A 56869-nucleotide genomic window follows, 5' to 3' on the forward strand; every position below is an offset into this window, starting at 1 on the left:
GCGGTGCCATCGATCATCTTCGGCCTGCTGGGGCTGGCGGTGTTCATCAACACGTTCAACCTGCCGCGCTCCTCGCCTTTGGTGGGCGGGCTCACCCTGGCGTTGATGACAATGCCGATCATAGTCATTTCCGGGCGAAACGCGATCAAGGCGGTGCCTCCGTCCATCCGCAACGCCGCGCTAGCGGTAGGCGCCAGTGAGGTGCAGACCGTGTTCCACCACGTGCTGCCGCTGGCGCTGCCCGGTATTCTTACCGGCACGATCATCGGTATGGCGCGCGCGCTGGGAGAGACTGCTCCTTTGCTGATGATCGGCATGCGCGCCTTCGTGGCGACGCCAGCGAGCGGTATCACGGACCCTTCGAGCGTGCTTCCGATGCAGATCTTCCTGTGGTCGGACGAGATCGACCGCGGCTTCGTTCAGAATACGAGCGCCGCTATTATCGTGCTGCTGATGTTCCTCCTGGCGATGAACGGGCTGGCCATCTACCTTCGCAACAAGTTCGAAGTCCGCTGGTAGGGTATGACAAAAGCAAAACTGACTGCACGCAACGTCGACGTCTTCTACGGTGACAAGAAGGCCATCGACGACGTTTCGATCGACATCGGCAACGGCGTGGTCACCGCCTTCATAGGACCTTCCGGGTGCGGGAAGTCGACGTTCCTGCGCACGCTTAATCGCATGAACGACACGATTGCCGGGGCGCGGGTGACGGGGCAGATCCTGCTGGATGGAGAAGACATCTACGACAAGGAGATGGATCCCGTAGCTCTGCGCGCACGGGTGGGTATGGTGTTCCAGAAGCCAAATCCGTTCCCGAAGAGCATTTACGAGAACATCGCCTACGGGCCGCGCATCCATGGACTTGCACAAGGCAAGGCGGACATGGACATCATCATCGAGAAGGCACTCACGCGCGCCGGCTTGTGGAACGAGGTCAAGGACCGTCTTACGGACGCGGGCACCGCGCTCTCCGGTGGCCAGCAGCAGCGCTTGTGCATCGCACGTGCCATTGCCGTCAGTCCGGAGGTCATCCTCATGGACGAGCCGTGCTCCGCGCTTGACCCGATCGCCACCGCGCGGATCGAGGAACTGATCGAGGAGCTCAAAGACCGCTACGCGATCGTCATCGTCACGCACTCGATGCAGCAGGCGGCGCGTGTCTCACAACGGACCGCGTTTTTCCACTTGGGAAAAATGGTCGAATACGGCGAAACTAGCCAGATCTTCACCAATCCGCGCGAAGTGAGGACCAAAGATTACATTACCGGCCGGTACGGCTGAGAGGAAGCGCCATGGTCGACCATACCGTCAAGTCCTTCGATAGCGAGATCAGCCAGCTGCGCGGCCTCATCGCTGAAATGGGCGGTCTCGCCGAAGTGGCCATACGTGAGTCCATCGAGGCCCTCACGCGTCACGATGCCGATCTTGCGCGAAAGGTCGTTGCGGCCGACGCTCGCCTGGACGCTCTCGAAGCCGAAGTCGATCGCCTGGCGGTGCGCACGATTGCTCTGCGCGCGCCGATGGCGGACGATCTGCGTGATGTGATCGCTGCGCTTAAGATCTCCGGCGTCATCGAACGCATCGGCGATTATGCGAAGAACATCGCGCGGCGTGTGGACGAACTGGAGGGGCGCTCCAAGGTTGAGCCTATCACTCTGGTTCCGGCCATGGCCGAGATCGCGCAAGGCATGGTGCGTGACGTGCTGAACGCCTACGGCTCGCGCGATGCGATGCTGGCGGTTGAAGTGATCCGCCGCGATGAGAAGCTGGACCAGTTCTACAACACGCTGTTCCGCTCGCTCCTGACGCACATGATGGAGAACCCCGCGACGATCAGCAGCGCCGCGCAGCTTCTCTTCGTGGCCCGCAATCTAGAGCGCATCGGCGATCACGCCACGAACGTCGCGGAGATGGTCTACTACGCCGCGACCGGTGAGTACTGTTCCGAGCGAGACGCCAAGGACGAGAAGGATTCTGCGATATGAGCGCTTCTGTTCTTGTAGTCGAAGACGACAGGGCGCTTTGCGACCTGCTCTCGTGGAACCTCTCGGCCGAAGGCTACGAGGTCCGCTCCACCGGGGATGGCGAAGAGGCGCTGCTCATGGTGCGTGAGCAGATGCCGGATGCGATCATCCTGGACTGGATGATCGAGCAAGTCCCCGGAATCGAAGTCTGCCGTCAGTTGCGCAAGGATCGTGCGACAGCGCGCATCCCGATCGTCATGCTGACCGCGCGTGGCGAAGAGGAGGATCGCATCCGCGGCCTTAAGACCGGTGCCGACGATTATGTGACGAAGCCCTTCAGCCCCCGTGAACTGATGGCGCGGATCGAAGCGCTGCTGCGCCGGTCGCAGCCTTCCCTGGCGGGCGACAATCTCAGCTTTGCGGACATAGAGCTGGATCCCACGTCTCACCGGGTGCGTCGCGGCGGTGAAGCGCTGCACTTGGGGCCGACCGAGTTCAAGATGCTGCGCTATTTCATGGAGCGTCCCAATCGGGTCCTTTCGCGCCAACAGATCCTCGACGGGGTCTGGGGCATGGACTCCGACATCGACGAACGCACCGTGGACGTCCACATTCGCCGCTTGCGCAAGGCTATCAATCGGCCGGGCGACGTTGATCCGGTGCGCACTGTCCGAGCGGCGGGCTACGCGATGGACGTAACCTGACGGCTGCCGCTTTCCTCCCTTTGTGCCGGTGCAATGGCTAGCAAGCTGACCGCTGCACTCGCTTGATCGAGGACTCCGCACTGGTTGGCCGATGGCACAGGAGAAACTATCCTTCTGGTCGTCGGAGACGCCGACAGCGAACATACGACGTGTGTCGATATATTCGAGGGCCGGCAGGTGGTCGATATGCCATTTCGGTGGGGGGTCGCCGTCCGATGGCGTCACCGGAACTGCCGCGCTCGTGGTGGCGCTGCAGGGGCTCGTACAGGCAGTGCAGGTGAGGTGTCGACGACTTGCGAAGCATTGGCTTTCGCTGACGAGGCGGCTCAGGCTGCGCGGCGTGCTTCGCTGTCTGCGAGCGCAACTTTGATTGCCGCTTCAAACTGATCGGTTGCGCTCTCCCACGAGAAACGGGAGCCGAGGTGTGCTGCGGCGGCGCGGTCGAGCGTCAGAGCACGAGCGATCGCTCGCCCCAGGTCCTCATCCAAGGCACCAGCAGCGCCGGCCAGTCCACCATCGACGCCGCGCCCGGTGAGGCCGAGGATGTCTGCCGGGCCGGACACAGGGTAGGCTGCGACAGGCACTCCACAGGCCAACGCTTCGATGACCACAAGGCCGAAGGTGTCGGTTCGGCTCGGGAACACGAAGCAGTCGGCTGCTCGGTAGGCGCTGGCGAGATCCTCACCCGAAAGCTCGCCTAGGAATAGCACATCGGGATACCTGCGCTGCAGCATAGGCAGGGCGGGACCTCCCCCGACAACGATTTTGCTGCCGGGGATGCTGGCCTCGAGAAAAGCTTCGAGGTTCTTTTCCGCGGCAACCCGACCGACGTTGAGTAGAACGGGACCTGCCAGGCCACTCATGGCCGGGTGCCGGCAACCTTCCGGGCGAAACAGCCCATGATCGATCCCGCGGCTCCACAGCATTGTCGGACCAATGTGGCGGGAGGCGAGTTCATCGGCCAAACTTTGGGTCGAGACCAGAACCGCACTGCTCGGAGCATGGAACCGGCGCATGATGGGCCAGAAACGCTCTGCGCTGATGCCCGTGCGTACGGCCGCATATTCGGGGAAGCGCGTGTGAAAGGCGGATGTAAACGGCACCCGGCGGGAAAGGCACCAGCCGCGCGCCGCCCAGCCGATCGGCCCCTCGGTCGCGATGTGCACCAGTTCTGGCCGCATTGCGTCAAGCATTCGGCGAACGCGAAAGCGTGGCGCCATCGCCAGGCGGATCGTCGCGTATCCCGGCATCGGAACGGTGAGAAAGGCGTGCGGAGCAATCACCTTCACGCTGTGGTCGCGCGTGCGCAGGAGGTCGAGCGTTGTCGAGAGCGAACGGACTACCCCGTTTACTTGCGGGAACCACGCGTCCGTCGCGATGGCCAGGTTCACGCCGCGGCCTCTGCCTCGAGTTGAGCGGCCTGTTCGGCGGCCTTTTCGCCCGCCCAGTCAATGATCGTGATCACGCCCAGAGCATCTTCGACCAGCGCAGTGCAACTCTCTACCCAGTCGCCATCGTTGTAGTACGTGATGCCGCCGAACTGACGGATTTCCGCGCAGTGGATGTGACCGCACACCACTCCGTCGAGCCCGCGCGAGAGCGCCTCTTGCGCGACCGCTTCCTCATAGCTGCACACGAACTGAACCGCGTTCTTGACGCGCTTCTTCATGTAGGCGGACAACGACCAGTACGGCATCTTCAGGCGCCGCCGCACAACATTAAACAGGATGTTGGCGCGCAGCAGCAGGCTGTAGGCCTTGTCGCCAAGGAACGCGAGCCAGCGGGCGTAGAGCACGATGCCATCGAATGCATCGCCGTGCGTAATGAGGAGCCTGCGGCCGTCCGCTGTCTCGTGGACCGCTTCCAAGGCCAGTTCGACGCCACCAAACGAGAGGCCGGCGTAATCGCGCAGCATTTCATCGTGGTTGCCCGCGATGAAAACAACGCGCGTGCCTCGGTGCGCCATCTTCAGCACCCGTCGCACGACTTCGTTGTGCGCGTCGGGCCAGTACCAGCCTTTGCGCAATCGCCAACCGTCGACGATGTCCCCGACAAGATAGAGCGTCTGGCACTCCATCGAGCGGAGGAAGTCCACCAGCATCTCGGCATTGCAGCCGCGTGTTCCGAGATGAACGTCCGAGATCCAGACGGTCCGGTACTTTCGCTTGGGGCGGAAAGACTTCGGATCCGGCAGGTCAAGCCAGTCCGGGATATTCCCGGAAGCAAACGGAAGGAGAGAGCGGGTCAGCACGCTACCGGCGTCAATCTGCAAGGCATGAAATCCTTTGCTGCTGAACCCCACTTTACGCATCTCGCGTTTCGTACTCGTGACGCTTCGCGGTCAGTTCGATGACGTTGAAACCGTTTTTCCCTGGATATTTCGGCCACGCACGGTTTCATTCAAGCGTCGCCGAACTGTCACCCGTCCGTCATACATAGAAGCCAGAAGCGACGCGGGCGAATGAGGGGGCCATGGGGCGCATCGATATTCTTTTGACCGGCGAAGTGGAGGGTGGCTTCGCCCCGTTTCGTCACGCCGATATTGAGCTGGTGCTACACCGCTGGAGCTTGGCCTCTCAACTCCCGTTGATTGAAGGTTCGCTGTGGGCCTTCGTGGAGTGGGTGCTTCCGGAGATGTCCGGTCTTGAGCTGTGCCGTCGACTGCGCTGCGATCCAGAGACGGCGGCAGCTCACATCACCATGGTGCTCGAAGAGGACGATCAGGAGGATCGCAAGCGCGCCCTTCGCACCGGTGCGGACGACTACATAGTCGGGCCGCTCACGCGCAACGCACTGCTTGACCGCATTCTGTCGGGGAACCTCACTGATCCCGGCGAGGCTAATGGTCGACGCGTGGCTTTGGGCGACTTGGTGATCGACATTCCTGCGTTCCAGGCGCGCTGGCGGGGCAAGGGTATTGCCCTGATGCCTAACGAGTTTCGGCTCTTGCGCTACTTTGTGGAGCATCCCGGACGGGTATTTACTCGTGCGCAGCTGATTGCCGCTTTGGGCAAGCAAGAGCCCGCCATTGACGAGCGAACCGTGGATGTCTGGATCGGCCGGCTGCGGCGCGCCTTGAAGGCCGCTGGTGCCGGCAATCCGCTTCGCACAGTGCGGTCCCTCGGCTACGTTTTCGACGAACTTTGAACGACTGTCAGCTGCTCAGGTCCGAAGTAGCAACATAGCCGCCTGCAGCGTCAGTCGGCGCGGCGGAGCATCGGCAGTTTTCCCCAGACGCTGAGCCTGAGCCGCGCTGCTTTATCACAAAAAAGAAAGCCCGGCTGCATTTCTGCAGCCGGGCTTCAAGGTGCCGTTGGGAGGCGATATGCCTCCCGGTGAAAGTCAGAAGTTGATGCCTGCGGAGAGGGAGAAGATCCGTCCCACGTCGTAGCTGTTGATCTCGATCCGGTTGGTGCCGTTGGACTGATATTCCTGGTGGCGCGTGCGGAGCAGGTTCCGAGCTTCGAACTTCAGCTCGACGTCCTGACCCAGGAAGTCCACGCCTTCACGCAGCACCACGTCGAGCTGCACGCCGGGCTTCTCCACGACGTCCGGCAGGCGGATCGAACCGTTGAGACCGCGGCTCACCACTCGGTTGCTGGCGAAGCTGAACAGGATGGTCTGCTGCGAGAGCCGCTCGGTGTTCTCCAGGCCAAGCTGCAGATTGACGATGTGGTCGGACTGGCCGGTGAGCGGCGCGCCGTCGCGGAAGTAATCGGTCGCCGACGTGGCCGCCGCTTGCGGGAAGATCGCAACCGTATCGTCCGCGCTGACCTTCAGCTTGGAGTGGGAGTAGGTGTAGTTGGCAATGGCCACGCCGCGCCGGGTGGACATCCAACCGCCCATCGCACTCAGGTCGAAGTACTTCTGCAGCTCCAACTCGGCACCGTAGAGCTGGGCCTCAGGAGCATTCGCGTAGCTGGTGATCAGTTCATCGGAGATCACGAACACGTACGATTCGATCGGATTCTTTATCTTCTTGAAGAACCCGGCGACCGAAAGCCGCTGATCGGGCGCGAAGTACCATTCAGCCCGGGCTTCGGCATTGTAGAGCTGGCTGTCGGTCAGCAGCGGGTTACCGAGGTACTGGCGGTTGCTCTCCGGATCGAAATACGGTTGATAGATGAGCTCGCGGAATTGGGGCCGGGCGATCGTTTTCGAGGCGCTCAGACGTACCTGCAGATCGGGCTGAAGTTGATACGTAAGGGTGGCCGCCGGCAGCCAGTAGTCGTTGCGCAGCGCTGGCGAGCTTGGCAGCGAGGTCGAGTCCGCGAAGACCTGAACGGCCTCTACCGATTGGCGAGCCTTTTCGAAGCGAACGCCGGCGTCCAAGCTGATTGCATCGGTGGCTTCCCAGTTCAGCTTGGCATACCCGGCGTAATTGCGGAGTTTCGCGCGGAACTTGGGGCTAGCGGTATCCACCTCGATCAGGTCAATGCCGCCAACCGGTGTGGCTAGCGGGTTGCCGTCGCTGTCCGTGGTCGTGCCCAGGATCAGACCCGGCGAGAGCAGCAGGTCAGGCCGCAGTACGGCCGCTGCTGACGGGAAGGTGCCTGAGGCGCGGAAGGTGAAGGCACGGCGCGAACTGACGCGGTTGGTATCGCTGAAGAGACCGCCAACCGTCAGCGCGACGCCCGGCATCGCCTGATAGGTGATGTCGATGCCGCCGGACCACAGGTCTTCGTTGAGGTCCGAAAAATTGACATTCGCGAAGCCGGTGTTGCCGTTGACGTTGTTGACGAACAAATCGCCGAAGGGGTCGGCTGCCGTGTTGGTCCGCACGTACTCGAGGCTGAATTCATACGGAGCTTCGCGCTGGGAGTTGGCATAAGCGCCACGCAGTTCCACCGACAGGTCGGTCATCGGCTTCAGCTCGGCCACGACTTGCGTGTCGATCAGCTGGCGCTCGTACCACGCGGTGTCCTGCTGCATGTAGTCGGCAGACGCGCTGCTGATGAAGCGCTTGCCCAGGCCAAGCCGCGTCTGTTTGATGGTGTCGCGGATATAGAGGTTGGTCCAGCGGACCCGGTTGTCCCCCCACTCAGCGCCCAGGCCGATCAGGCCGTTGGCGATGATGTGATTGTCTGTGTTGACGCGGGTGAAGTCAGTGTTGAGCGACAAGTCGGCGCTGTTCGACGTCTGCTGCGTCGCTTCGCGGTTACGCCATTTGTTGCTGAAGCCGGCTGCGGCGATCACGCCGAGCTGCGCGCCGCCAACGTCGAACGAGGTCCCGCCTGATACCGCGACCGAGTAGGCCGGCGGCAAGTCGCGCACACGCTGCACGGCTACGTTCCGGAAACGCGCCAGTTCGCTGCCGATCTTGCGGCCGAGAGCGATGTCCTGGTTCACCAGCGCGCCGCTGTCGAAATACTCTTGGAGCGAGGGAGTGAGATCGCGGCTTCCGTTGTCAAAGCCGGTCCAGTCCGTCTTGGAGCCATAGTAGCTGTAGCCGGTCTCACCGGTGGTCTCCGTGTCGACGCTGCCGCCGGCGGAAATCGTGAGGAACGACTCCTCGGGTACCGCCTTCGTGGTAAGATTGATGACGCCGCCGCCGAACTCACCGGGGAAGTTCACCGAGTAGCTCTTCTGGACGAGCGAAGAGGCGATCACGCCGGTGGGAAAGATGTCGAGCGGAACGACCCGGCGCAGCGGCTCGGGGCTCGGCAGGGGCGATCCGTTCAACAGGGCCAGCGAGTAGCGATCGCCCAGGCCGCGTACGTACACGAGACCGTCGCCCACCACGGACAGACCAGTTACGCGGCCCAGAGCGCCGGCGATGTCGCCTTCACCTGTTCGCGCGATGTCCTCAGTCGAGAGAACCGAGATGACCTGGTTGGATGACTTCACGACGTTCCGGCTGCGCCGTCCCGTAACGATGATGTCGCCGCCAGGAACGGAGATCTCCGGTGCCTCGTCGACGGTGTCGGCAGGCTCCCCTACGTCGGCGCCAACCGGCGGCTGCGTTGGGGGTGAGTTGGGATCGGCCTGCGCGTAGGCCAGTGAAGGCGATACGAGAGCTGTCGAAAGAATGAGAGCGCCCACCAGTCGCGACGTCAAGGACATCGGAATTCCCCTAGTTCCAAATGCAAGGACGGGGGCAGCCAGAAAGCCGCCCCCGCATTAGTCAGGCAGCTTGCCTCAGGTGGTCGGCAGCGAGGTGCACGCGCCCGAGTTGCCGGTGCCGAAGTCGGCAGCGGCGCTGTTGCAAGTCCAGCCGGCGAACCAGGTGTCGCTGGCATCGCGCACGGCGCCGATGTAGCTGGTCGTGTCGAAGAACGCCGAAACAGTCTTTGGATCGGTTGCCCGGAAAGCCGCCTCGTTGGCGCCATTCACGAAACCGTTCATCAGGGTGCTCGTGAAGCCAGCGTTATTGTTCGTTCCGCCGGAGAAGATGCTCTCTACCTGCGCAGGGGTGTAGCTGCCGGTGCCGATGAACTTCCTGTCGGAGCTGCAGGTCAGCACCACCGACATCGCATTGAGCGTGACCGGGGTAGCGCCCGTGCCGTGCAGGCGGATGCACTCGTTGTTAGGCGAGAACAGGATGCCGTTGACCAGCGTTATATCGGAGTTGCCGCGGAAGAGTGCGGAGGCTTGGGCGTTGCTCTCGGTATTGCTGCTAACCTGGCGCTGGATGGCGGTGAAGTTCGCCACTGCCAGCTTCGTGCGCGGGGTGTCGGTTTCGTTGCCGTTCGAGTCGATCTCGAACAGCCCATCGCCCTTGCCGTCACGCTGGATGAGCAGAGCGTACTGCAGATTCATCTGTGCGCCGACGTCCACGTCGAGGCTGTCGTCGTCCGCACCTACTGCAATGTAGTGCTTCATGTTCACGGTGCCGCCGAACGCTTCCATGCCGTCGTCCGAGCTGTTGTAGCTCATGATGTGGTCGAGCGTCGTGCCGCTGCCAATGCCTTCGGTGGTGAGTGCCTGCAGTTCCGAGTTGCCGCTCAGGATGAAGCCGGAGTAACGAATCTGGACGTAGCTCATGCGGCCGGCGTTATAACCGCTGTCGTTGCCGCCGAACCGTGCGGGGTTCTGTGCACCTTCGGTCTGGCGCTCACAGTTGCCGGACGTGGTTGAACCGGTGGCGCAGTCGGTGATCGGCGCGCGTCCCATGAGCACCACGCCGCCCCACTGACCCTGCGAGTTTTCGTTCACCTGGCCGATGACGTTGTCACGGCTGGTGAAGACGATCGGCTGCGTCGCCGTGCCAACCGCCGAGATGCGGTTGCCGCGGTTGACGGCCAGCCAGGAAGCGCCGGGAGCACCGACCATGATGACGCCTGGCTCAATGGTGAGCGTGACGTTGGTGTCGGAGGTCAGGTTGGCGGTGGAGCAGCCGACCGTCGAGGTCGCGAACGGAGCAGCGGTCGTGGGCGCGGTGAAACCACCATCGCAGCCCACGTCAACGCGGCCGTTCATTTGATAGACAAGGCCAGCGACCTTGGGGAGCGTGATGGAGCGATCGATCACGCTAGGCAGGTTGCAAACCCGGTAGCTACCGGTCGGGCCGGAGATGACGCCGGCGTCGGCGAGCTGCGTGGACGTGGCGATGGAGGGGCAAGCGGAGGCTGCAACAACGCCGGTGCCGCCGGTCGGCGTGGGGGTTGGTGCAGGAGTCGGCGCGGGGTTGTTGACGATGACGTCGCCGCTGGTGCCTGGCGATGCGAGATCGCTTGGGCCGCAGCCGGCGAGTGCGAGCGCGCTGCAGCCTACTAGCAGCAGGCCATGGATGTTCTTCACGATGAATCCCCCATTGGAAGGTCGAACCACGGGGCGATTCCGCCGCCGCTGGAGGGCGTGTTAGGCGCGCTGGGTGACAGTTTGTTGGCGCTGACATGACACTTTTGTGTAAGTCAGTGACACTGGAGTGACGGAAGTGTCAGATGCCCCGGATTGCGCCGCGAATCAGCACCGCGCCAATTACCTCGCCCTAACATTTCAGTTTTATGACACTTGCGTCATTTAGTTGCGGAAACACCCGCAGGGGCGGAAGCTCCCTTATCAAAACGATGAAAGGGAGAGTCGCACATGTCACTGACTACAATCATACTGGCTGCCGCCATGGCTCACGCTCCTCCTGCTGCTGTCGAGGAGGCGGGCGTATCTGACGTCGCGTACACCGAGCTGTCCGCCGGCGACGCTAATGGAGCCATTCGGAAGCTTGAAGGCAGCGCCAGCGAAAGCAACGATCCGGCGCTGCTGATAAATCTGGGTACTGCTTATGCGCAGCAGGGCGCGACCGACAAAGCGCTCGCTGCCTTCCGCGCTGCGATTGCCAGCCGGGAGCGTTACGAACTTGAACTGGCGGATGGGACCTGGATGGACTCCCGTGAGGCGGCTCGCAGCGCCCTTGCGCGGCTGCAGAGGATCACTGCTCAAGCTGCACGCTGATCTTGAGGCCGGCGGCACTTGTCATAATTGTCGTCGGCTTGAAGATTACGGTTAAGTCCGGGGAGAAGCACCCCTAGGTATTTCAGTCACAGAGTTGTCATCGAACGCAGGCTATTCGCTCCTCAACGGAGGGTCCGGTGATTCGATACGCTGATATGATGACACGCAAGTTCCCCTATGCGGCTAAGGCTTTAGCGGCTGCCGTTGCCATGCTCGCGCCCGTCGCCGCGCAGGCTCAGGCGGTCACCACGCATGACCCCGCCGGTAGCGGGCCGATTGTTGCAGCACTTGGATGGCTTCAGGGCACACTGCTTGGCAACGTCGCGACGGCGGTCGCCGTCATGGCGGTTGCCGCGGTGGGCTTCATGATGCTCACGGGTCGTATGAACTGGCGTTTTGGAGCGACGGTGATCGTCGGCTGCTTCGTCCTGTTCGGCGCTGGGGCGATCGTCACGGGAATCCAGTCGGCGGCGGCGGGCTGATGACTCTCGCCCGCTACACCGTGCATCGCGCGCTGACACGGCCGCAGATGTTCGCGGGCGTCACCTACAGCTATTTCATCATCAACGCCGCGGTGACGACGGAAGTGTTCCTCATCACCAAGAGCTTTTGGGCGCTGCCCGCCGCGCTGGCGATGCACGGCGTCGGCTACATGGGCTGCCTGCGCGAGCCGCGGGTGTTCGATCTGTGGATCGCGAAGGTCAGCAAATGCCCGCGCGTGCCTAACTGGGCTCGCTGGGGCTGCAACAGCTACGCGCCCTGAGCGGCGGGGGGATATCATGGCTAAGCGCGCAGTACCGCATCTGAAGGCCTGGGGCCGCAAGGAAGCAATGGTCGGTGACCGGCTGCCCTATCTTGCGCTGGTGGACGAGAATGTTGTGCTGTTGCGCGACGGTTCGGTCATGCTCTCGCTGATGGTACCCGGCTTCGCTTTCGAAACCGCTGATACTGACGAGCTCAATGCCCACGCTGCGACGCGAGAAGTGCTTTTGCGCTCTTCACTCGATGCGCGCTTTGTCCTTTACCACCACGTCATTCGCCGCCGCGTCGAGATTGAACTGGAGAGCCAGTTCGCCGATCCGCTTACAGCACACATCGACGCGCGCTGGCGGCAGCGCACCAGTTCCGGTGCACTGTTTGTCAACGATCAATTCATCACGCTGGTCCGTCGTCCCGCGCGCGGTAAGGCCGGATGGGCCGACAAGATGTCCCGCATGATGAAGCGCAAGGGCGCCGGTCCGGTCGAAGCGGATATCGCCGATGTCCGTGCCTTGCGCTCCGCTGCGAGCGCTATGACGGCCTCGCTTGGTGCCTACGGGGCGCGTCAGCTGGGCGATTACGAGAGCCCTGCTGGCCGCTGTTCGGAAGTGCTGGAGCTTCTAAGCGCGCTCTATAATGGCGAAATGCGCCCGGTGCGTCGTCCTGCCGACGAGGCTGACGTTGGCCATATGCTCCCTTATCGCCGCGTCAACTTCGGCATGGACGCGCTGGAGCTGCGCGGCGCCAATGGTGTGAGCTTCGGCTCGCTGGTGAGCCTGAAAGACTATCCGGACTCGACTGCACCCGGGCTCACCGATCCTTTGCTGCGCTTGCCGTGCGAGCTAGTGTTGACTGAGACTTACGCTCCATCCGATCGCCAGATTGCCCGTGAGCGCATCGATCTCGCCATTCGCCGCCTCAAGTCGGCCGATGAAGAGGCTATGTCGGAACGCCGCGAGATGAGTTCGGCTCGCGATGCCCTTGGCACTGGCGCCGTCGGATTCGGAGACCACCACCTTTCGGTTCTCGTCCGTGCCCCGAACCTCGAAGTGCTCGACGAAGCCACCGCCTTGTGCGCTGCTGCTCTGGCTGACGCCGGCGCCGTTGCGGTGCGCGAGGATGTGAACCTAGAGCCGGCGTTCTGGGGCCAGATGCCCGGGAACGAGAGCTTCCTCGTGCGCCGGGCGCTGATCTCCAGCGCCAACATGGCATGCTTCGGTTCGCTGCACGGCTTTGCCATGGGTCAGGCTAGCGGTAACCACTGGGGCGAAGCGGTGACGCTGCTCGCCACCACCAGCCAGACGCCGTTCTTCTTCAACTTCCACCAGGGTGATCTCGGCAACTTCACCGTGATCGGCCCGTCGGGCTCGGGCAAGACCGTGGTGATGAACTTCCTCGCCGCGCAGGCGCAGAAGTTCGATCCGCGCACGATCCTGTTCGACAAGGATCGTGGCGCCGAGGTCTTCATCCGCGGCATCGGCGGCAATTACAGCCGCATCGCGTCGGGCTACCCCACCGGCTTCAATCCGCTCTCGCTGCCCGACACCGCCTCGAACCGCGCGTTCCTGCGCGACTGGTTGGGCGTGTTGCTGGAGGCGCGCGGCCCGGAGGAACTCGCGACCATCGCCGGCGCCGTGGATGCGGCCTATCACAATGACCCCTCGCTGCGCCGCCTCTCGCACTTCCGAGAATTGCTCGCCGGCTCGCGTCGTCCCGAGCCCGGTGATCTCGCCTCGCGCCTCGACGCCTGGATCGTCGGCGGCGAGCATGGGTGGCTGTTCGACAATGCTACGGACCGTCTCGACCTTTCGGCCCGCAAGCTCGGCTTCGACATGACCGCGCTGCTGGAGAGCCCGCGCCTGCGGACGCCGACGATGATGTACTTGTTCCACCGGATCGAGGAACGGCTCGACGGCGAACCCACGATGATCCTGATCGACGAGGGCTGGAAGGCGCTCGATGACGAAATCTTCGCTGCGCGTATCCGCGACTGGCTCAAGACGCTGCGCAAGCGCAATGCGCTGGTCGGTTTTGCTACGCAGTCGGCGCGCGACGCCCTCGACAGCCGGATCGCCACTGCGCTTGTAGAGCAGACGGCGACGATGCTGTTCATGCCGAACGCGCGCGCCCGGGCCGAAGATTATTGCGAAGGCTTTGGCCTCTCCGAGCACGAACTGGACGTGATCCGCACGCTGCCCGCGCACTCTCGCTGCTTCCTGATCCGTCAGTCCGACGCCTCTGTCGTGGTGCGTCTCGACCTTTCGGGCATGCCCGAGGTGCTGACCGTCCTTTCCGGGCGCGAGAGCACTGTGCGCAAGCTCGACAGCTTGCGGGAGCGTTATGGGGACGACCCCGCCAACTGGTATCCCGTCCTGACCGGCATGGAATGGCCTGCAGATTCCGACCAGCCCGGCTTGTGGGCCGAGGCTGCGGAGTAGGCGCGTGGCAAGTGCATGTGATCAACTGACCGAAGTCGCTGCGGCAGGCGTCGGACCTGCGCTCCGCGCAGTCGACTGCATTGCCGGAGAGACGACCGCTTCCGCCTTTGGCCGCCTTTTCGGCGCCGATGGTGCGATGGCCCCGGTGCTTACGATACTGCTCACGCTCTACATCGCCTTCTTCGCGATTTCGCTGCTGACCGGACGTTCGACGCTGGGCGTCTCCGCGCTCACACCGCGGATGCTCACACTCGGGCTGGTGCTGACCTTTGCGACGAGCTGGGTCGCGTATCAGGGGGTCATGTGGAATCTTGCGGTCGGCGGCCCCGACTGGGTTGCCTCGGTGCTGACCGGCACTGATGGATCGGCCACCCAGATCTTCGGAGATCGCATCGATCTGGTGTTCGGCGCCATCGCGGAGAGCGCAGGAAACGGTCAGGGCGCGGCCGGGGCGCAAGCTGCGGCCCAAGTCGCGGGATCGGGCCAAGGCCTGTTCACGCCTGAAAGCGTGATGTGGATGGGTGGACTGCTGTTGCTGCTCGGAACTGTCGGCGTGCTGCTAACGGCGCGGATCGCGCTGGCGGTGCTGATGGCGCTCGGCCCTATCTTCGTGGTCATGGCGTTGTTCGGCGGCACTCGGGGCCTCACGGCCGGCTGGCTGCGGGGAGTGGTCTTGACAGCGCTGACGCCGCTCTTCGTCGTGCTGGCGGGGAGCATCACGCTGGAGCTTCTCGTGCCTATCGTGCGCTCGCTGGCGAGCAACCTCGTCGACATCGATGGGCGCGCCGCAATGGCTCTGTTCCTAGTCTCGGCAGTGCACTGTGCGCTGATGGTGATGGTCCTCAAGGTCGCCGGTACGATGGTGTCGGGCTGGCAAGTTTTCGGTCTGGGCAAGTCCGACCGGGCTGAGCGCGGCGCGGTCCTGGCCAGCCAGGAAGCCGTCCTTTCTCAACCCTACATGACGGGAGGCGCCGCGAACGGCGCCGGCGCAGCCTCGCCCCGCCGCGCCGCGCTTGCCGCTGCCGTCGGTGCACCGGTTGAGGTGATCCACTCGCAAGGCGAGACAACCGGCCGGTCGGGTGAGCGGCGCACCGTTGTCACTCAAGTCAGCGGAGGTGGCATCGCTCCGCTGGGTGGCAGCAGCGTCTCACGCGCGAGGGGCATCGGCAGCCGCTTCCGCCCTTCGAATGATACGGGGAAAGCCCGAACAGGGCACCCTGCAAAGGAGATGATACGATGATCCGCGGCATTCTTCTCGCCGCCACGGCCGCGGCTTCGCTATGCGCCCTGAGCGCACCTGCATCTGCCGCCGGCGGTGACGACCGCCTGGTCCATCACATGTATGCCGAGAACGAAGTCGTGCGCATCGACGGTCGTCCGGGCGTGCAGGCCACGATCTCCTTCGGTGAGGGCGAGGCGATCGAGAACGTCGCCGTAGGGGACTCCGCTGCGTGGCAGATCACCCCCAACAAGCGCGCAGACTTGCTCTTCGTGAAGCCGCTGGAGAATGGCGCCCGCACGAACATGACCGTCGTTACCGACCGTCACACGTACTTCTTCGATCTGGTCGCATCTCCCAAGACAAAGCCGGTTTACCTGCTGCGCTTTACCTACAAGGATGAGCCGAAGAACAAGGCTGGGGCCGCAGGTGCCGCCCTTGCGGGGCTGACGCCGGACGAGCAGGCGGTGCTGAGCGGCGGTCCCGCCGAGACGCCGGTCGATCCTGCCGCGCTGAACTTCGCCTGGCGCCCCAAGGGCGACACGAAGATCCTCCCTGCGCGCATCTACGACGACGGCAGCGCGACATACTTGCTGTGGGGCGAGAAAAGTGAGGTTCCTGCCATTCTCGTGCTGAACGAGAAGGGCGAGGAGGGGCCGGTCAACTACTCTGTGCGCGGGCGCACCATTGTTCTCGACGACGTTCCCAAGGCCATCCTGCTGCGTTCAGGCAAGGCGCAGGCGACGATCGAGAACCAGCGGCCTGCAGCGCCAGCGCCGGCCGTCATGAACGCCGGCACATCCGGGCCTTTAGGCAAAGTGACGCAGACTTCGGTTGCCGCTGCCTCGGCCGCGCCTTCGCCCATACGGGAGCATTGATCCATGGCGCCCAACTCTGCGCTACGTGAACGCTTCGATACCGAGCAGGCTCGCGACCCTCGTGAGCACGGCGGGGCTGAGATCATTGACCTTGCGACACGCAATGTCCTGCCGACCGTAAGCCAGCGCAAGCGCGGCGATGGGCTTGGGCTGGTAGCCGGCGTTGCGATTGTCGCTGCCCTCGGCGGCTTGACGCTGTGGTCGATGGACGCCGCGCGAAACGTGCCCGCGGAGCCTGTTCCTTCTGCCGTGGGTACGACTCCGATCGTACAACCTCAGGCGGACGTGCCGCAAGCTGTCGTGGCACCCGCCCCTTACGGCGACCAGGCGACTCTATCCGCGCCGCAGCCACAGGCTGTGCTTTCAGCGCCTCCGAGCCAGGCTCTCGCTCCACAAGGCATCAGCAACCCGCTCGCAAGCCCGACCGTCGTGTTCGACGCTGCCGGCGTCACCGCTCCCGCTCCGGGCACTGCGGGGGCAACGGAGTTCAAGGGTGCGAACCCGAACGAGGACTTCGCGGCGCGGCTGGGCGGACTTGGCGGTTCGAGCGCCGCCGCCACCCGCAGCTTCGATCCGGCAACCACCGTCACGCAGGGAACGCTGATACCCGCCGTGCTCGAGACTGCCATCGACACCGATGTGCCTGGTTTCGTGCGCGCTATCGTGAGCACCGATGTGCGCAGCTTCGACGGCCGCAGCGTGCTGCTTCCACGCTCCTCGCGCTTGATCGGCCAGTACAAGAGCGGCCTCTCTGCGGGCCAGAAGCGCGCTTACGTGATCTGGACGCGCGTTATCCGCCCGGACGGCGTGTCGGTAGATCTCGGGTCTCCCGCGATCGCCTTTGGCGGTGAAACGGGCTTGCCGGGCAAGGTCAACAGCCACTTCTTCGATCGTTTTGGTTCAGCGATGCTGCTGTCGGTCGTGGGCGGGCTGACCAATCTTGTTGGCACCGGAGCCTCGGTCGTAGTCGGCGGAGGGCAGTCGGCCGCGGCGGCGGCAGTGCAGCAGGGCTCCCAAGTCGGCCCGACGATCCGCGTTCGCCAGGGCGAACCGATCCGCGTGTTCACCGCGAAAGATTTGGACTTTTCGAAGGTCAAGTGAGCTGTGAGCGCCGATGTCCATCGCCTGCTCGCACGTCCCGGCACTGAGCCGGTGAGTGCGCCTCGTAGCGTCTATCTTGACGCCTATCTTGCTCCGCTCCGGCCTTGGCTGGAGCGGGAAACGGTAACCGAGATCCTCGTCAATCGCCCAGGCGAAATATGGGTTGAGGATGCAGAGCACGGTATGCAGCGTGTGGACCTGCCGGCGATGGACAACCAACTGCTTCAGCGGCTGGCCGAGCAGGTCGCGCGGATCAGCCACCAGGGCATCAACCGGGAGCATCCGCTTCTTTCCGCAACGCTGCCGGCGCTGGCGGGCCAAAGCGGGGCGCGCATCCAGCTTGTCGGTCCGCCGGCGACCCGGGCGAACTGGGCGATGGCGATCCGCCGCCATCGATTGTTGGAACTACCGCTCGACGCGTACGACCGCGGCCCCATCACTATTGATCCCGAGGCGCCAACACCCGATCCTCTGGCGTCGCCCATTGCTTTCCTGCGCGATGCGATCCGCCGCAAGCGCACGATCCTGATCTCCGGCGGCACATCGACCGGAAAGACTACGTTTCTGAACGCCATGCTCAGCGAAATTCCGGAACACGAGCGTGTCGTGCTCGTCGAGGATACCGCGGAGTTGCGACTGCCCGGGGCGAACGGTGTGGGCCTGATCGCGGTCAAGGGCGAGCTGGGTGAGGCCAAGGTCTCAGCGAACGACTTGCTGCAGGCGGCACTGCGCTTGCGACCAGACCGCATCGTGCTAGGGGAATTGCGTGGCGGCGAGACGGTAAGCTTCCTGCGTGCGATCAACACCGGCCATCCTGGTTCGTTCTCGACCGTTCACGCCAACAGCCCACGCGGTGCGCTTGAGCAGATCGCACTGATGAGCATGCAGACCGGGATCGGCCTGACACGTAGCGAGACGCTGGAGTATGCAGCCTCTGTGATCGACATTGTCGTCCAGCTGGACCGTCAGGCCGGGAAGCGCGGTATCTCCACCATTGCCGAGAGTACGTCGCTACTGAACTGAGGCGGCGTTAAGCTCGTTAGAGCGAGCATCGAGGGCAAGCCTCACTCTCCAGTCGACACCCAGCCACTCGGCCAGTCTGCGTAGGTCCTTGCCGATCGCGTTGCTATAGAGCGCCTGCACAGGCTCTTCGAGGATGAGAACCAGCTCCTGTTCCCCAAGGCGCAGAGCCGTACGAGCGAGCGCCTCTCCAGCGCATCCCGTCAGGCGGCGGCAGAGACGGATCGCCAGGCCCCAGCCGATTGCTTCGTGCAAGTCCTCGGCAGAAGCGAGACGAGAGAAAGCCGGCGGCACTTCGATGAGCCCCGAGTTGGCGAAGACAGTCATTGCCATCATCGCGCGCCCTCGCGCGCTGAGACCGACCCAGCGTTTGCGCAAGGCCCAGCTCATTGCCTCCTCGGCGCGCATGTTAGGCTCGGTTCGCATCGCGGCAAGCGCAAGCATGGTCGACGCAAGCCGTAGGTTATCGTCGGTCGAGGGGGCGGCGCAGACCGCCTTCGTCCAAGCCGCAACCGCCTCGGCGTGATCGGGTGCGACTTGCGCGCCGCGCGCGAAGGCGGCGATGCCAGCGAGCATGGGGTCCTGCGCCTTTGTCTCGGCATCCAAGCGAGAAAATACCAGCCCCTCCCGCAAGCCCCACGAGGAGAACACGATCCGCGAGGGACCGATCTGCTCAAGAAGCTGGCCCAGCAGCGCAGCGGCGTCCGGCAGGCTGGCGAGGCGGGATGCGGTGATACGGGGGTCCGCCTTCTCGGGCTTGGCGTTCTCGAACTGCCGACACAGCTGCAGGGCCGTCTGTGGTGAAAGCTCGAAGTCGTGTGGATCGTCCAACGGCCAATCAATTTCGTGCATCGCTTGCAGCGCCAGCGCGCGCCAGGAACCCCCAACGATGTAAAGCGGCTCTCCTGCCCCGCCGCTCCACCCCGCCCGTGTAAGGCCTTGGCGCACGGTGGCTGCGAATGCCGCCGGACCACCTGCGCGCAGATCGCCGAGACGCAGGGTCCCGTAAGGCAAGGTGATGCCGCCACGACGTACATCGCCGTCGATTGAGACCAGCTCCAGGCTGCCGCCGCCAAGATCGCCCACCGTGCCTTTCGCCCCCGGGAAGGCCGCAACGACGCCGGTTGCACTCGCGCGTGCTTCCTCCTCACCGGAGAGCAGGCGCGGCGAAAGGCCCAGGTTACGGACAGCGGCAAGAAACTCCGGACCGTTCTTGGCGTCACGGCTGGCGGCAGTGGCGACGCAATCCACGTCGGTCACCTTCAGCAGCTTGAGCATGGCCGCAAAGCGGGCGAGCGCCGAAAGGGCCGCGTGCATGGCCTTTTCGGAAAGCAGCCCGGTCTTTCCGAGTTCCTTTCCGAGCTTGGCACTGACTTTTTCGTTGAGGACGACGACAGGCGCGCGAGGCGGGCCGTTGTAAACGACGAGGCGCACCGTATTCGAGCCGATGTCGATAATGGCGCGCTTCTCGCCCTGCTGGATGCTCCCACTCATGATCGTTCAGCGAATCCTAGTGGCTGCGGTTCCCGAGGGCGGGCTCATGTCAGATGTTGCCGCGTCGAAGCGAGAGCTTGGGCACCTTTCTTCCACTGGTCAGTGAAGCACCCCGTCCGGACAGGGAGGGGTTGATCATGAAATAGCGGTGCAGGTTGAACGGGTTTTCGCTTTCCCCGATCCGATGGTAGCTGCCGTCGCTTTCCAGCACCCAGCTCTGTTCCGTGTCGAGCAGGTTCGCGAGCATGACCTGGCCAAGTACCTGATCGTGCACAGTTTTGTTGCGGATCGGCAGCAGCAGCTCGACACGCCGATCAAGATTGCGGCTCATCCCATCAGCCGATGTGATGAACACGCGCGCCTTGCGGCTGGGCAGTTCGCTTCCATTGGCGAAAGCCCAGATGCGCTCATGTTCCAGGAAACGGCCGATGATCGATTTCACGGTGATGTGCTCGGAAAAGCCGGGGATGCCCGGCCGCAGGCAGCAGATGCCCCGTATCACCAGCACGATGGTCACTCCGGCCTGGCTTGCGGCGTAGAGCCTATCGATCAAGTCCGGGTCGGTCAGTGAGTTCATCTTTGCCCAGATTGCCGCGGGCTTGCCATTCCTGGCATTTTCGATCTCTGCATCAATGCAATCGTACAAGGTCGCCCGCAGATTGATCGGCGAGATGGAAAGCAGGTCCGTCTTCTTGGGCTCGACATACCCGGTGATGAAGTTGAACAGCTTGCCTACGTCGCGCCCAGCTGCAGGATCCGCAGTGAAGTAGGACAAGTCGGTATAGATGCGGGCGGTGATCGGATGGTAGTTGCCGGTGCCGAAGTGGCAGTATGTGCGGTTGCTGTCGCCCTCGCGGCGCACCACCATCGACACTTTGGCGTGAGTCTTCCAATCGACAAAGCCGTAGATCACCTGGACGCCGGCGCGCTCCAGCTGGCTGGCCCAAAGCAAATTCTGTTCTTCGTCGAAGCGGGCCTTGAGCTCGACCACAGCGGTCACCGATTTGCCTGCCTCAGCCGCGGCAATCAGCGCATTGACCACGGCGGACTGCTTTCCGGCGCGGTAAAGCGTCTGCTTGATGGCTATGACGTCGGGATCCCGCGCGGCCTGACGCAGGAAATCGATCACCACCTCGAAGGTCTCATAGGGGTGCTGGATTACGATGTCTTTTTCGCGAATGGCGGCGAAGCAGTCACCGTCATGCTCGAGGATGCGCTCGGGATAACGAGGCGAATAGGGCTCGAATTTCAGTTCGGCCCGATCCTCGTCTACCAGCGCACCCAGACCTGCCATGCCGATCAGCCCACCGGTCTTGATGATCAGCGCCCGGTCCAGGCCGAGCTGCGCGCGCAGCAGATCTTCGGCCAGCGGATCGAATTTGCCCTGCAACTGCAGCACGATAACCATACCGCGCCGCCGACGCTGGATCGCGGTGCGATAATACCGCACCAAATCCTCGGCATCTTCCTCGATCTCGATGTCGCTGTCGCGAAGGACGCGGAATACCCCGTGTCCGTTCACCTTGAAGCCGGGGAAGATCTGTTCGACCTGGCGGCAGATCAGGTCTTCGATCGACATGTAGATTGCTTCGGGGCCCGGTACGCGCACGAAGCGCGGCAGAGCTTGCGGGATCAGGATCATCTCCATCACCGGCGACGCGTCCACGATCCTTGTGAGCGAGAAGAGAATGCCAATCCCGTTGCTTGCCACGAAGGGAAAAGGGTGCGCAGGATCAATCGCCTGGGGCGTGATCACCGGCATGATATGCTCGAGAAAATAGTCTCTCAGCCAGCGGTCGCCGGGAGCGCCGAGGCGTTCATCCCCGATGACGCGAATACCACATTCCCGCAGCTCAGTCTTGAGGCGAGCCCAAGTCTGTTGCTGAAGGGCTTCGATCTTCAGCACTTCTTCGTGAACGGCGGCGAGTTGCTGTGTCGGCGTCATCCCGTCAATCGAGATTTCCTCGATCTGGCGACTGATCTGTCCTGCCAGCCCAGCGACGCGCACGGTCATGAACTCGTCGAGGTTGCTGCCTGAGATCGAGAGAAAGCGGAGCCGCTCCAGCAAGGGATAACGGGGGTTCTCAGCTTCGGCCAGGACGCGTTCGTTGAAGGTGAGCCAACTCAGCTCCCGATTGAAATAACGTGATGGTGAAGCGGCGATGTCGCCGTCGTCAGCTTCGGGTAAGGGATTCGCCGTCTCGCGTGTTTCGAGCATGTAGGTCCACTGTAGTGCGCAATGATCGCCTTATCGAGTGACAAAGCCTGTCCGTCAAAAAACCCGAAGCGTTGTCATAATTGCTTCAGAGGGCTGCTAAGGCCTGAGCCAGGTGCGGATCAGCCAGGCAATCATGCCGAGCGCTGCCACGCTGCCGGCCCAGATGGCTGCCATCCATGCGAGCCGCTTCCATAATGGTGCCTGGTCCGCAGCGTCTGTTGCACGGCGGCGCATCAGTGGTACCCTTCGTGACCGACCTTGCCGCGGAACACCCAGTAAGCCCAGCCCGTGTAGGCGATGATGAGCGGCATCGTCAGTCCGACGCCGATCAGCATGAAAACCTGGCTGCGCTCAGGCGCGGCGGCGTCCCAGATCGTGAGTGCGTCAGGCACGACATAGGGGAACATGCTCACGCCGAGGCCGGCCATGCCGAGCAGGAAGATGCCGAGCGATAGCCAGAAGGGCGCCGCCTCCTGCCGCTTGGCGAGAGCGCGAAACAGCAGAAACACGATAATGGCCGAGAGCAGCGGTACTTGGCTGGCGAAGTAGATTCCGGGCGCCTCGAACCAGCGCCGCCAGTACTCGGCATCAAGCTGAGGCGTGTAGAGGCTGACACCGACCAGCAGGGTGACAGTCGCGATCGCGGCGAAGAAGGCGAGGCGATAGGCCTTGGCCTGAGGCTCGTCATCCAGCTTCCAGATCAACCAGGTCGCGCCCAGCAGGGCATAGCCCACGACGACGCCTAAGCCGGTCAGCAGCGTGTAGGGCGTCAACCAGTCCCACCAGGAACCCGTATAGGATCGTCCGGAGATTTCGATTCCCTGCAGGATCGCGCCCAAAGTCATCCCCTGAGCCAGAGCGGCGATGAGAGAGCCGCCGCAGAACGCCAGATCCCACAAGGCGCGGTGCCGATGGTCGCGCCAGCGGAACTCGAAAGCGACGCCGCGGAATACAAGGCCCAGCAGCATGGCGATAATCAGCGGATATGTTGCCGGCAGGATGATCGCATAAGCTAGGGGAAAGGCGGCGAAGAGGCCTCCACCCCCGAGCACCAGCCAAGTCTCGTTGCCATCCCAGACCGGGGCGATGGCGTTCATCGCCCGGTCTCGTCCGTGGCCGACTGGAAAGAACGGGAAGAGAATGCCGATCCCGAGGTCGAATCCGTCCATCACCACGTAAGCGAACACGCTGAAGGCGATGATGAAGGCCCAGATGGTGGTCAGGTCGAAGTTGACCGCCATGGCGCTATTGCTCCCTGTCGGCGGGCAGCTTGCGGCCGCCCGGGTTCTGGGTGGGACCCGGAGTGATACCCGCCGTACGAATAGGCGCATCCTGATCCTCTTCGATGCCGCCTTCGTGCGGGTGAGCTGCCTTGCTCATAAGGCGCAGGATGTACCAGGTGCCGACGCTGAAGCAGGCGAAGTAGACAAGGACGAAGGCGATAAGCGAGGTCCCAACAGCAGGTGCGGCCAAGGGGGATACCGCGTCGGCCGTTCGCAGCAGGCCGTAGACGACCCAAGGCTGACGACCGACCTCGGTGGTCACCCAGCCGGCGATCACTGCGATGAAGCCTGAGGGACCCATGATCAACGCAGCGCGGTGCAGCCAGGGCCAGTCGTACAGTTTGCCGCGCATCCGTGCGAGCAGGCTCCATATGCCGATGCCCAGCATGGCGAAGCCCAAGCCCACCATGATCCGGAAGGACCAGAATACCACCTCAACCGGGGGCTGATCCGCGAGAGGAACCGTGTCGAGCCCCTTGAGGGGCGCGTTCAAGCTGTGTTTCAGGATCAGCGAGGATGCGTTCGGGATTTCGAGGGCGTAGCGCACGGTCTGCGCCTCCTGGTCGGGTATGCCGAACAGGATCAGCGGCGCACCATCGGGATGGCTCTGGAAGTGCCCTTCCATCGCCATGACCTTGGCGGGCTGGTGCTCAAGCGTGTTGAGCCCGTGGGCATCGCCCAGAAAGATCTGCACGGGCGCGACCAGCGCGGCCATCCACATCGCCATCGAGAACATTTTGCGGGCGTGGGCGTTCTTGCGGTCCCGCAGCAAGTGCCAGGCGCCGACTGCACCTACAACGAAGGCGGTCGTCAGGTAGGCGGCCGTGACGGTGTGCAGCAGGCGGTATGGGAAGCTGGGATTGAAGATGATCGCCGCCCAGCTAGGGCCGGGTAGGATCTGTCCGTTTGCCCCGATCTCGTAACCGACCGGTGTCTGCATCCATGAGTTCACCGAGAGGATCCAGAATGCGGACGTGGCGGTCCCGGCCGCGACCATGCACGTCGCGGCGAAGTGCAGCTTGCGCCCAACCCTTTCCATGCCGAACAGCATCACGCCCAGGAACCCGGCCTCCAGGAAGAACGCGGTCAGGACCTCATATGCCATGAGCGGGCCGATGACCGGGCCCGCGCGGTCCGAGAAGACCGACCAGTTGGTGCCGAACTGATAGGACATGACGATGCCGGAGACGACGCCCATGGCAAACGCCACGGCGAAGATCTTCAGCCAATACTTGAACAGATCGAGGTACAGCTGCTTGCCGGTCTTCAGCCAGAGACCTTCGAGCACGGCCAGAAAACTGGCCAACCCGATCGAGAACGCCGGGAAGATGAAATGGAAGCTCACCGTGAAGGCGAACTGCAGCCTGGCCAGGATCAAGGCGTCGACGTTGTCGAACATGCAGGCCTTCTAGGCCTTTAGATTCGAACTTGCCAGCGCAAGGCTCGCACATGCACTTGAGGGCCTTGCAATTGATCATGCAGAGAAGAGAAGGGCCCGGCCACGCGGAGTGACCGAGCCCTCTACTCGCTGCAGAGATACGCTCCAGCTTAGCCGATGATCGACTTCACCTCGAGGTATTCGTGGAAGCCGTGCTCGCCCCACTCGCGCCCGTTGCCCGAGCGCTTGTAGCCGCCGAACGGCGCATGGAAGTCAAAGCCACCATTCACCCAGATGGCGCCGGTGCGCATCTTGCGGGCGATGTTGCGGCATGCTTCCACGTCGCTGCCGCTGACGTAGCCGCCAAGGCCGAAGTTGGAATCGTTAGCGATGGCGATCGCGTCCTCCGCATCCTCATAGCCGATAATGACCAGCACCGGCCCGAAGATCTCCTCGCGCGCGATGACCATGTCGTTGGTGCCGACGAACACCGTGGGCTTGACGTACCACCCCTTGTCCAGCCCCTCGGGACGGCCGGGGCCGCCCGCAATCAGCTCGGCGCCTTCCTTCAGGCCGATTTCGATATAGCGCTGGATGTCGTTGTACTGGCTCTTGGACACCACCGGCCCCATCGCGACGTTGCCGTTGGGATCGCCCACGCTGACGCTGTTGGCCGCCTCAGCTGCGATTTTCCTGACTTCCTCCATGCGGGAGGACGGCACCAGCAGGCGTGAGCCCGCCGAACAGGTCTGGCCCGAGTTACCCATCATGCCGGCAGTCGCGCCGGTGACATGCTCAGGCAGCTTGTCATCGTCGAGTACGATCCACGCGCTCTTGCCGCCTAGTTCCAGGCCGACGCGCTTTACGGTATCAGCGGCATCCTTCTGGATCTGTACGCCCACCGCTTCGGAGCCGGTGAACGAGATCATGTCGACGTCTTCGTGCGTGGAAAGCGCTGCTCCGATCTCGCTGCCCTTGCCCTGGATCATGTTGAACACACCGGCCGGCACGCCCGCGTCGTGAATGATTTCAGCGAGGAGGTGTGCGGAGTAGGGCGCAAGTTGCGGCGGCTTGAGGATCATGGTGCAACCAGCGGCGAGAGCCGGGAAGACCTTCACGCATGTCTGGTTCATGGGCCAGTTCCACGGTGTGATGAGGCCGCAGACGCCGATCGGCTCCTTGCGGACGAGGGTGACGCCGCGCTGCTCTTCGAACTTGAACTCCTTGAGCACTTCGATCGCGGTGCTCAGGTGGCCTTTGCCAAGCATGGTGTGAAAGCCGCAGGCGAGCGAACGCGGCGCGCCCATCTCTTCCATGATCGCGAGCCCAAGCTCTTCCTCACGCTTGAGGTATTCGGCCTGAATCGCTTCCAGCAGTTCGAGTCGTTCCTTGGCGCTGGTGACGCCGTAAGTGGCGAAAGCGCGGCGGGCAGCCGCAACGGCCTTGTCCACGTCGGCAACCGAGCCGAGCGAGATTGTGCCGGAGACTTCCTCTGTCGCGGGATTGATGACTTCGGCAGTCTTGGGCTCGATGGGATCTACCCACTGACCGTCGATGTAGAATTGAGTGTAGTTGCGCATGACCTCTCTCTCCAAATATGAAGCCCCTCCCCAAGGGTGGGGAGGGGTGGGGGGCTCCGGTGCGAGAGCGGAAACCCTCCCGCTGTGACTAGGCTTGCCTGCGGCTCACCAAATTCTTTGCCTCTCCCACTCCGGGACAGGATCTATCCGTTACTGTGTCCCTTCGGCGTACCACGTGCGGAACTCGGAGTAATTGGGCATTTCCTCCGAGTTAGCCTTGGGGTCGATTGGCACGTGGATCACGGTCACGCCGCCACGCTCATAGGCGCGCTTGATAGCGGGGCCGAGGTCAACCGCCTTCGACACGCACTCGCCGGCGGCGCCGAAGCCTTCACCGATCTTGTCGAAGCGGACCTTGTCGGACCAGTGCGTGCCCGTCTCCTTGGTGCCATGGCCAAAGGTGCGCTTGTATACGCCCACTTCAAGGCCCCACTGGAAATCGACGCCAACGACGCAAACGAGCGGCAGGTTCTCGCGAACGGCCACCTCAAGTTCGCCGACGTGGAACAGGAACGAGGAGTCCGAGGTGAGCAGCATGCCCGGGCGGGACTTGCCGGTCTGCGCGCGGTCAGCCAGCATGGCGCCCGTGGCATAAGGCAGGCCAGTGCCGATGTGTCCGTAGTTCTGGTTCCAGATCACGTCGTGCGGCTTGCACTGTGAGTAAGTCCACTGGAAAATCACTGTGGCGCCACCGTCACGGATCATGATGCCGTCCTTGGGGAATGCCTTGGTCGCCTCGGTGACGAACTGGCTGGTGTGCATCAGGCTTTCGCTGCCGCCCGGCTTGCCGGCAGCTTCCTCGGCGAGTTCCGCCAGCTGTTCGGCATCTTGCTGGATAAAGGCCGAAAGCCTCTCGGAAGCCTTGCGGCCGCCCAGTTCCTTGAGCGCGCGAGAGAGCTGCGGGACGACGCCGCGCACGTCACCGACCAGCGGCACGTCGATAGGACGGTTTACGCCGATGGCAGTCGGGTCCTGCTGCACGTAGATCCACTTGCGGTTCGCTTCGTTGTCCACCCAATGACGCCAGCGGCCGTAGTGCGACGGCTCGCCCAGCTCCGTGGCGAGGGCAACGCAGCAATCGCTATCCACGACGGCGTCGATCGAGGCTTCCGAGAAGCCGTAGGGAAAGGTGCGATCTTCCAGGCCCTCGATAAAGCTGGTGCCGCCGGAGGTCTGGATGACCGGGCACTGCATCAGTTCGGCAAGTTCTCTGACCGCTGCACCAGCCTTGCTGGTGTGGACGCCGTGGCCGACCAGCAGGATCGGGTTCTTGGCCTCCATGATGATCTTCGCGGCTTGGGCTATGCGATCACCGTCCGCGCCGGCGTTCACGAGGCGATAGCGCTCGGGCGGCAGGATCGGGGTGTTCGGCACGTCTTCGAGGATCACGTGCTGCGGCAGTTCGATGTAGGCTGGGCCGGGGGTGCCCGACATCGAGACGCGGATAGCCTCGCGCACGATCTCATCGACCTGATCGGCGTACTCGATGGAGCTGGAGAACTTGACGGAGTCCTCGATCATCGGCTCCTGGCGCACGAACTGGATGCGGCCACGGCGAACGCGGCGCTCCGTCAGGCGCGCCCGCTGGCCGCCGATGAAGATGACGGGATCGTTCTCGACCTTGGCGCACTGCACTGCGGGCATGGCGTTGGCCATGCCCGGGCCCAGCGTTGCGATGCAGACTGCAGGCTTGCCGGTGATTCGCGCAGCAGCAGCAGCCATGTGACCGGTCGCTGCCTCATGGTGCGAGGAGACGACGGTCCAGCCGCGGTTCTCCGCCTCAAGGAAAAGGTGGACGAAGTTGGGATCGGGAATGCCGAACAGAGTCTTGATGCCCTCAGCCTCGAACAGGTCCAGCATCCGCTTGTATACAGGCACGCCTTCGGAGTTCGTGGCTGAAGCCTTTGCTTGTGGCTGATCATCGTACATCGACGTGCCTTTCGTGCTGCGGTCTCCTGCAAAACTTGCTTCCAGTTCTTGCCCAGTAGCGGTGCGTTGCACTGCCCTAAGCGGAAGCTCATCGCCTTGACCGCTAACAACCCTCCCAAGGTTTTCTGGATTCGTGTTAGCCAACTGCGCTTGACCTGCCAAATGCAAATGAACAGCGCTGTTCATTTGCCGGTCTCGGCCTCCGCTGCGGCCTTTCGCATGTCACTCGCCGGCCCAAGGGCTTCATCGCTGTTTTGGCCAGTCGTCCGCACCAGATCATGAACTGCATCGCCGGGCGGGTGCTTGACCAGCCAACGCCGCATTGAGCCACCTCGCATTCAAATCGCTGCCCGGCCTTGACCACGGGCCGCTAACCCTTGAGGCGATGCAGGACGACAGCAAACCCCGGCTTGTGCTGGATGACAAAGGGAGAACACATGCCCGTCACTCACGAACCTATCGCCGCTCGCTCCTGGCTTTTCGCGCCGGGCGACAGCGAGAAGAAGATGACCAAGGCGATGACGGGCGAGGCCGATATCGTCCTTATCGATCTCGAAGACGCGGTGGCACCCGATAGCAAGGCGGGTGCCCGACCCATGGTGCACGATTTCATCAAGGCGCATCCCGAGCAGCGTCAGCGCCTATGGGTACGCATCAACCCTTTCGACGGCCCCTATACGCTTCTCGATCTCGCGGCGATCATGCCCGCGAACCCCGGCGGAATCATGCTGCCCAAGGTCTATGGCCGGCACGACGTCGAGAAGCTGGATCACTGCCTATCCGCCTTGGAAGTCGCAAATGGGATCGAGGAAGGCTCGACTCCGGTGATCGTGTTGATCACCGAGACCGCCGAAGCGATGTTCCATACCGGCGACTACAAGGGCGCACCGCGCGTGGTTGCGCTAACCTGGGGTGCCGAGGACCTGGCCGACTCCATCGGCGCCAGTTCCAACAAGGACGAGAGTGGCGCTTATACATTCACTTACGAACTGGCCCGCAGCATGACCGTGCTGGGCGCAGCAACCGCGGGCGTGACCCCGATCGAGACCATCAGCGCCGACTTCCGCGATCTGGAAGCCCTTCGCGCTAGAGCTGAAAAGGTGCGTCGCGACGGCTTTCGAGGCATGATGGCGATCCACCCGGCGCAAGTGCCAGTGATCAACGCCGCCTTCACGCCAACTGAGGAGGAGATTGCAGAAGCACAGGAAGTCGTCGACCTGTTCGCAGCAAACCCCGGCGTCGGTGCGATTGGCTGGAAGGGCGGCATGCTCGACAGGCCTTACCTCGCGCGCGCAGAGCGGCTGCTGAAGCAGGCGGGGAAGGGCCGCTAAAGCTCCACGCGAGCTTTTCAAGAAAAAACGGGCCGGTTGTTGGACCGGCCCGCTCTTAGTGTCAGCTATCGAGGCGCATGCCGGGCATGTCGCCTGCGTCGCGCCATTCCTGCATCTTGCGCTGCCAGTCGTCCCAGCCCGGTCCCCAGCCGCGGAAGAGGAACCACTTGGCTTCCTTCTCGCCCTCGTTGGTGAAGTAGCTAGGCGTGCACTCGTTGAGGATGATCGAGAGGTCCAGCTCCTTGGAACGGAAGTCCTCGACGTAGGCCTCCATGGCTTCCTTGGTCGGCTCCACGGCCTTGACACCCTTCTCAAGCGCATTGGCGATGATCCAGGTTGCGTGACGCGCCTGCTCGCCGAACTGGAGCGTGGTGTTGCCGTTGAGGCCGCCCTGAACGTAGCCGTGAAAGAACATGTTCGGGAAGTGACGCGTCATGTTCCCGTTCAGCGTCAGCGGGCCGTCCGACCAATGGTCGTAGATCGACACGTCATCGCGGCCCTTCACCGTCGAGATGCCCCAACGGCGCTTGAGGTCGCCGGCCACCTCGAACCCCGAGGCGAAGATCATGCAGTCGATCTCGTACTCTTGACCCTGGTGGATGAAGCCGTTCTCGGTCATCGCTTCCAGTCCTGCCGTAGTCGATACGTCGATCAGCTTCACGTTGGGCCGGTTGAAGGTCTCGTAGTAGTCGTTGTTCGACAGCGGCCGCTTGCACATGAAGCGATAGTAGGGCTTCAGCGCCTCCGCAGTATCGGGATCGTTGACGATATCCTCGACGCGTTTGCGCAGGCGCTCCATGACACGGAAGTCCATGACTTCGCGACGCTGCATGAATTCTTCCATGCCGATCTGGGGCCAGCCTTCGGCTTCCAGTTCAGCATTGAGGTTGCGGTTGATCTCGGTCCAGATGTCGCAGATCAGGTCCGGGTCGCCCGGAGGAATGATCTCGTTGGCGGCGCGCAGGAAGTTGGCCTGACGCTCCGCCTGCCAGCCGGGCTCAAGCGAAGCGGCCCACTCGGGGTTGGTCGGCGGATTGGGTCGCTCGTCCACGCTCGAGGGCGTGCGCTGGATGACGTAGAGTTCCTTGGCGTACTTGCCGAGGTAAGGCACGGCCTGGATCGAGGTGGCGCCGGTCCCCAGGATCGCGACGCGCTTGTCCGCAAGCTTGTCCAGCACCGGGTTTTCCCACGAACCGCCGGAGTACTCGTAGTCCCACCGGCTGGTGTGGAACATCTTGCCCTTGAACGTGTGAATGCCCGGCACCGCAGGGAACTTCGGCGTTGAGAGCGTACCGCCGCACATCATCACGAAGCGGGCACGGATTGTGTCGCCGCGATTGGTGGAAACGATCCAACGCTTCGCTGCTTCGTCCCACTCGATCGCGGTGATCTCAGTGTGGAGCAACGCCTTGTCGCGGAAGCCGAACTTGTCGACGATGGTCTGGATGTAGTCGTAGATCTCCTTGCCGTCCGCAAACTTCTTGGAGGGAAGGGTGTTCATCTCCTCCAGCAGCGGCAGATAGCAATAGGCATCGTTGTCGCACTGGATGCCCGGATAGCGATTCCAATACCAGGTGCCGCCAAAGCCACCGGCGTGCTCGATATGGCGGAAGTTGGTGACGCCCGCCTGAGTGAGGTGGAAACCGGCCAGAATACCGGTCCAGCCCGCGCCAAGGATCGCTACGTCGATTTCCTCATCGACGGCATCGCGCGGAACAATAGGTGTGAACGGATCGTGCTCGCGCGTGTCATAGACGAGGTGATCCTCGGGCGCGGCATACTGACCGCCAGCTTCACGCCGGATGCGCTTCTCGCGCTCTTGCTTGTATTTCGCCTTCAGCGCCGGGATGTCGACATCCTCGGGCGCGGGTACGATTGTCTTGGGGCAGTTCATATCCGGTCCCACTTCTTCAAGGGCGATCCCCGTGTCGGGCCGCCGTTTCCGTGATAAGTTTGCATAGCTAGTTGTCAACAGTGTTGTTCATTAGTCTCCGCATGCCATGGCGAAGCTGTAGCCGATGTGTTCGAGGTGGTATGCACCCCGAAGTCGACCATTTGCGACTTGTCCTGAATACCCTCTGCCGATTGTGCCACTTCGTCGTCAGTCTAGGAAGCGTGATGGACACAGCGTGTCTCCGCCATGAACATGCGGCGATCGGTTACTCCATTCTGTGGCACGTTCTGGTCGGGATCATCGCCCCGGAGAGCCGCGCCCCAGATTCATCATTCTGAATGGTGTGCGGATAAGGGGGCCCCAGTAAGGGTTGCATCCATTGAGCGGGCCGCGAGTAGCGGCAGCGGCGGCGCAAGGGCGTTGCGTTGCGCCCATCCGGTACTCGCGATACCACGTCGCCAAAGGATTCGGCATTCGGCCGCGGAGAGGTGTATTCATGCTGGCAGCCAGTGGTAGAAATGAGGCGGGGCTTCCCGCGCGTCCGGCCGAAGGTTGGCTGCTCCACCGTCTGACTCCGGCGAGCCGACTTCAGAGCGCGAACGGTATCCGCACCGGCGCCGACGGCCGCATCTACGTCGCACAAGTCGCGGGCAGCAGAGTCAGCGCCATCGATGTGGAAAGCGGGGCAATCGAGACGATCAGTCCTGCGGGCGCAGGGATCATCGGTCCCGACGATCTGGTTTTCGATGAAGAGGGCAATCTCTACTGCACTGAGATCACGGAAGGTCGCGTTTCGATGATGACCCCTTCCGGTGAATACCGGGTCGTTCACGGCGACGTTCCGGTGGCTAATCCCATCACGTACCATCAGGGGCGCCTGATTGCGGGCGAGCTGCGGATCGGCGGGCGGATCATGGAGCTTGACCGTAACGGCGGCGCGCACCGCGTGATCTATGAAGGCGTGCCAATGGTGAACGCGTTCGAGGTCGGCCCCGACGGTAAGCTCTACTTCCCTGCGCAAGCCGCAAACGAAATTTGGCGGATCAGCCTCGACGGCGGCGAACCGGAGATCGTGGCCAAAGACCTGGGCGTGCCTGACTCGGTCAAGTTTCATCCCGACGGTTACATCGTCTCGACCCAGGTCTATTCGGGACAAGTCCTCAAGATCGATCCTCGGACGGGTGACAAGTCGGTGCTTGCCGATATCGGGCCTGGAATCGACAACGTCACCTTCGTCGGCAAGCGCATCTTTGTCAGTCACATCAACGGCTCGATCACCGAGGTTGTTGACCCCGGCAAGACCAAGTCGCTCACCGAAAGCGGTCTGCAATGGCCACTGGGCCTCGCCGTGGGGCCGAACGGGCACGTTTTGATTGCGGACGGAGGCTTTACCTATCTGCTGGTCCCCGGCGAGACGCTGCAACTTGCAGGCATGTTGTTCACTCCCGGCTATCCCGGCTGGGTTCGGGATGTGGCGTGTGCAGGCGCGGACGAGTGGGTGGTGACGAGCGCTAATGGCGAAGTCATCCGCTGGCGCCCTGCGGAGCAGGCCCAGGAGGTGCTCGCAAGCGGGTATGACCGGCTGATGGGTGTTGATGTGGGCTCAGGCGGGCGCGTGGTCTTCGCGGAAATGCCGACAGGTCGTGTCCTGGAGATCGTGGGCAGCGAGGTCAGCGAGCTCGCTTCGGGCCTTGATCGGCCGATGGGCATAGCGATTGGCGGTGATGGAACCGTCTTCGTGGCGGAAAGTGGTGCTGGGCGCGTGGTCAAGCTATCCGGCGGTCGCAAGGAAACAGTGATCGACGGGCTGGGTCGCCCCGAGGGGATTACGATCAGCGAAGGCATGCTGTTCATCGCTGACCCCGGCGCGAACGCAGCGGTGACTTGTGACTTATCGGGAGGCAACCGGGAAACGGTGGTGTCTGACTTGCCAATGGGCGGCCTCGGGGGCGCGCCGACGGTGCAGCTTGGTGGCGTCGGCGATATGTGTGGGCCGATGTACACGTTCGCGGGCATCGCAGCTGGTCCGGATGGCACGATCTACCTGTCAGCGGATGCGGAAGGCAGCGTGCTCGCGCTGCGCAAGGCCTAAGGAGAGGTCGGATGTTCAAGCAGATCTGCTTCTTCCGCAAGCGGCCGGACATGACCATGGACGCGTTCATGGACTACTACGAGAACCAGCACTCGCAGCTGTCCAAGCGGCAGGGCCGCGCGCCCTCCATTCCCAACGCGCGCCGCTACGTGCGCCGCTACCTCAAGCCCGAGAAAAATCCGGTGACCGGCGAAGTGATCGATACCGGCTACGACTGCCTGATGGAGATCTGGTGGGATAGTCGCGAGGACTTCGAGCGCTCACAAGCGCTCATCTCCAGCCCAGAGCGGATAGACTTCGTGCGGGAGGACGAGCGAAACCTGTTCGCGAGCCATGACAACCCGGTGGTGAGCGTCATCGAGGAATATGACTCGCCGATGGGTCCGAATGGCGAGCAGACGCACGTCGACTTGCGCTACGAAGACTAAGCAGGGGAGGGCGTCTTGGGGGGAACGACTGACAGGGCCGGCGCGCTGGCCGAATGGCGCGCCTATCCGATGCTGCCGATCGCGGCGGCCTTCGGCTACGCAACCAGCGTCATCCACATCTACGGCTTCGGCCCTTATGTGGTGCCGGTCTCGGAAGAGTTCGGGTGGTCGCGCGCGATGGTCACGGCCGGCATCAGCATCGCCACCATCGTCCAGGCATTCTTCGGCATCCTGATCGGGCTTGCAGTAGACCGCTTCGGTCCGCGCCCTTTCGCTCTTCTCGGTATCCTGCTCGTTCCCTCGGCGTTCGCGCTCCTCGGCACCGCCACGGGCGACGACTGGAACTGGTATCTGCTGTGGGGCTTTCTGGCGCTGTGTGTGCTGCCGGTTCAGGCCACAATCTGGACAAGTGCGGTTGCGTCGCGCTTCACCGTTTCTCGAGGGCTGGCATTTGCGGTCACGCTGTGCGGCGCTTCCATAGCAGCGACGGTCTTCCCGCTGACGGCGACGTGGCTGATTGGCAGCGTCGGCTGGCGGCTCGCGGCCGCGGCTCAGGCTGCCATCTGGCTGGTCATCGCGTTCCCTATCATCTTCGTGTTTTTCCGCAGCGCTTTTGATCGTGCGAAAGGCAGCGGACGGGGCGCCGGCCACAAGCCGGTCCCGCGGGACTTGCCGGGTGCCACTCTGCGAGAGGGGATCTTTTCCAGCATCTATATCCGGTTGTTCGTATCGTGCCTGCTGTTCACGTTCACGATCCTGGCGTTGGTGGTCCATTTCGTGCCGATCCTCAGCGGCCGTGGTGTCGATCCGGTGGTTGCCGCAGGCCTTGCTTCGCTGATCGGCATTTTTTCGCTGATCGGCAGGCTCACGACAGGCCTGCTGCTAGACCGTTTCCCCGCATCGCTGGTGGGAGCAGTGGTTTTCGTCCTGCCGGTGGGAAGCTGCCTGATCTTGCTGCTTGCCTCCACTTCATACGCGACGCTGGCGATCGCGGCGACGCTGGTGGGGCTGACTCTGGGGGCGGAGATCGACGTGGTCGTTTATCTTTTGAGCCGGCACTTCGGCCTCAAGAACTTCGGCGGCCTCTATGGAGGGCTGCTGGCGGCTCTCTCGATCGGCACCGCGGCGGGCCCGCTGGTCGCGTCAACGGTCTATGATCGAACCGGCAGCTATGCGCCGTTCCTGTGGACCGTGCTGGGCTTCATGGCGGCAAGCAGCATTGCCATCGGCAGCCTGCCTCGGCGGGCTCCCGACTGGAGCACCGCCGAAGCGCAGTGACTTAGAGCTGGCGGACGCCGGTTGCGTCGCTTGCCTTGAACACCGGGATTTCCTCGACCGCCTTCATCATGATGAGAGGGATCTGGCGGTCAGTGGAAGCCTGGTAGTTCGCGTAGAACGGATGGCAGTCCGCAACGAAGTTCCAGACCTTCGTGCGCTCATCGCCTTCCGGTTCGCGCCATGTGCCACGGAAGGCTTGCGTCGCAACCTGGAATTCGATTGCGTCCATTTCGCGGATGTTGAGGTACCATTCGGGATGCGTATCTGCGCCACCCTTGGACGCAACGATCACCACTTCGCCGCCGATATCGGCATAGCACAACGGCGTGATGAAGACTTTGCCGCTTTTGCGCCCCACGTACTTGATCATGCAGTGCGTGGCGAAGTTGCGGCCGCCGACGGGCGTGATGTCCATGATGTGACCTTTCGCGCCGCCCGACTCCAGGTACATCTGGCGGTGCTCCACCACCCAATCCTTTCGGGTGTCGCGAATCGCGGCGGACGTTTCGTCGCTCATCGTAATTTCCTCTCGTTTCCTGCTGTCCCTGAACCTTGCTCATCTCGGTAGGCACGCCAAGGTATGATCGAACGGATCGTGCAGGCGAAGCAAGATGGATTTGGGCAGACGTGCCAATAGTCGAATAGCGGGCGCAGATGACAACATCGGATGAGGGCCGGTCATGGGTGAGGTCGGCAAGGCCGTGAACACGGCTAACAATTACATCACCTACATGGAGCACTCCCTCGCCAGCCTGCACATGAACCTTGCCAAGTGCAGGGCCGCAGGCTTTCCTCACCGCTAATGAGGGAGAGAAGCACTATGGTAGCAATGCCGGTCGCCCACATCAGCTGGGCGCTTGCCGATAATGCGCAGCGCCCGGCCTGTGATGCGTTCTTCCAGGACGTATTCGGGGCGCAGACCGCTTTTGAAATGCTGATCACGCCAGATACGGCGCACATGGGGCTCGACCGTGAGGAGAGTCTGATGATGGTAGGGGACACGATGATCATCCCTATCGCGCCGGCTGGTAGCGGCGAGGATGAGCGCTCCCCCTTGGGCAACATGCTGCGCCGTTCGGCCCACGCGATGCGCTGGGTCGGCGTGGCTCTCAAGGTTGCCGATCTGAAAGCGGCGGACGAGCGTCTCCGCGCCGCCGGGTTCGACCTGCACTACGATCGCGGCATGGAGGAGCACTACTTCATCATCGCCCGACATCAGGCGCTTGGCATGCGCCTGGAGATCCTTGCGCAGGACTTGCCGAACGATCCGCGCCGAGACCCTAACTGGCGGGCCATCGAGGCTCGCGACCAGCACCCGCTGGGCATCGAGGGGCTGCAGGCGATAGGCCTGTCTGCCCCCTCGTTTGAGGCTGCGCGCGAGGTTTTCGCGCAGCGGCTAGGCTGGCCTGAAATGGCCGCGCGCTCACTTCCGGAGGTGAACGCCGAATGCGCCGCCTTCTTCATGGGCGACACGGTGTTGGAAGCGATGGTGGGGCCCGAAGACGGCTCTCCCGTCGCGGTCCATGCGCGGGACATCAAGGGGATCTACAATCTAGTCTTCAAGGTGAAGGACGCCGGCGCTGCTGCCGATTACCTTCGAAGCAAGGGACTCGATCTGGTCGGGGATGTGCAGGGCCGCTTCGCGATCGCGCCCGAACAGGCGCATGGTCGATTGATCTGGCTGACCGAGATCACGCCAGAAGGCTATCCTTCCGTGGGGTCGCGCATGGGCGAGCTGGCGCCTTCTTTACGCGAGGCGAGCACCGCAATCTGATTGTGCCGTGACCCCTGCAGCTGATCGCGCAGGCTCAGCGAGCCTGCGCGATCAGCTGCAGCGCCTCGGCGTTTGTCCAGACTTTGCTGCCGATGAAGCGCCAGACCTCCTGCCCTTGCGAATCGTAGAGGATGGTGGTCGGCAGCGACTGCACGCTGTACTTCGCGGCAAGATCTCCTTCGGGGTCGAGCCAGGGTTCCAGATTGTCGCCGCCGCGCTCCTTGATGAACGATGCGACATTTTCAGTGCCGGCCATGTCCTGCGACACTGTCACCACGCGCAGCTTGCCCTCACGCAGATCGACGAGACGGTCGAGCGTCGGCAGTTCGACAACGCAGGGCGCGCACCAGGTGGCCCACAGGTTCACCAGCGTCGGCTGTCCACGCAGTGAGGATAGCGCCAGCGTGCGCCCTTCCGCGTCCTTCAGCGTCATGTCAGGCATAGGCTCGCCGTTGTGAGAGCGATCGAGCACTCCCGAGAGCTTTTCGCTCTTCGGCAGTTCGGCAGGGTTCGCGTCTGGTTGCACCGGCTCCGGGGTTTGCCTATCGCAAGCTCCAGCCAAAACGGTGAGACAAAGGGCGGCAAGCTTGAGCGAGCGGGACGACAGCAAGGATATGGGCTCCCAGGCGGGCAATGCGATGTGGGGTGGGCGCTTTGCGGAAGGGCCCTCGGCGATCATGCGCGAGATAAATGCCTCGATCCCCTTCGACAAGGCACTCTGGAGGCAGGACATCCGCGCCAGCAAAGCGCATGTTGCGATGCTGGGTGCGATGGACATCGTTTCGGACGACGATGCGCTGGCAATCGAGAAAGGCCTCGACGCCGTCGCCGCCGAGTACGAGGCCAACGGCGTTCCCGAGGACTGGAGCCTCGAGGACATCCACATGACCACCGAGAGCCGCCTTGCCGAGCTGATCGGCCCTGCCGCCGGGCGTCTCCACACGGCACGCAGCCGTAACGATCAGGTCGCCACCGACTTCCGCCTGTGGGTGCGTGACACCATCGACGAAACCGACGCGGCGCTGCGGGCGCTGCAGAGCGCTCTGGTTGCGCGGGCAGGCGAGCATGCCGACAGCATCATGCCTGGCTTCACGCACTTGCAGACCGCGCAGCCGGTTACCCTGGGCCATCACCTGATGGCTTATTTCGAGATGATCGGGCGAGACCGCTCTCGGTTTTCGGACGCGCGCAAGCGGCTCAACAAGTGTCCGCTGGGCGCTGCAGCCCTCGCCGGTACCGGCTTTCCCATCGATCGCGAGTTGACGGCCCAGGCGCTCGGCTTCGATGCACCGACGGCCAACAGCCTCGACTCGGTGTCGGATCGCGACTTCGCGCTCGACTACCTCATGGCGGCGAGCCAGTGCGCACTGCACCTCTCGCGCCTCGCCGAGGAGTTCATCATCTGGGCAAGCCAGCCCTTCGGCTTCGTGACGCTGCCCGATTCGCTCTCGACCGGCAGCTCGATCATGCCGCAGAAGAAAAACCCCGACGCTGCCGAACTGGTGCGCGGACACTCCGGGCGGATCACCGGGTGCCTGATGGCGCTGATGATGACGATGAAGGGCCTGCCGCTCGCCTATTCCAAGGACATGCAGGACGACAAGCCGCCAGTATTCGAGGCGGCAGGACTGCTGGCGCTTTCCATCGCGGCGATGACCGGCATGGTCGCGGATACGCGGTTCCGCGTCGATCGCATGCGGGCTGCGGCCGAGTTGGGCTTTGCCACTGCGACCGATCTTGCCGATTGGCTGGTGCGGCAGGCCGATATTCCCTTCCGCGAAGCCCACCACATCACGGGAGCCGCGGTGAAGCTGGCGGAGCAGCGCGGCGTTGCTCTCGACGCGCTGCCGCTGGAGGACTTGAAGACCATCGACAGCCGCATCGACGAGCGCGTATTCTCCGCCTTGTCGGTCGAGGCGTCCGTCGCTGCGCGCAAGTCGCACGGTGGCACCGCGCCTGACGAAGTGAGGAAGCGCGTGGCCGAAGCCCGCGAGGCCCTGGGCCTGGAGTGAAACGACGAATGCGCATCCTAATTGCCTGCGGTGTCATGCTCGCGCTCGCCGGCTGCGGCTCGCGGCAGAGCCTTGCTCTCAAGCCCGGCCAGGAACTGCCGCCGGCTCCGTTCGGGCGTGCGGTGCAGCCCACGCCTAACGAGCTGCTGGAGCCGCCGACGCTCGCCATCCCGGCGCGGAGCGTGGAATTGCGCACGCGCTCTGAGCGGCGCGAGGACGATCCGTTCGACCTGCCTCCTCCCGAGAGCGAAGACTGAGCACATCATGGACCATTTCGAACTCAGGAACGGCGAGCTCCACGCCGAGAACGTGCCGCTGGCCGCGATCGCGGCGCAAGTGGGCACACCGGTCTACGTCTATTCGCGGGCGACCCTGACGCGCCATGCGCAAGTGTTCCGCGAGGCTCTGAGCGCCCTTCCGCGTATGCACCTGGCCTTCGCGGTAAAGTCCAACCCCAACCTCGCGGTGCTGAAACTGCTTGCGGGGCAGGGATATGGCGCTGATGTCGTCTCTGCCGGAGAGATGCACCGGGCGCTCGCGGCGGGCATGCCGGGAGCCGACATTGTCTTTTCCGGCGTGGGCAAGACGGCGCGCGAAATGCGCGAGGCACTCGATGCGGGGCTGGGACAGTTCAATCTCGAGAGTGAGGAAGAGGGCGTCGAACTCGCCGCGATTGCAGCATCGCAAGGGCAAGTGGCCACCGCCACGCTGCGGGTGAACCCCGATGTGGACGCCCGCACCCACGCCAAGATCTCGACGGGCAAGTCCGATAACAAGTTCGGCGTCGCCTACGATCAGGCTGCTGCAATCTACGCGCGGCTTTCCGGTTTGCCGGGCCTCAACATGCGCGGCCTTGCCGTGCACATCGGCAGCCAGATCACTGACCTTGAGCCGTCGCGTCTTGCGTTCGGCAAGATGGGCGAGTTGATGCGCGCGATCCGTGGCCAAGGTCTGGCCGTCACGCACATGGATCTTGGAGGCGGTCTGGGCGTCCCCTACAAGGCGGGCGACGTCCTGCCGGGGCCCGCAGAGTATGGCGCCATGGTGGTCGAGGCTACGCGTGGGTGGGATGCAACCATCATGTTCGAGCCCGGACGCGTGATCACCGGCAACTCGGGCGTGCTGCTGACGGAAATTATCCGCGTGAAGGCGGGAGCCGTCCATCCGTTCGTGGTGGTCGATGCCGCCATGAATGACTTGGCACGTCCCGCGATGTACGACGCCTGGCACGACTTTGCGGCCGTTCGCCCAAGTGGCGAACAGATGACGGCGAACATTGTTGGCCCGATCTGCGAAAGCTCTGACACTTTCGCCATGGCCCGACAGATCGACGCGGTTTCGGCTGGCGACCTCGCTATCTTCCGCACGGCCGGTGCCTACGGGGCGACGATGGCCAACACCTACAACTCAAGGGCGCTGGTGCCCGAAGTGATGGTCGATGGAGATAAGTGGGCTGTTGTGGCAGAGCGTATCGAACCCTCGACGATTCTGGCAGCCGAGCGCGTGCCCGAGTGGCTTACCTGAGCTGGGCGGGCATCCTCGTGCGGTCATGATCGCTAACCTCCCTCTATTCCACCGGATCGCTGCTCAGCCGGTGATCGTGCTGGGCGCTGGCGAGGCCGCAGAGGCGAAGCGCCGCCTCGTCGAGCGGGCAGGCGGCGAGATCGTCGAGAACCTGCAGGAGGGCATCGACAGGGGCGCTCGCCTAGCCTTCATCGCACATGACGACGACACCTCGGTGCAGGCTGACGCCATCCGCGCGCGATGTGCGGGGCTGCTGGTCAACGTGACTGACCGGCCGGAACTTTGCGACTTCACCGTTCCGTCGGTTCTCGACCGAGCGCCCGTTCTGATCGCGATCGGCACTGGGGGAGCTTCGGCGGGGCTTGCCAAGCAGCTGCGCTTGCGACTTGAGCGGCTTCTTCCTCCCTCGCTTGGCGCTCTGGCGGACGCGCTGTACGCGGCCCGAGAGGGCCTCCGAGCCCGCTGGCCCAACGCCGGTGAGCGCCGACGCGCTCTCGACGCTGCCTTGGGGGAGGGTGGTCCTCTCGATCCCCTGGCAGAGGAAAGCGCCGATCGTGTCGCGACGTGGCTGGCCGGAGAAGCAAAGCCGCTCCAGGCCGGCACACTCGAAATCACGCTGCGCAGCCCTGACCCTGAGGATCTCACCTTGCGCCAGATGCGCTGGCTCGGTGCTGCCGACCTGATCGCCAGCGAGCCAGACGTGCCGCAAGCAATCCTGGATCGCGCGCGCGCCGATGCGAGCCGGGCCGAGATCGGCGCCGGGGAGCCTGCACCTCACGCAGCGGGGCTGATCTTGGTGCTGCGAACTGCATAGCGGCGCGTCGGCTTTTCTCGCGAGGAACGATCCACCCAAGGCGGTGTTAGCTCCTTTGAGGAGACATAAGATGCCGCAGAATGGATCAGAATCCGGTTCGCCCAAGCAGAACAATCGCTCGCCAGCAGAGCCGGTGACCGAAGACGTGGGCGGCGTTCAAGGCACCGCCCCGGACGCTGGATCCGAAAGCGACGCGTCGACAGCGCTCGGCCCCGGTGCGCCGGATGACGAGCCCGCCCCCGACGCCGGTGAGATTGAGTGGGCAGGGCAGGTCGTGAAAAAGCCACCCACGCCGGAGCGGTAACAAGGAAGCTGCCGCTACCAGATCCCCCCGGCAAGCGCGTCGATGGCGCCTTGCAGGATCACGGCTGCAGCGGCCGAGTCGATTCGTTCCGCTCGCCTTGCGCGGCTCATGTCTTGAGCAATGAGGTCGCGTTCGGCCCCGGCCGTGGACCAGCGCTCATCCCATAAAAGGATGGGCAGGCCCAGCGCGGCGAGGTTTCGGGCATAGGCTCGGCTGGACTGCGCTCGCGGTCCAGACGTGCCGTCCATGTTAAGCGGCAACCCGATGACGATGCCCTGGATTGAGCGTTCGCGGATCAGTGCCTCCAGAGCCGCCTTGTCCGCTCCGAACTTGCCGCGCCTCAGCGTCTTGCCGGGCGACGCGATGCACCAGCCCGCATCGCAAAAGGCGGTGCCGATCGTCTGCGTGCCGAGGTCGAGGCCGATCAGCCCGCCACCGTCCGGGAGCGCGTCACGATAGTCCAGCGTGCTCGTGGTAATCAGGGCTGCGGCTTCCATGCCTTCACTCGTCTGGCGAAATCGGCTCGCAGGTTAGCCCAGAACAGCGTGACATCGTAGAGATGATAATTGTTACCGGGGAGTACGTATGGCCCCATTTCGAGGTCGGGTGCCGGGCCGATGTGGAGAAGGTGATCCTCGTCGCAACGCGCAGGAACGGCTCCGGGGACCAGTGAACCCGTGTTGTTGCTGAGGTCCGGGACCAGCGTGCCGAGGTTCTCTTTGGCTTCTGCGCTGCCGTTCTCAGACCCGGTGATCGGATTTACGCAGACGAACGAGGCGTTGTCACCGATGGGTTGCCCATTCAAACCGGGACGACGGGCGTAAGCCTTCATTAGCATCTGCGCTTCGGCAGGGTCGGCGAAGCTGATCCAGCTGACAATGCAGCCTGTCGAAGTCGGCTCCTGACAAACGGGCATGTTCATCTTGGGCAAGTCGCGCTCAGTAGAAACGGGCCAGCCGATCACATAAGCGGCAACGATTCGAGAGGCGACAGGTGTCGCCACAACGTGATCGCGGATCAGCCGGAGCAAGTGAAACGCCCCTTGGCTGTGTCCCGCGAGGACGATCGGCTGTTGGGGATCGATGAACTTCAGGAACGTCTCGAACGCCTGCTCCACATCGCCGTAGGCGAGGTCCAGGGCTTGCGTTGCCTCTGGAGCATCCGTCAGGAATGCACCGACGGCGGCCTGGCGATAGCGCGGCGCCCAAACGTCGGGGCTGGCGTTGAAGGGGCTGGCCATGCCCTGCACGAAAAGGCGCGAGCGATCACGCGATTCCGGATCGTCGAGCGAGGCGTTCCAAGTCTTGCGACTGACCAGGCCGGTAGGGTGGACGAAGAATACGGCTGCGTTCACCTTCTCCGCTTCCGCTGTGAAGCCGGCTGGCAGCCATCGCGCCGCATCGGCTGTGCCAAGTTCCGGTCGTGCAAGCCACATCTGCGGATCGTCATAGACGGTCTGCTCCAGCGGCGGCTGATCCGTGAATTCCGCAGACGGGACGAAGGCGATTTCGCTCAGGTCCTGTGCGAACAAGCGCAGAGCCAGGAAGGTCACGAAGACCAGCACGACGAGGCCGGAGAAGATGTAGAGGAACTTGCGCGCCATGGTCTGCTAAAGTCCAAGATCAGGCGTCAAACCGCCGCAGGGGCAGGTTGCAGCGTCACGTCGTCATCCTGGTGGCGTTGGTTGTGGTCAGCCTCGCTCTCGAGCCAGACCTTGATCATCGCAACCAGAGGATCTGCAAGCGCCAGCCCAAGAATGCCAAACAGCACACCCATGATGAGCTGAGCCGCCAGGACGAGGGCGGGTGGCAAGTCCACTGTCTGGCGCGCGATGAATGGTACCACAACGTAGCCATCCAGCGTTTGCACCACTGTGTAGACGATGATCGTGTAAACGCCCATGTCCATCCCGCCGGAGAAGCCGACCAGGATCATGATCGCACCAGAGACCGGGGCGCCGAGATTGGGCACGGCCGCCAGCAATCCGGTGATGAGGCCGAGCAGGAATGCCATCGGCACGCCATAGATCGCCAGCATCAGCCAGGTGGCGATTCCTTCCACGGCCATGCCGATGATCCGCCCGAACATGAGCCGGCGAAGGGATCTCCCCATCGCTTCCAGCGTGCCCTGGAACCGGTCGCGTTTGTCGGCCGGAAGAATCCACGCAACGCCACGGCGGTAGATGTCGGGCTCAACCGCAAAGTAGATGCCGAGTACTATAATGAGGAACATTGTGGTGAGCGCGCCAATCATACCGCCCACGGCGCGGGTGAGCTGGCTGACACCTCCAGTTGCCTGCCGGGCCAGACGCTGAACGTCGGCAACATCGACCTGAATGCCATGCTGTCGCAACCACTCGAGTCCTCGAAAGAACTGAGCCTGAATGGTGGCGGGCAGCTGTCCCGCCTCGACTGCGACCCTGTTGCCTGCAAACTGCGCAGTCCAGACCAGAAAACCGAGCGTTGCGACCAGAACGATCGTCACGCGAATTCCGCGGTGTACCGGTAAGACCTTGCCGATGAGGCGCGCTCCGCCATCGATCAAGGTAGCGAAGACAATTCCGGCAAAGATTACAAGCAGGGATCCGGAGAGCAGAACGGCCAGCGCAAACAGCGATGCGACGCCCAGCCAGGTAAAAGCGCGCTTTGCTTCGTGCCTGATCCTGGGATCCGTAATGTCGCTAGGACCGACCTGCTCTTCGACGCGATTTGACGCCGGACTTGCCCCGCCGAAGCTTGCGTCGCTGGTCATCCGGCCGCTGCTGTCTGTGTCGCGGCCTTGTTCGCAGCGTCCATCGGAGGGCGTAGGGACGTACCCGCACGGTCAGCTCGCAGCGCCTCGAACCAGCTGAGCGGGTTCCAGGACTGGCTTCCATTCAAGGAAAACGTGACGAACTCGGCTCGACCCCCAATGTCGGAGAGAGGAACGGGCCCGCCGAGGCCATTGCCATATAGGGGGGCACGACCATCTGCCGAGTGGTCACGATTGTCGCCCATAAGGAAAACGTGGCCCTCCGGAACAGTAATCTCGGGATAGTGGTCGAGCGCTTGATCGACATGGTCGATTACAAGGTAACTCGCGCCATTGGGCAAGGTTTCGCGCAACGCTGGCAGCTCGTAGACCTCGCGGCCGCTAGGCAGCCGCGTTCGGTAGTGCTCGAAGGCGGCAAGGCAGGGGACGGTAACGGCGCTTTGTTCGCAGCTCAGCTCGTTCTCCACGGGCAATTGCACTGCCGGTTGGACAGACTGCGGCACGCGCTTACCGTTGAGGATGATCTGGCCGTTCACCACGGCCAGGCGGTCACCTGGCAGGCCGACCACCCGCTTGATCAGGTCTTCCTTGCGATTGCGGGGGACGACGATGACGATGTCGCCATACTCGGGCGTCTTGGCGAACAGGCGATTCTCGCCGCGCGGCAGCAAATGAAAGCTGATCGAGGACCAGTTCCAGCCATAGGGATACTTCGAAACGATCAGACGGTCGCCCACCAGCAGGTTTGGCATCATCGAGATCGAAGGGATGTAGAACGGCTTTGCCAGAAAGCTGTGGAAGCACAGCACGGCGAGCAGCATGACGGCGAGGCCGCGCATCTCACGTGCCCAATTCACCTGTTCGCGCGTTTGCCGGCGCTCCAGCCTCGGTGCCAGTGGCTGGGCTCTTGTCTTGTTCATGTGCGGGCGCGTTCTTCGATACGCAGCGCCTCGATCAGGACGAAGGCCTGGGCCCATGGGTGATCGTCCGTGAGCGTCAAGTGAACCACGGGCTCGTATCCGCTTGGAGTGAGGGCGCGCAACCGCTCGCCAGCGCCGCCTGTGAGTGCCAAGGTGGGCGCACCGGACGGGGCGTTAACTACGCCGATATCCTTCATGAAAACGCCAGCCTTGAAACCCGTGCCTACCGCCTTGGAGAATGCTTCCTTGGCGGCAAAGCGCTTCGCCAGTGTCCCGGCCTTCGTAAGCGTGCGGCGATTCGCTTTTGCCCTCTCGACATCCGTGAACACGCGATTCTCGAAGCGCTCACCGAAACGGTCCAGAGAGGATTGGATACGCTCGATATTGCACAAGTCTGAGCCGAGGCCGATGATCATGTGTCGAGTTCCTTGCACGGCTCGAATGGCCAACCGTTCGCTTCGCACCTTCGGCGTTTCGTGCAAACCTTGCGTAAGGCGAGAGTAGACGAGGGCGACATCACCGCACCGCGTCCATCAGCTCGCGCATTTTCCTGACGCTCCCCTTAAGACCGCAAAAGATCGCTTCCCCAATGAGATAGTGACCGATGTTCAGCTCGGCCAGCTGGGGAATGGCGGCTACGGGCTGTACGTTCTCATATGTCAGGCCGTGCCCGGCATGCGGCTCGATTCCGTTCTTGGCCGCTAAAGCTGCCATTTCGACGAGGCGCTTCAGTTCGATCGCGACCGCTTCACCGGTGGCGTGCGCATATTCGCCGGTGTGCAGTTCGACCACAGGCGCGCCGAGCGTCAGCGCCGCCTCGATCTGACGTGGCTCGGGTGCGATGAACAGGCTCACTCGGATTCCAGCATCCGATAAGCGCGTGACAATCGGTGCGAGCCGGTTGTGTTGCCCCGCTGCGTCGAGCCCACCTTCAGTCGTGCGCTCCTGACGACGCTCAGGCACGATGCAAGCCGCGTGTGGCTTGTGGCGCAGCGCGATCTCGACCATCTCATCGGTCGCGGCCATCTCGAGGTTGAGGGGCAGGCCGGTTGCCAGTTGGACCCGGGCGAGGTCTTCGTCCCGAATATGACGCCGATCCTCGCGCAAGTGAACGGTGATGCCGTCGCCGCCCGCCGCGGCAACGATTTGCGCTGCTCTAACAGGATCGGGATGGTCGCCGCCGCGGGCGTTGCGAATTGTCGCCACGTGGTCGATGTTGACGCCGAGGCGCAGCGTGGAAAGTCGGCTCATGCTTGTGCGCTCGCCAGATGGACCAAAATCAGGGTTTTGCGCGGCTGCCCGGCTTTACCGCCGGCAGTTCTGCAAGTTCAGGCGGCAGTTCGTCGGCCGCATAAGTGGGAAAGTTGAGCTCAACCAGTGCAGTGAATGGCACGCTTAACTCGACCGCGCCGCCTGAGCGATCCACCAGCGCGGCTGCGGCGATGACCTTGCCTCCCGCAGCCTCGATCGCCGCGATCGCTTCGCGCGACGACTTTCCGGTCGTCACGACATCTTCAACCATCAGCACCATGTCGCCGTCTTCCAGCGAAAAACCACGCCGAAGCTCAAAAACGCCTTCAGGCCGTTCCACGAACATGGCGTCGACCTGCAAGGCGCGCCCCATCTCCTGGCCAACGATGATGCCACCCATGGCGGGAGAGACGACCTTGTTTATCTTGCGACGGATGTCGTGCGGAAGCTTGGCTGCCAGTGCCGCTGCCAATCTACCTGCTCGTTCCGGATTCATAAGGACTCGCGCGCACTGCAGGTAATGGGCGCTGTGCCGTCCGGACGAGAGCAGGAAATGGCCTTCCAGTAAGGCCTTGCTCGCGCGGAACTCAGCGAGAACGGCTTCTTCCTGCATGGCTTTCTTGATCCTTGTTAAGGCGGCGCGCGCTGACGTGTCGCTTTCGGCAAAAATTCCCCTAGAGGCGCTTGAGACGCGCGGCAAGCGCGCGTATAGGCCCGGCCACTGGGGTGCATCAGCCCCCGTCATTGCGTGTGCGCCCGGGTGTGAAACGCTCCTTAGCGCGCAGGGGAATCGGGAAAGCACGACGACGATGAAATCCGGCAACAACGTCCGTGCCGCGAGCTGCGCGGTCAAGGCTCTCGGCCTGTCACTTGCCTTGGCAATGCTGCCGCAGGCTGCTCTTGCTGCCGCGCCGGCACCGGCATCAGCGCCATCTTTTCCGACAGCAGGGCCGACGCCGTCGATGGAACCGTCAGGCGCGCCTGCCCGCGGTGCAGAGGCGGCACAGGCTGCCGGCAACCCGCTGAACGCTACTGGTCCGACGGCGGACATGGCCGCCAGCCCGGCATATACACCCATGAAGCCGACGGAAGGCATTGGCCTTCCCGTCGACGGCGGGATCGGCCTCCAGAAGCAGTTTTCTCCCTTCGGTGAGTACGGCCACTGGATTCATGACGCCGTGCTGGTGCCGCTTATCGGCTTCATCACGCTGCTCGTGCTGGTGTTGCTGGTGATCGTGGTGATCCGGTTCAACCGTCGAGCAAATCCGATTGCATCGCGCACAAGTCACAACACGCTGCTGGAAGTGGCGTGGACCCTGCTTCCGGTCTTGATCCTGGTTGGCATCGCCGTTCCCTCGATCGACTTGATCGCCAAGCAGTACAAGCCGGCTCCAGCAAGAGCGCTGACGGTCAAGGTTACGGGAAACCAGTGGTTCTGGACGTACTCCTATCCCGACAACGGCGAGTTTGAGGTGAACTCTTACATGCTGAACCTTCCGGGGCAGCCGGCCATCAACGCCGGAGTCCGCGAGGTTGGTTCCGAGCCATGGGATGGTCCCGCCCAATTTGAGGTCGACAACCGCTTGGTCATTCCGGCGGGTGAGCCGATCCGGCTGCAGATCACTGCTGCGGACGTGATCCACTCGTTTGGCGTTCCCTCCCTGTGGTTCAAGACCGACGCCGTTCCGGGCCGCATCAATGAGAAGGTGCTCTTCGTCGAGAAGCCAGGCGTCTACTACGGGCAGTGCTATGAACTGTGCGGTGTGAAGCACGCTTACATGCCGATCGTGGTGGAGGCTCTGCCGCGCGATGAATTCAATGCCTGGGTTCTCAGCCATCCCGGCGGCGTCGTCGGTCAGCCAGGTTCCGTCAATGCCGCTCAGGCTCCCGAAGTGACGGCGCCCGATGTCGACGCAACACCGGCTACCAACCCGAATGAGGCGGTCCCAGCCGCTGAGACAACGGCTTCGCCGTCCGCCTAACGACATTCAGTACAAGGTCCCCGAGAATGGCCACCACCGCAGATCACTTTCAGGGTCACGTCGACGACCATCACGGTCACGCCGACCACGACCATAAGCCAAGCTTTTTCGCTCGGTGGTTCATGTCCACCAACCATAAGGACATCGGCACGATGTACCTGATCTTCGCGGTTATCGCGGGGATCATCGGTGGTGCAATCTCGGGCGTGATGCGCTTGGAGCTTGCAGAGCCGGGTATCCAATACCTGGGTGCCGTTGCCGAGTTCTTCGGCAGTGACGCGGGCGATTTCAACGCTACGCTCCACATGTGGAACGTGCTTATCACCGCTCACGGTCTGATCATGGTCTTCTTTCTGGTCATGCCTGCGATCATCGGCGGTTTCGGCAACTGGTTCGTTCCCATCATGATCGGCGCGCCCGACATGGCGTTCCCGCGCATGAACAACATCTCATTCTGGTTGACGGTAGCTGGCTTCATATCGCTGATGTGTTCGGCCTTCGTGCCTGGTGGGTTGGGTAATGGCGCAGGTACCGGATGGACGGTCTACCCGCCGCTTTCGACCTACAGCTCCACTGGACCTGCCGTCGACTTCGGCATCTTCGCGCTGCACCTTTCGGGTGCTGGCTCGATCATGGGTGCAATCAACTTCATCACCACGATCTTCAACATGCGCGCGCCGGGCATGACCATGCACAAGATGCCGCTGTTCGTGTGGTCCGTGCTGGTCACCGCGTTCCTGCTGCTGCTTGCACTCCCCGTTCTGGCGGCCGCAATCACCATGCTGCTGACCGACCGCAACTTCGGCACAACGTTCTTCGATCCTGCGGGGGGCGGTGACCCGATCCTGTACCAGCACTTGTTCTGGTTCTTCGGTCACCCCGAGGTTTACATCATGATTTTGCCGGCCTTCGGCATCATCTCGCAGATCATCTCGACGTTCTCGAAGAAGCCGGTGTTCGGCTACCTCGGCATGGCCTACGCCATGGTGGCGATCGGCGTGGTCGGGTTCATCGTGTGGGCGCACCACATGTATACCACCGGCCTTTCGGTGAACACGAAGATGTATTTCACCGCTGCGACCATGGTCATTGCAGTGCCCACTGGTATCAAGATCTTCTCGTGGATCGCGACGATGTGGGGCGGCAGCCTCGAGTTCAAGAGCCCAATGGTTTGGGCACTAGGCTTCATCTTCCTCTTCACGGTGGGCGGGGTGACCGGTGTTGTTCTGGCGAACGGTGGCATCGATGACGTGCTGCACGACACCTACTACGTCGTCGCACATTTCCACTACGTGTTGTCGCTTGGTGCGGTCACGGCTCTCTTTGCAGGGTTCTACTACTGGTTCCCGAAGATGAGCGGGCGCATGCACTCGGAGTTCCTGTCGCACCTGCACTTCTGGGTCTTCTTCGTAGGCGTGAACTTGATCTTCTTCCCGATGCACTTCCTCGGACTGCAGGGTATGCCACGGCGTTATCCCGATTACCCCGAAGCCTTCACGCATTGGAACTACGTCGCGACAGTCGGGTATATGATCATGGCGGCAAGCATCGTGATCTGGCTCGTAAACGTGGCCTATGCGTTCATCGCCGGGCGCAGGGTTGAAGCAAACTATTGGGGCGAGGGTGCGACCACGCTCGAGTGGACGCTTTCGAGCCCGCCGCCGTTCCACCAGTTCGAGACCGTTCCGGTCATCGAGGACGCTGGACACCATTGACGAGGGCGCTTGCCTCCGGGTGAGCACCCGCGTGATGCCCTCCCCAATTGCGGGAGGAAGCGGGGGAGGGCATGTCGCCCTCCCTTGTGCTTGATGCGATTGAGATATGACACAGTCTCGACCCCCGGCTCCTCATGCGCCTGCGCGCGATGATAGCGGACAGACGCCTTTGAACGGCGCGCTCCAAGTGCCTGCGGATTGGCGAGATTTCTTCGCGCTGACCAAACCGCGGGTGATGAGCCTCGTGATTTTCACGGGTCTTTGCGGATTGCTGGCTGCGCCTGAGCGGATCCATCCTGTTCTCGCCTTCACTGCCATCCTGTGTATCGCGGTCGGAGCGGGTGGCGCTGCGGCGCTGAACCAATGGTGGGAAGCTGACCTCGACGCAGGGATGAAGCGGACGGCCGCGCGGCCATTGCCCCAAGGCAGGATGAACCGCACTGACGCGCGCGATTTCGGCGTTGCGATTTCCGCGGGATCGGTGCTGCTCATGGGGCTCGCCATCAGCTGGTTAGCGGCCGCAATTCTCGCGATTTCGATCCTGTACTACGCAGTCGTCTATACGGTCTGGCTCAAGCCACGTACGCCGCAGAATATCGTCATTGGAGGTGGAGCAGGTGCCTTTCCACCGCTCATCGGCTGGGTGGCAGCAACCGGCGAAATCAGCCTTATGCCGGTGCTTCTTTTCGCAATCATCTTCTTTTGGACGCCCCCGCATTTCTGGGCGCTCGCCCTCTTCGTGAAGTCGGACTATGCGAAGGTCGGCATACCCATGCTGCCCGTCGTGGCGGGTGAGCAGGCGACTCGCCGCCAGATTCTGATCTACGCTATCTTGCTGTTGCCGCTCAGCGTGCTGCCTTGGTGGGTTGGCGGAGCGGGAAGCATTTACGGCGTGAGCGCGGCGCTGCTTTCGCTGGTATTCCTGGCGCTCTCGGCGCGAGTCGGCCTTCGCGACCGAACTGGTCCGGACGACACTATGCGTCCGGAAAAGCAGCTATTCGCCTACTCCGTGCTTTATCTTTTCGCGCTCTTCGCCGCATTGGTGGTGGATCGCTTCCTACCGCTGTAAGGTCGTTTCATGACTCGCGAGACCGATCCCAACCGCATTCGCCGCAGCCGTAACCGTGTGCTGGGGCTTCTGCTTGCCGCATTCGTAATCCTGGTGTTCTTTATTTCGCTAGCGAAGATGAGCTGAGCCGATGTCGGCGCATGTTGCTCATACCGTTGACCGGAATCGGCGGACGGCTCTGATCGGATTGGCTGTCGCTGGCGCGATGCTTGGCCTCGGCTTCGCCTCGGTGCCGCTGTACCGGATGTTCTGCCAAGTCACGGGGTTTGGCGGCACAACGCAGCGAGTTACCGATGAGGCCGCCGCGAAGGTGCAGGCGGCTAGCGATACGATTTCCGTCCGCTTCGACGCGAACGTCGAGCGAGGGATGAGATGGGAGTTCAAGCCCCTGCAGCGCACGGACCGTGTTACCATTGGAGCACGCGACATGGCGATATTCTGGGCGAAGAACACGTCCGACGAGCCGATCACGGGCACCGCGACCTTCAACGTCGAACCGGCATACGTCGGCAAGTACTTCAGCAAGATTCAGTGCTTCTGCTTCACCGAGCAGCGCTTGGAGCCTGGCCAAGAAATCCGGATGCCGGTGCTCTACTACGTCGACCCGGCCATTCTGAACGATCCTGACGCAAAGGACGTGCAGCAAATCACGCTCAGCTACACCTTCCATCCCGCCATCAACAGCGGAGCAAAGGCACTGGACCGGACCGGGTCGGGAAGTTAAGGGCGCTCAGTCAACATCACTCGCGGCGGCGGCTGCGGATTGCGATCAACAGGGACGAAGGCAGATGGCCGGCAGCAAAAATCACGATTATCATATCCTTCCACCCGACATTGCACCGCTCGCGACAACCGCTGGCGCCCTGGTCTTTACCACCGGCATGGTGCTGATGATGCATGACATGCCAGGCGGAGCGTTTGTTCCTTGGCTTGGTCTAGCATTGCTGCTGGCGAGTATGTTCTTGTGGTTTTCCAAGATCGTGAAGGAAGCGCACGCAGGCGATCATACCCCGGTCGTGCAGTTGCATCAGCGCTACGGCATGATCCTGTTCATCGCCTCCGAGGTGATGTTCTTTGTCGGCTGGTTCTGGGCGTTCTTCGACTTCTCGCTGTTCCCATCGCCGCTTGCAGAAGTTGTCGACGGGCAGTGGCCGCCAAAGGCGATCGAAGCCGTGATGGACCCGTTCGATCTGCCCTTGCTGAACACGCTGATCCTGCTTTGCTCGGGCACGACGATCACCTGGGCCCACCACTCACTGATTCACGGCGACCGTGACGGTCTGAAGAAGGGGCTCTGGGCGACGATCCTGCTCGGCATTCTGTTCTCGTTCATTCAGGCGTTCGAATACGCCAACGCGCCTTTCCCGTTCGGTGAGAACACCTACGGCTCGGCCTTTTACATGGCGACCGGGTTCCACGGCTTCCACGTGATCGTCGGCACCATCATGCTGATCGTTTGCCTGGTTCGGGCGAACCGGGGTGACTTCACCCCCCGGCAGCACTTCGGTTTTGAAGCGGCGGCCTGGTATTGGCACTTCGTCGACGTGGTGTGGCTGTTCCTTTTCGTGACGGTCTACGTGTGGGGCGGTTGGGGCTATCCCACGCACTGATGATAGGTCATTGTACCAAAACGGAAGGGCAGCCGAAGATCGCTTCGGCTGCCCTTTTCGTTGCTAGCTTTGATTGCATCGCGTGAACACGAGCGGTGATCGGGAGGCAAGCGTTCAACAGGAAAAGGCGCGATGAAGTCGAAACGGATTCCGGTATTCGCAACACTGCTGGTTGCGGCTGCTGTCGCCGTGATGATTGCTCTCGGCTTTTGGCAACTCAGCCGTGCGGGCGAAAAGGAAGCCCTGCTGGCGCGCTATGCGGCGGCAGATGCTTCATCGGCACCTGTGGCCTGGCCCGCCGACGAGGGGGCGCAGGCCATGCTCTATCGTCGCTCGCGCATCCTGTGCATGCGGGTGACCGGGCGAACCGCAATTGCCGGTAGGAACGCCAGTGGCGAATCGGGTCTCGCGCAGGCTGTTGAGTGCGTCTTACCCGATGGCTCTCGCGCAAAGGTGGTGCTGGGCTGGTCGCGCGATCCTGCGGCGCAGAACAATTGGGGTGGCGGTGTGGTGCAAGGTGTGATTGCGCCCGGGCCGCGGCTGGTGGCAGACCCACCTCTGGCCGGCCTGGAGGCTAACCAAACGCCCGACCCGTCCGAACTCCCCAACAATCACATGGCCTACGCGGTGCAGTGGTTCTTCTTTGCCGCGACCGCGCTGGTTATCTTTGTCATCGCTGTCAGACGCCGAGCTGCGAACTAAGCACGGGTCGTTCGCTCGCGTATCCAGCGCCATTGCGCCGGGCTGCTGCTGCCGCTAGGCGCGCAGGTGATGGAATACGTCAGCACTAGAGGAAGCGCGCCGGCGCTCGATTTTGAAGGCGCCACACTGGCAGGTCTTGCCAGCGACGGAGGGCTTTACGTTCCGCGCGAGTGGCCGCGCTTTACCGAGGCCGAGATTGCCGGCATGCGCGGTCTGCCGTACGCGGCACTTGCCGCTCGGGTGATGCAGCCGTTCGTCGGTCGAAGCTTAACCCCCGAGCGCCTGCTTGAACTGTGCGAAGCCGCATACGGCCGGTTCTCGCACAAGGCGGTGACGCCGCTGGTCCAACTCGACGCTCAGAATTGGCTGATGGAGCTATTCCACGGGCCGACGCTTGCTTTCAAGGACGTGGCGCTGCAGCTACTGGGGCTTCTGTTTGAGGAGTTTCTCAGCCGCTCGGACCGCAACCTGACCATCGTCGGCGCGACATCGGGCGATACCGGCTCGGCGGCGATCGATGCCGTCGCGGGTAGATCCAAAGTAGACGTCTTCATGTTGCACCCGAAGGGGCGGGTCAGCGACGTCCAGCGCCGGCAGATGACCACGGTGCTCGCGCCCAACGTTCACAACCTGGCATTGGAAGGCGTGAGCTTCGACGAGTGCCAGGCGATCGTGAAGCGCATGTTCAACGATCGTGCGGTGACGGACAGGTTCGCAATCGGCGCCGTCAATTCGATCAATTGGGCACGGCTTATGGCGCAGGTCGTGTACTACTTCGCCACGGCGCTGCAACTCGGGGCACCGGAGCGCACCGTCGCCTTCTCCGTGCCCACCGGCAACTTCGGCGATGTTTTCGCAGGCTACGTAGCGCAGCAGATGGGCCTGCCTGTCGAAAAGCTGATCGTCGCGACCAACGTTAACGATATCCTGCATCGCGCTCTGGCAAGCGGAGACTATTCGCAAGGTACGGTCACGCCAACGGCGGCACCTTCGATGGACATCCAGGTCTCCTCGAACTTCGAACGATTGCTGTTCGATCTCGGCGGACGCGATGGCGCAGCGGTGGCAGCGCAGATGAGCGGCTTCGAGGCAAGCAAGGCGATGCAGCTTACGAACGCCCAGCGCCAGGGAGCAGCAGCGCTGTTTGCGAGCTGCAGGGCGGACGCCGACGAGATGGCTCACGCGATCCGCTGGGCATGGGAGAACTGCGGAGAGCTGATCGATCCGCACACCGCCTGCGCGCTCCACGGCGCGCGCAACGCCGGGCTTGCGCCAGACGTGCCAGTCGTCACACTTGCGACTGCCCACCCGGCGAAATTCCCTGAGGCAGTGGAACGCGCGACCGGGCAGCGGCCCGGTCTGCCGACGCGTGTCGGCGACCTGTTCGAGCGCGAGGAGCGCTGCGCGACTGTGGCTGGGCAGTATGAGGCGGTGGCGGAATATGTGGCCATGCACGCGGTTCCGAAGGGCTGATGGCGAAGCTTTCCAGTGATCCGCTGATCCTTACGGGCGAGGGCTGGGCCGACTACGGCCTGCTCGACTCAGGACATGGCCGCAAGCTGGAGCGCTATGGACGTTACCGATTCGTTCGGCCCGAACCGCAGGCGATGTGGTCGCCCCGGTTGAATGACTGGGACGCTCACGGGGAGTTTGTGCCCGGGTCCGACGAGGATGGCGGCGGACGCTGGCAATTTGCCGGACCGGTACCGCGAGAGGGTTGGCGGCTCGCATGGCGTGACGTTTCCTTCACCGCGCAGTGTACGCCTTTTCGTCACCTCGGGTTTTTCCCGGACATGGCTCCGGTATGGGACTGGATGCGCGGCACGCTTGGCGCCGGCGAGGCATCGACGCTCAATATGTTCGGGTATACCGGCGTTGGCACTCTGGCGCTGTCTTCCAATGGCGCCGTGACCCACGTCGATGCGTCCAAGAAGTCGGTGGCGCAGGCTCGTGAAAACGCCGCGCTCTCCGGGATGGAGGATCGGCCGGTGCGGTGGCTGGTCGATGATGCCGCGAAGTTTGCTGCGCGCGAGGTGCGGCGGGGCCGGCGCTATGACGGCATCATCCTCGATCCGCCTAAATTCGGCCGCGGCCCCACCGGTGAAACCTGGCGGTTGGAGGAGAACCTCCCTGCGCTCATGGCGGATTGCCGGCGGCTGCTCGATGCCGACAGCCGTTTCCTGTTCCTCACTGTCTACGCAGTGCGGATGTCATCGCTGGCGCTTGCGGGGCTTGTGTCTGAGCTGTTTGCCGATTTGCCAGGCACGGTAGAACACGGTGAGCTCGCGGTCCGCGAAGAAGGCGAGGGCGGCAGGTTGCTTCCCACCGCAATTTTCGCGCGTTGGCACAATCCGGGCTAAAGGGCGCCATGGCCGATTCGCTCACTCTTGAAGTTGCCGACTTTGTTGTCGACGTGCTCACCGGAATCTACTCGGAGGAAACCGGAAAGCCGCAGCCCCTTAAAATCACGATTTCGGCAAAGATGAGGCCAATCGCGCATTACGCGCCTGATACGCCGTTATCCGCCAGCAAGAACTACATGGACCTGAAGTTCGCAGCGTCCGAGGCGTTGCCACAGGGCGTGCACTTCAAGTTGATTGAGGCGGTGGCCGATCACATCTGCGAGACTTTGTTCGTGCAGGATGAACGGATCGAGGCGGTAACCGTCAAGATCATCAAGTTGGCTATTGCCGAGGCGGGCGAGTCCATCGGAATAACGCTGACACGCGAGAGGCGCTGATGGTGCTGATGCGCGTCGGTGCATCGGCAAAAGAGCCACTCGCCGCCTCTGCACAGTTCTATTCAGAGCTTCTGCCTCGGGTGCGGGAGCAGCTTGCGCGGGGCGGCGATGTGGTGCTGGTGTTTGAACTTGACGATCAAACGCATCACGCCTGGCAGCGTGCCGCTGTCCAGGAATTGGCTCGTGCTCACGCGCCCGCCCGCGTCAACGCGCTCGCCGGCGGGAGTGAAGATGCGATCAAGGCGGCAGCGGATTACTTGAGCTGCGCTCCGGGAGTGACAGGGCAGTTGCTGCCGCTCGATGGAACCGGGGCGGGGGC

Annotated in this window: 55 protein-coding genes (2 of these 55 cut by a window edge); 34 read left to right on the top strand and 21 right to left on the bottom strand. The window is 62.9% G+C overall.

Annotation, left to right across the window (positions count from 1 at the left end):
- The 4 genes in view from pstA to phoB are tightly spaced (at most 11 nt apart) and all read left to right on the top strand, a layout consistent with a single transcriptional unit that may run on beyond the window.
- A protein-coding gene (gene pstA / locus ABVV53_RS07515) for a phosphate ABC transporter permease PstA (protein WP_474100950.1) crosses the window boundary here: on the top strand, window positions 1-519 show its 3' portion. 366 nt of this gene lie to the left of the window's left edge; 519 of the gene's 885 nt are visible here — the last part of the coding sequence; its start codon lies off the left edge, out of view; it ends in the stop codon at window positions 517-519.
- A gap of 3 nt (window positions 520-522) precedes the next feature.
- Window positions 523-1284 (top strand): phosphate ABC transporter ATP-binding protein PstB, encoded by a 762-nt coding sequence (gene pstB / locus ABVV53_RS07520; RefSeq protein ID WP_353983775.1) that lies wholly within the window; start codon window positions 523-525, stop codon window positions 1282-1284.
- Window positions 1285-1295: 11 nt separating this feature from the next.
- Window positions 1296-1988, top strand: coding sequence for a phosphate signaling complex protein PhoU (gene phoU, locus ABVV53_RS07525; protein ID WP_353983776.1), 693 nt, complete (start codon window positions 1296-1298; stop codon window positions 1986-1988).
- Entirely contained in the window at window positions 1985-2671 is a 687-nt protein-coding gene (gene phoB, locus ABVV53_RS07530; RefSeq protein WP_353983777.1) for a phosphate regulon transcriptional regulator PhoB, read from the top strand. Before phoU ends, phoB begins: the two co-directional genes overlap by 4 nt.
- A 326-nt stretch (window positions 2672-2997) precedes the next feature.
- Here phoB and ABVV53_RS07535 read toward each other — a convergent pair whose 3' ends face one another.
- Together ABVV53_RS07535 and ABVV53_RS07540 are read right to left on the bottom strand one after the other, a co-directional pair.
- A complete protein-coding gene (locus ABVV53_RS07535) occupies window positions 2998-4062 on the bottom strand; it encodes a glycosyltransferase family 4 protein (protein ID WP_353983778.1) in 1065 nt (354 codons plus the stop codon).
- Window positions 4059-4937 carry a UDP-2,3-diacylglucosamine diphosphatase gene (locus ABVV53_RS07540; RefSeq protein WP_419956768.1) on the bottom strand — a complete coding sequence of 293 codons (879 nt, stop codon included), beginning with the start codon at window positions 4935-4937 and terminating at the stop codon, window positions 4059-4061. The genes ABVV53_RS07535 and ABVV53_RS07540 overlap by 4 nt, the downstream gene beginning before the upstream one ends.
- A 206-nt stretch (window positions 4938-5143) precedes the next feature.
- Between ABVV53_RS07540 and ABVV53_RS07545 the strand changes: the two genes are divergently transcribed.
- Complete coding sequence (locus ABVV53_RS07545; RefSeq protein WP_353983780.1) at window positions 5144-5818, top strand: response regulator transcription factor; 675 nt, start codon at window positions 5144-5146, stop codon at window positions 5816-5818.
- Between the two features lie 195 nt (window positions 5819-6013).
- Here the strand turns inward: ABVV53_RS07545 and ABVV53_RS07550 are convergent, their stop codons facing one another.
- Entirely contained in the window at window positions 6014-8734 is a 2721-nt protein-coding gene (locus ABVV53_RS07550; protein ID WP_353983781.1) for a TonB-dependent receptor domain-containing protein, read from the bottom strand.
- Between the two features lie 75 nt (window positions 8735-8809).
- The gene (locus ABVV53_RS07555; RefSeq protein ID WP_353983782.1) at window positions 8810-10411 is read right to left on the bottom strand and encodes a hypothetical protein; all 1602 of its coding nucleotides are present in this window, start codon (window positions 10409-10411) and stop codon (window positions 8810-8812) included.
- Window positions 10412-10699: 288 nt separating this feature from the next.
- On the opposite strand from ABVV53_RS07555, the gene ABVV53_RS07560 reads away from it, so the two are divergent.
- The 8 genes from ABVV53_RS07560 to ABVV53_RS07595 all read left to right on the top strand — a co-directional run bounded on the left by ABVV53_RS07560 (window position 10700) and on the right by ABVV53_RS07595 (window position 18480).
- The gene (locus tag ABVV53_RS07560) at window positions 10700-11062 is read left to right on the top strand and encodes a hypothetical protein (RefSeq protein ID WP_353983783.1); all 363 of its coding nucleotides are present in this window, start codon (window positions 10700-10702) and stop codon (window positions 11060-11062) included.
- A 158-nt stretch (window positions 11063-11220) separates the two neighbouring features.
- The gene (locus ABVV53_RS07565; RefSeq protein ID WP_353984200.1) at window positions 11221-11544 is read left to right on the top strand and encodes a TrbC/VirB2 family protein; all 324 of its coding nucleotides are present in this window, start codon (window positions 11221-11223) and stop codon (window positions 11542-11544) included.
- Complete coding sequence (locus ABVV53_RS07570) at window positions 11544-11825, top strand: VirB3 family type IV secretion system protein (RefSeq protein ID WP_353983784.1); 282 nt, start codon at window positions 11544-11546, stop codon at window positions 11823-11825. The genes ABVV53_RS07565 and ABVV53_RS07570 overlap by 1 nt, the downstream gene beginning before the upstream one ends.
- Window positions 11826-11841: 16 nt before the next feature.
- Window positions 11842-14259, top strand: coding sequence for a VirB4 family type IV secretion/conjugal transfer ATPase (locus ABVV53_RS07575; protein WP_353983785.1), 2418 nt, complete (start codon window positions 11842-11844; stop codon window positions 14257-14259).
- 4 nt (window positions 14260-14263) lie between these two features.
- Window positions 14264-15499 (top strand): TrbL/VirB6 family protein, encoded by a 1236-nt coding sequence (locus ABVV53_RS07580; protein ID WP_353983786.1) that lies wholly within the window; start codon window positions 14264-14266, stop codon window positions 15497-15499.
- Window positions 15496-16356, top strand: coding sequence for a TrbG/VirB9 family P-type conjugative transfer protein (locus ABVV53_RS07585; RefSeq protein ID WP_353983787.1), 861 nt, complete (start codon window positions 15496-15498; stop codon window positions 16354-16356). The genes ABVV53_RS07580 and ABVV53_RS07585 overlap by 4 nt, the downstream gene beginning before the upstream one ends.
- A 3-nt stretch (window positions 16357-16359) precedes the next feature.
- Window positions 16360-17457 carry a TrbI/VirB10 family protein gene (locus ABVV53_RS07590; RefSeq protein ID WP_353983788.1) on the top strand — a complete coding sequence of 366 codons (1098 nt, stop codon included), beginning with the start codon at window positions 16360-16362 and terminating at the stop codon, window positions 17455-17457.
- A 3-nt stretch (window positions 17458-17460) separates the two neighbouring features.
- The gene (locus ABVV53_RS07595) at window positions 17461-18480 is read left to right on the top strand and encodes an ATPase, T2SS/T4P/T4SS family (RefSeq protein WP_353983789.1); all 1020 of its coding nucleotides are present in this window, start codon (window positions 17461-17463) and stop codon (window positions 18478-18480) included.
- Here ABVV53_RS07595 and ABVV53_RS07600 read toward each other — a convergent pair.
- The 7 genes from ABVV53_RS07600 to ABVV53_RS07630 form a co-directional block, all read right to left on the bottom strand.
- Window positions 18469-19971 carry a Ppx/GppA family phosphatase gene (locus ABVV53_RS07600; protein ID WP_353983790.1) on the bottom strand — a complete coding sequence of 501 codons (1503 nt, stop codon included), beginning with the start codon at window positions 19969-19971 and terminating at the stop codon, window positions 18469-18471. The two genes, ABVV53_RS07595 and ABVV53_RS07600, sit on opposite strands and share 12 nt — an antisense overlap.
- Window positions 19972-20020: 49 nt before the next feature.
- Window positions 20021-22189 (bottom strand): RNA degradosome polyphosphate kinase, encoded by a 2169-nt coding sequence (locus ABVV53_RS07605; RefSeq protein ID WP_353983791.1) that lies wholly within the window; start codon window positions 22187-22189, stop codon window positions 20021-20023.
- Window positions 22190-22285: 96 nt separating this feature from the next.
- Entirely contained in the window at window positions 22286-22423 is a 138-nt protein-coding gene (locus tag ABVV53_RS07610; protein ID WP_353983792.1) for a DUF2474 domain-containing protein, read from the bottom strand.
- Window positions 22423-23430: a cytochrome d ubiquinol oxidase subunit II gene (cydB, locus tag ABVV53_RS07615; RefSeq protein ID WP_353983793.1), complete on the bottom strand. Its 1008-nt coding sequence runs from the start codon at window positions 23428-23430 to the stop codon at window positions 22423-22425. The genes ABVV53_RS07610 and cydB overlap by 1 nt, the downstream gene beginning before the upstream one ends.
- A 4-nt stretch (window positions 23431-23434) precedes the next feature.
- Entirely contained in the window at window positions 23435-24871 is a 1437-nt protein-coding gene (locus ABVV53_RS07620) for a cytochrome ubiquinol oxidase subunit I (RefSeq protein ID WP_353983794.1), read from the bottom strand.
- Between the two features lie 149 nt (window positions 24872-25020).
- Entirely contained in the window at window positions 25021-26430 is a 1410-nt protein-coding gene (locus ABVV53_RS07625) for an aldehyde dehydrogenase family protein (RefSeq protein ID WP_353983795.1), read from the bottom strand.
- A gap of 150 nt (window positions 26431-26580) precedes the next feature.
- Window positions 26581-28359 (bottom strand): thiamine pyrophosphate-binding protein, encoded by a 1779-nt coding sequence (locus tag ABVV53_RS07630; RefSeq protein ID WP_353983796.1) that lies wholly within the window; start codon window positions 28357-28359, stop codon window positions 26581-26583.
- Window positions 28360-28796: 437 nt separating this feature from the next.
- Here ABVV53_RS07630 and ABVV53_RS07635 point away from each other — a divergent pair, with 437 nt between their 5' ends.
- Window positions 28797-29690, top strand: coding sequence for an HpcH/HpaI aldolase/citrate lyase family protein (locus ABVV53_RS07635; protein WP_353983797.1), 894 nt, complete (start codon window positions 28797-28799; stop codon window positions 29688-29690).
- Window positions 29691-29751: 61 nt separating this feature from the next.
- On the opposite strand, the gene ABVV53_RS07640 is transcribed toward ABVV53_RS07635, so the two are convergent.
- Complete coding sequence (locus tag ABVV53_RS07640; RefSeq protein ID WP_353983798.1) at window positions 29752-31584, bottom strand: flavin-containing monooxygenase; 1833 nt, start codon at window positions 31582-31584, stop codon at window positions 29752-29754.
- 496 nt (window positions 31585-32080) lie between these two features.
- On the opposite strand from ABVV53_RS07640, the gene ABVV53_RS07645 reads away from it, so the two are divergent.
- From ABVV53_RS07645 to ABVV53_RS07655, 3 genes are read left to right on the top strand one after another with little or no spacing between them, the layout of a single operon-like run.
- Window positions 32081-33676: a gluconolaconase gene (locus tag ABVV53_RS07645; RefSeq protein WP_353983799.1), complete on the top strand. Its 1596-nt coding sequence runs from the start codon at window positions 32081-32083 to the stop codon at window positions 33674-33676.
- A gap of 11 nt (window positions 33677-33687) precedes the next feature.
- Window positions 33688-34104 (top strand): EthD domain-containing protein, encoded by a 417-nt coding sequence (locus ABVV53_RS07650; protein WP_353983800.1) that lies wholly within the window; start codon window positions 33688-33690, stop codon window positions 34102-34104.
- A 15-nt stretch (window positions 34105-34119) separates the two neighbouring features.
- The gene (locus ABVV53_RS07655) at window positions 34120-35382 is read left to right on the top strand and encodes an MFS transporter (protein WP_353983801.1); all 1263 of its coding nucleotides are present in this window, start codon (window positions 34120-34122) and stop codon (window positions 35380-35382) included.
- 1 nt (window position 35383) lies between these two features.
- Here ABVV53_RS07655 and ABVV53_RS07660 read toward each other — a convergent pair whose 3' ends face one another.
- Window positions 35384-35899, bottom strand: coding sequence for a nitroreductase/quinone reductase family protein (locus tag ABVV53_RS07660; RefSeq protein ID WP_353983802.1), 516 nt, complete (start codon window positions 35897-35899; stop codon window positions 35384-35386).
- 163 nt (window positions 35900-36062) lie between these two features.
- Between ABVV53_RS07660 and ABVV53_RS07665 the strand changes: the two genes are divergently transcribed.
- On the top strand, window positions 36063-36185 hold the full coding sequence (locus ABVV53_RS07665; protein ID WP_353983803.1) for a hypothetical protein: 123 nt from the start codon (window positions 36063-36065) through the stop codon (window positions 36183-36185).
- A 17-nt stretch (window positions 36186-36202) separates the two neighbouring features.
- Window positions 36203-37156: a VOC family protein gene (locus tag ABVV53_RS07670; RefSeq protein WP_353983804.1), complete on the top strand. Its 954-nt coding sequence runs from the start codon at window positions 36203-36205 to the stop codon at window positions 37154-37156.
- Window positions 37157-37190: 34 nt separating this feature from the next.
- Here the strand turns inward: ABVV53_RS07670 and ABVV53_RS07675 are convergent, their stop codons facing one another.
- The gene (locus tag ABVV53_RS07675) at window positions 37191-37682 is read right to left on the bottom strand and encodes a TlpA family protein disulfide reductase (RefSeq protein ID WP_353983805.1); all 492 of its coding nucleotides are present in this window, start codon (window positions 37680-37682) and stop codon (window positions 37191-37193) included.
- A gap of 112 nt (window positions 37683-37794) precedes the next feature.
- Between ABVV53_RS07675 and argH the strand changes: the two genes are divergently transcribed.
- The 5 genes from argH to ABVV53_RS07700 all read left to right on the top strand — a co-directional run bounded on the left by argH (window position 37795) and on the right by ABVV53_RS07700 (window position 41810).
- Window positions 37795-39168, top strand: coding sequence for an argininosuccinate lyase (gene argH, locus ABVV53_RS07680; RefSeq protein ID WP_353984202.1), 1374 nt, complete (start codon window positions 37795-37797; stop codon window positions 39166-39168).
- Window positions 39169-39176: 8 nt separating this feature from the next.
- Window positions 39177-39425 carry a hypothetical protein gene (locus ABVV53_RS07685; RefSeq protein WP_353983806.1) on the top strand — a complete coding sequence of 83 codons (249 nt, stop codon included), beginning with the start codon at window positions 39177-39179 and terminating at the stop codon, window positions 39423-39425.
- 7 nt (window positions 39426-39432) lie between these two features.
- Window positions 39433-40692 (top strand): diaminopimelate decarboxylase, encoded by a 1260-nt coding sequence (gene lysA, locus ABVV53_RS07690; RefSeq protein WP_353983807.1) that lies wholly within the window; start codon window positions 39433-39435, stop codon window positions 40690-40692.
- 25 nt (window positions 40693-40717) lie between these two features.
- On the top strand, window positions 40718-41506 hold the full coding sequence (locus ABVV53_RS07695) for a precorrin-2 dehydrogenase/sirohydrochlorin ferrochelatase family protein (RefSeq protein WP_353983808.1): 789 nt from the start codon (window positions 40718-40720) through the stop codon (window positions 41504-41506).
- 70 nt (window positions 41507-41576) lie between these two features.
- Window positions 41577-41810 (top strand): hypothetical protein, encoded by a 234-nt coding sequence (locus ABVV53_RS07700; RefSeq protein WP_353983809.1) that lies wholly within the window; start codon window positions 41577-41579, stop codon window positions 41808-41810.
- Window positions 41811-41824: 14 nt separating this feature from the next.
- Here the strand turns inward: ABVV53_RS07700 and ruvX are convergent, their stop codons facing one another.
- The 7 genes from ruvX to pyrE form a co-directional block, all read right to left on the bottom strand.
- On the bottom strand, window positions 41825-42307 hold the full coding sequence (ruvX, locus tag ABVV53_RS07705; RefSeq protein ID WP_353983810.1) for a Holliday junction resolvase RuvX: 483 nt from the start codon (window positions 42305-42307) through the stop codon (window positions 41825-41827).
- Window positions 42289-43413, bottom strand: a complete 1125-nt coding sequence (locus ABVV53_RS07710) for a DUF3089 domain-containing protein (protein WP_353983811.1) — start codon at window positions 43411-43413, stop codon at window positions 42289-42291. The genes ruvX and ABVV53_RS07710 overlap by 19 nt, the downstream gene beginning before the upstream one ends.
- A gap of 26 nt (window positions 43414-43439) precedes the next feature.
- Window positions 43440-44561 (bottom strand): AI-2E family transporter, encoded by a 1122-nt coding sequence (locus ABVV53_RS07715; RefSeq protein ID WP_353983812.1) that lies wholly within the window; start codon window positions 44559-44561, stop codon window positions 43440-43442.
- Entirely contained in the window at window positions 44558-45481 is a 924-nt protein-coding gene (lepB, locus tag ABVV53_RS07720; RefSeq protein WP_353983813.1) for a signal peptidase I, read from the bottom strand. Before lepB ends, ABVV53_RS07715 begins: the two co-directional genes overlap by 4 nt.
- Window positions 45478-45897, bottom strand: coding sequence for a holo-ACP synthase (gene acpS / locus ABVV53_RS07725; protein WP_353983814.1), 420 nt, complete (start codon window positions 45895-45897; stop codon window positions 45478-45480). Before acpS ends, lepB begins: the two co-directional genes overlap by 4 nt.
- 100 nt (window positions 45898-45997) lie before the next feature.
- On the bottom strand, window positions 45998-46732 hold the full coding sequence (locus ABVV53_RS07730; protein ID WP_353983815.1) for a pyridoxine 5'-phosphate synthase: 735 nt from the start codon (window positions 46730-46732) through the stop codon (window positions 45998-46000).
- Window positions 46733-46760: 28 nt separating this feature from the next.
- Complete coding sequence (gene pyrE / locus ABVV53_RS07735; RefSeq protein WP_353983816.1) at window positions 46761-47345, bottom strand: orotate phosphoribosyltransferase; 585 nt, start codon at window positions 47343-47345, stop codon at window positions 46761-46763.
- Window positions 47346-47541: 196 nt separating this feature from the next.
- Between pyrE and coxB the strand changes: the two genes are divergently transcribed.
- The 10 genes from coxB to ABVV53_RS07785 all read left to right on the top strand — a co-directional run.
- Window positions 47542-48714 carry a cytochrome c oxidase subunit II gene (gene coxB / locus ABVV53_RS07740; protein WP_419956760.1) on the top strand — a complete coding sequence of 391 codons (1173 nt, stop codon included), beginning with the start codon at window positions 47542-47544 and terminating at the stop codon, window positions 48712-48714.
- A gap of 26 nt (window positions 48715-48740) precedes the next feature.
- A complete protein-coding gene (ctaD, locus tag ABVV53_RS07745) occupies window positions 48741-50429 on the top strand; it encodes a cytochrome c oxidase subunit I (RefSeq protein ID WP_353983817.1) in 1689 nt (562 codons plus the stop codon).
- A 106-nt stretch (window positions 50430-50535) separates the two neighbouring features.
- A complete protein-coding gene (locus tag ABVV53_RS07750) occupies window positions 50536-51498 on the top strand; it encodes a heme o synthase (protein WP_353983818.1) in 963 nt (320 codons plus the stop codon).
- Between the two features lie 130 nt (window positions 51499-51628).
- On the top strand, window positions 51629-52222 hold the full coding sequence (locus ABVV53_RS07755) for a cytochrome c oxidase assembly protein (RefSeq protein ID WP_353983819.1): 594 nt from the start codon (window positions 51629-51631) through the stop codon (window positions 52220-52222).
- A 64-nt stretch (window positions 52223-52286) separates the two neighbouring features.
- Window positions 52287-53108 carry a cytochrome c oxidase subunit 3 gene (locus ABVV53_RS07760; RefSeq protein ID WP_353983820.1) on the top strand — a complete coding sequence of 274 codons (822 nt, stop codon included), beginning with the start codon at window positions 52287-52289 and terminating at the stop codon, window positions 53106-53108.
- 132 nt (window positions 53109-53240) lie between these two features.
- Entirely contained in the window at window positions 53241-53810 is a 570-nt protein-coding gene (locus ABVV53_RS07765; protein ID WP_353983821.1) for an SURF1 family protein, read from the top strand.
- Window positions 53811-53879: 69 nt separating this feature from the next.
- Window positions 53880-55283 carry a threonine synthase gene (gene thrC, locus ABVV53_RS07770; RefSeq protein WP_353983822.1) on the top strand — a complete coding sequence of 468 codons (1404 nt, stop codon included), beginning with the start codon at window positions 53880-53882 and terminating at the stop codon, window positions 55281-55283.
- On the top strand, window positions 55283-56170 hold the full coding sequence (locus ABVV53_RS07775; protein WP_353983823.1) for a class I SAM-dependent rRNA methyltransferase: 888 nt from the start codon (window positions 55283-55285) through the stop codon (window positions 56168-56170). The genes thrC and ABVV53_RS07775 overlap by 1 nt, the downstream gene beginning before the upstream one ends.
- 8 nt (window positions 56171-56178) lie before the next feature.
- The gene (locus ABVV53_RS07780; protein ID WP_353983824.1) at window positions 56179-56550 is read left to right on the top strand and encodes a dihydroneopterin aldolase; all 372 of its coding nucleotides are present in this window, start codon (window positions 56179-56181) and stop codon (window positions 56548-56550) included.
- Window positions 56550-56869, top strand: partial view of a Rossmann fold domain-containing protein gene (locus ABVV53_RS07785; RefSeq protein ID WP_353983825.1) — the 5' portion only. Its footprint extends 22 nt past the window's final position; only the first 320 of its 342 coding nucleotides appear in the window; its start codon is at window positions 56550-56552; its stop codon lies beyond the right edge, outside the window. Before ABVV53_RS07780 ends, ABVV53_RS07785 begins: the two co-directional genes overlap by 1 nt.

This window comes from Novosphingobium kalidii, from assembly GCF_040534015.1.
Taxonomy (GTDB): Bacteria; Pseudomonadota; Alphaproteobacteria; order Sphingomonadales; family Sphingomonadaceae; genus Novosphingobium; species Novosphingobium kalidii.

Coding starts and splice junctions, on each gene's coding strand:
- pstB (WP_353983775.1), top strand. CDS start 523: ATGACAAAAGCAAAACTGACTGCACGCAACGTCGACGTCTTCTACGGT.
- phoU (WP_353983776.1), top strand. CDS start 1,296: ATGGTCGACCATACCGTCAAGTCCTTCGATAGCGAGATCAGCCAGCTG.
- phoB (WP_353983777.1), top strand. CDS start 1,985: ATGAGCGCTTCTGTTCTTGTAGTCGAAGACGACAGGGCGCTTTGCGAC.
- ABVV53_RS07545 (WP_353983780.1), top strand. CDS start 5,144: ATGGGGCGCATCGATATTCTTTTGACCGGCGAAGTGGAGGGTGGCTTC.
- ABVV53_RS07550 (WP_353983781.1), bottom strand. CDS start 8,734: ATGTCCTTGACGTCGCGACTGGTGGGCGCTCTCATTCTTTCGACAGCT.
- ABVV53_RS07560 (WP_353983783.1), top strand. CDS start 10,700: ATGTCACTGACTACAATCATACTGGCTGCCGCCATGGCTCACGCTCCT.
- ABVV53_RS07565 (WP_353984200.1), top strand. CDS start 11,221: ATGACACGCAAGTTCCCCTATGCGGCTAAGGCTTTAGCGGCTGCCGTT.
- ABVV53_RS07570 (WP_353983784.1), top strand. CDS start 11,544: ATGACTCTCGCCCGCTACACCGTGCATCGCGCGCTGACACGGCCGCAG.
- ABVV53_RS07575 (WP_353983785.1), top strand. CDS start 11,842: ATGGCTAAGCGCGCAGTACCGCATCTGAAGGCCTGGGGCCGCAAGGAA.
- ABVV53_RS07585 (WP_353983787.1), top strand. CDS start 15,496: ATGATCCGCGGCATTCTTCTCGCCGCCACGGCCGCGGCTTCGCTATGC.
- ABVV53_RS07590 (WP_353983788.1), top strand. CDS start 16,360: ATGGCGCCCAACTCTGCGCTACGTGAACGCTTCGATACCGAGCAGGCT.
- ABVV53_RS07600 (WP_353983790.1), bottom strand. CDS start 19,971: ATGAGTGGGAGCATCCAGCAGGGCGAGAAGCGCGCCATTATCGACATC.
- ABVV53_RS07605 (WP_353983791.1), bottom strand. CDS start 22,189: ATGCTCGAAACACGCGAGACGGCGAATCCCTTACCCGAAGCTGACGAC.
- ABVV53_RS07610 (WP_353983792.1), bottom strand. CDS start 22,423: ATGCGCCGCCGTGCAACAGACGCTGCGGACCAGGCACCATTATGGAAG.
- cydB (WP_353983793.1), bottom strand. CDS start 23,430: ATGGCGGTCAACTTCGACCTGACCACCATCTGGGCCTTCATCATCGCC.
- ABVV53_RS07620 (WP_353983794.1), bottom strand. CDS start 24,871: ATGTTCGACAACGTCGACGCCTTGATCCTGGCCAGGCTGCAGTTCGCC.
- ABVV53_RS07625 (WP_353983795.1), bottom strand. CDS start 26,430: ATGCGCAACTACACTCAATTCTACATCGACGGTCAGTGGGTAGATCCC.
- ABVV53_RS07630 (WP_353983796.1), bottom strand. CDS start 28,359: ATGTACGATGATCAGCCACAAGCAAAGGCTTCAGCCACGAACTCCGAA.
- ABVV53_RS07635 (WP_353983797.1), top strand. CDS start 28,797: ATGCCCGTCACTCACGAACCTATCGCCGCTCGCTCCTGGCTTTTCGCG.
- ABVV53_RS07640 (WP_353983798.1), bottom strand. CDS start 31,584: ATGAACTGCCCCAAGACAATCGTACCCGCGCCCGAGGATGTCGACATC.
- ABVV53_RS07645 (WP_353983799.1), top strand. CDS start 32,081: ATGCTGGCAGCCAGTGGTAGAAATGAGGCGGGGCTTCCCGCGCGTCCG.
- ABVV53_RS07650 (WP_353983800.1), top strand. CDS start 33,688: ATGTTCAAGCAGATCTGCTTCTTCCGCAAGCGGCCGGACATGACCATG.
- ABVV53_RS07660 (WP_353983802.1), bottom strand. CDS start 35,899: ATGAGCGACGAAACGTCCGCCGCGATTCGCGACACCCGAAAGGATTGG.
- ABVV53_RS07665 (WP_353983803.1), top strand. CDS start 36,063: ATGGGTGAGGTCGGCAAGGCCGTGAACACGGCTAACAATTACATCACC.
- ABVV53_RS07670 (WP_353983804.1), top strand. CDS start 36,203: ATGGTAGCAATGCCGGTCGCCCACATCAGCTGGGCGCTTGCCGATAAT.
- argH (WP_353984202.1), top strand. CDS start 37,795: ATGTGGGGTGGGCGCTTTGCGGAAGGGCCCTCGGCGATCATGCGCGAG.
- ABVV53_RS07685 (WP_353983806.1), top strand. CDS start 39,177: ATGCGCATCCTAATTGCCTGCGGTGTCATGCTCGCGCTCGCCGGCTGC.
- lysA (WP_353983807.1), top strand. CDS start 39,433: ATGGACCATTTCGAACTCAGGAACGGCGAGCTCCACGCCGAGAACGTG.
- ABVV53_RS07695 (WP_353983808.1), top strand. CDS start 40,718: ATGATCGCTAACCTCCCTCTATTCCACCGGATCGCTGCTCAGCCGGTG.
- ABVV53_RS07700 (WP_353983809.1), top strand. CDS start 41,577: ATGCCGCAGAATGGATCAGAATCCGGTTCGCCCAAGCAGAACAATCGC.
- ruvX (WP_353983810.1), bottom strand. CDS start 42,307: ATGGAAGCCGCAGCCCTGATTACCACGAGCACGCTGGACTATCGTGAC.
- ABVV53_RS07710 (WP_353983811.1), bottom strand. CDS start 43,413: ATGGCGCGCAAGTTCCTCTACATCTTCTCCGGCCTCGTCGTGCTGGTC.
- ABVV53_RS07715 (WP_353983812.1), bottom strand. CDS start 44,561: ATGACCAGCGACGCAAGCTTCGGCGGGGCAAGTCCGGCGTCAAATCGC.
- lepB (WP_353983813.1), bottom strand. CDS start 45,481: ATGAACAAGACAAGAGCCCAGCCACTGGCACCGAGGCTGGAGCGCCGG.
- acpS (WP_353983814.1), bottom strand. CDS start 45,897: ATGATCATCGGCCTCGGCTCAGACTTGTGCAATATCGAGCGTATCCAA.
- ABVV53_RS07730 (WP_353983815.1), bottom strand. CDS start 46,732: ATGAGCCGACTTTCCACGCTGCGCCTCGGCGTCAACATCGACCACGTG.
- pyrE (WP_353983816.1), bottom strand. CDS start 47,345: ATGCAGGAAGAAGCCGTTCTCGCTGAGTTCCGCGCGAGCAAGGCCTTA.
- coxB (WP_419956760.1), top strand. CDS start 47,542: ATGAAATCCGGCAACAACGTCCGTGCCGCGAGCTGCGCGGTCAAGGCT.
- ctaD (WP_353983817.1), top strand. CDS start 48,741: ATGGCCACCACCGCAGATCACTTTCAGGGTCACGTCGACGACCATCAC.
- ABVV53_RS07750 (WP_353983818.1), top strand. CDS start 50,536: ATGACACAGTCTCGACCCCCGGCTCCTCATGCGCCTGCGCGCGATGAT.
- ABVV53_RS07755 (WP_353983819.1), top strand. CDS start 51,629: ATGTCGGCGCATGTTGCTCATACCGTTGACCGGAATCGGCGGACGGCT.
- ABVV53_RS07760 (WP_353983820.1), top strand. CDS start 52,287: ATGGCCGGCAGCAAAAATCACGATTATCATATCCTTCCACCCGACATT.
- ABVV53_RS07765 (WP_353983821.1), top strand. CDS start 53,241: ATGAAGTCGAAACGGATTCCGGTATTCGCAACACTGCTGGTTGCGGCT.
- thrC (WP_353983822.1), top strand. CDS start 53,880: ATGGAATACGTCAGCACTAGAGGAAGCGCGCCGGCGCTCGATTTTGAA.
- ABVV53_RS07775 (WP_353983823.1), top strand. CDS start 55,283: ATGGCGAAGCTTTCCAGTGATCCGCTGATCCTTACGGGCGAGGGCTGG.
- ABVV53_RS07780 (WP_353983824.1), top strand. CDS start 56,179: ATGGCCGATTCGCTCACTCTTGAAGTTGCCGACTTTGTTGTCGACGTG.